Source organism: Plantibacter sp. Leaf314 (genome assembly GCF_001423185.1).
Classification (GTDB): domain Bacteria; phylum Actinomycetota; class Actinomycetes; order Actinomycetales; family Microbacteriaceae; genus Plantibacter.
On sequence record NZ_LMOB01000003.1, the window covers coordinates 224,856 to 280,398 of the forward strand.

A 55,543-nucleotide genomic window follows, 5' to 3' on the forward strand; every position below is an offset into this window, starting at 1 on the left:
TGCGCAGGGCATCTCCGGCAAGAAGGTCGAGATCTACTCCCTGCCGTACAGCTCGATCAACATGTGGTCCTCCGAGAACGCCGGAACCCTCGACTGGAACTCGGAGATCGAACTCTGGACCAGGGCTGGGCACATCAAGGTGAAGCTTGCGAAGGGCGTCGACGTCCGTCGTCTCGACAGCCTCATCGCGTGGGCGGTCCTCCAGGCGCACTAGCGCGTGACGAACATGCAGGACACACCCGCCACGGACGTGATCTTCATCGGAGGTCGCTCGGGCGTCGGGAAGACGTCGGTGGCTGCCGAAGCATCCAGGATCCTGCAACGCGCCGACCTTCCTCCTGTCGTCATCGACGGCGACAATCTCGACCAGGCGTACCCGGAACCACGGCGCAACGGCAGCGACCTGGCAGAGCAGAACCTTGCAGCCATGTGGGCGAACTACCGGTCGGCAGGCTACTTCCGCCTCCTGTACACGAACACCGTCAGCGTGCTGCAGATCCCCACGCTGGTCGCCGCCCTCGGCACGAACGTCCGTTCGTTCGGCGTGCTCTTGACCGCGACCGACAGGACCGCCGCGCAGCGTCTCGCTCGGCGCGAGATCGGGACGGCGCTCGAGGAGCACACCTCGAGCGGAGTGCTCGCGCGGCCACCAAGCTGGAGGAGGCGAGCACGGCGCGCAGGGTCGTCACCGATGACCGGGCCGTGCAGGAGATCGCTCACGAGATCCTCTGGGTGGCAGGCTGGCTGGCCGATCCCGGTGGCCGGAATCACTCGAGCGCCTAGCGCCGGGCTGCGGACCGGGCCGTCTCACCGGTCCCAGATGCTGCGGTACCCCGGGGAGAAGGCGATCATCGCCGCGAGCAGGGTTCCGGTACTGAGGAGCGGGAGCGCCGGCCCGAGCTCCCAGGGCGAGTCCGCGAAGATGCCGACCAGCATCACCATCCAGGCTCCGATGTTGCCGAGGATGAGCACGATGATGACGGTCACGGCCGTGGCACCCGCCCGGGCGGAGGTCCGGTTCCCCCGGAACACCGGGGTGGTGCAGATCGCCGCGATGATCACCAGGATGAGCACCAGGAACGCGCTCGCGAACAGGATCGAGGCGGCCTCCGGATCACCGTCGTCATCGCGATCGGCGAAACCAGCGAGGAAGAAGAAGAGGTTGAAGACCTCCGTGCCCTCGTCGTCGGTCGTCTGACTGGCGAACGGCACGAACAGCGAGAGGATGAGCGCGACCTCCAGCAGCAACATGGGGATGGTAATCAGGATGGATTCGATGCTCGCCACGCGCTGTTCGAGCCGGGTGCGTGCCGCCTGCGCCGCGACCGACTCGGTCGTACTCGTCTGTTCCTGGCTTTCGGATGCACTCATCGCTGACCCCCGTCTCGGCTACTGCGAAGGCTGGCCACCCGTTGTGTCCTCGACCTCCGACCTGGTCATGGTAGTCGCGACGGACCGACCGCGTCGGAGACGGGCCGAGGGGCTCAGGCGGCGTCCAACTCGGCCGGATGCTCCTCGCGCAGGGCCGGGCAATGCTCGGGCGTCGGGTGGAGCGTGATGTCGATGACCGCTTCGAGGCGGGCGCGCGCCGCCTCGAGGTCCGCCAGCTGCGCCGTGATGCGGTCGCGTTCGGTCCGAAGCAGCTCGAGGGATTCCGGCGTCGCGACCCCGGCGTCGACGCAGGGGAGGAGCTGCACGATGGTGCGGCTCGGGAGGCCGGCCGCGAAGAGCTGCTGCACGAGCTCGACCCGTTCGACCGCCGCTTGTTCGTAGTGGCGCTGGCCGCTCGTCGTGCGCGTAGCGGTGAGCAGCCCTTGCTCTTCGTAGTAGCGGAGCGAGCGGACGCTCGCCCCGGTCCGAGCCGCGAGATCCCCGATGCGCATCGATCTTCCGTTCCTGGCTTGCACCTGACATTGATGTGAGGTCTTAGCCTAACCAGGCTGCTGCGGGATCGCCCCGCACACGGGAAGGAATCATGGACATCGCAGGATCCGTCGCACTCGTCACCGGCTCGAACCGGGGCATCGGGCGTCGCTTCGTCACCCAGCTGCTCGAGCGCGGCGCGGCGAAGGTGTACGCGACCGCGCGCCGCCCCGAGCTCGTCGACATCCCCGGCGTGGAGGTGCTGCAGCTCGACATCACCGACCAGGCCTCCGTCGAGGCTGCGGCCGCGATCGCGACCGACGTCACGCTGCTCGTCAACAACGCCGGCATCGCCACGCAGGGCTCGATGCTGACCGGCGACCTCGCCGACGCGCGTCGCGAGATGGACACCCACTACTGGGGCAACCTCGCCATGGTGCGTGCCTTCGCTCCGGTGATCGAAGGGAACGGGGGCGGGGCGATCGTCAACGTGCTCTCCGCCCTGAGCTGGTTCGCCCACCCGGGTTCCGGCGGATACGCCGCGGCCAAGGCGGCGGAGTGGAACATGACGAACGCGGTCCGTCTGGAACTCACACCGAAGGGGGTCTCGGTGCAGGGGCTGCACCTGGGTGCCGCCGACACCGACATCATGGCGGGCTACGAGGGGCCGATGGTCGACCCGGCGGACGTCGCCCGGGCGAGCCTCGACGGCGTCGAGCAGGGTGTCGCGGAGGTCGTCGTCGACGACTGGAGCGCCATGGTCAAGGCGTCGCTCGCCAACGCCCCCGAGGGGTTCTACGCGCAGTTCGCCTGAGGCCCGCTCCGGTGAGCGGTGTCCCGTCCGGCGTCGCCGGCTCCGGGACGCCGCCGCAGGAGAGCGCGCATACTGGATGCCATGAGTGACGACGCTGGGGCGCAGCCGCAGGGCCGGGGAGCCGTCGACGACGCCGTCCTCGAGGCGACCATCCTCGACCTCCTCGGCAAGCGCGCCGTCACCTCGTCCATCTGCCCGTCCGACGCCGCCCGTGCCGTCGGCGGCGAGGACTGGCGCGAGCTCATGGACGACACCCGCCGGGTCGCCTGGCGGCTCGTCGACGCCGGCCGGGTGCGCATCACCCAGGGCGACGAGGCGGTCGACCGCGAGACCGTCCGTGGCCCCATCCGGATCCGCTGGGCGACGGAAGCCGGGAGTGACACCGAACGGTGAGGCCGGCCCAGACCGGTGATCCGTGCGCCGTCGGCGGTTAGGCTTGGGACATGACCATCGCCCTCGTCCGTCACGGACAGACCGCCTGGAACTTCGAACGACGGTTGCAGGGGACGACGGACATCCCGCTGAACGACACGGGGCGGGAGCAGGCGGCCACGGTCGCCCCTCGCCTCACGGGCACCTGGGACGTCGTGGTCAGCTCCCCGCTCGGACGTGCCCGCGAGACGGCGCAGATCATCGCCGACGCCCTTGGGCTGAAGCTCGGCGGCACCTACCCCGACATGGTCGAGCGGCACTACGGCGACGCGGAAGGCGCGACCGCGCAGATGGTGCTCGACAACTGGCCCGACCACCAGTACCCGAACCTCGAGACCGAGGAGTCGGTCGTCGAACGCGGCATGCGCGGCATCGAGGCGATCACTCGCGACCACCCGGGCAAGAACGTCCTCGTCGTGAGCCACGGCACGCTCATCCGCCTGACCCTCAGCCACCTGTCGGGCACCACGGTCCCGCCGCTCGAGAACTGTTCCGTGTCGGTCATCGAGGCGACCGACGACGGCTGGTCGCTCCTCGACGCCGGAACCGCTCGCACCACCCCGTCCCTCGAGACGGCGCTCTCCGGCCCCACCGCACGGTGACCGGAGACGACACGACCGGCCGTCCGGTCCGATCCGCGTCCGGCATCGCCTGGCTCATCGGGATCGGCCTGACCGCCGGGTTCCTGTCGGGGCTCTTCGGCGTCGGCGGCGGCATCCTCATCGTCCCCGCCGTCGTGTTCCTCCTCGGGTTCGGGCAACGGCTCGCCGCTGGGACCTCGCTCGCCGCGATCGTCCCGACGTCGCTCGTCGGGGTCATCTCCTACGCGGTGAACGGCACGGTCGACTGGGTGGCGGCGATCCTGCTGGCGGCCGGCGCGATCGGAGGCGCCCAGCTCGGCAGTTATCTGCTGGCGAAGCTCCCCAAGAAGGCGCTCCAGTGGGGCTTCATCGGCTTCCTGCTCGTCGTCGTGGTCTCCCTGTTCCTCATCGTCCCGTCCCGCACCGCCGAGATCGATCTGCACGTCGGTTCGATCATCGGCCTCATCCTCCTGGGCTTCCTGACCGGCGTCCTGTCGGGACTCCTCGGGATCGGCGGCGGGGTCGTCGTCGTGCCGATGCTCATCCTGCTGTTCGGAGCGAGCGACCTCATCGCCAAGGGCACGTCGTTGCTCATGATGGTGCCGACCGCGATCTCCGGCACCGTCGGCAACGTCCGGCGTGGCAACGTCGACCTCCGCGCCGCGGCGATCATCGGGGTCGCGGCGTGCACGACGACCGCGCTCGGCGCCATCGTCGCGTCGGTCGTCCCGCCGTTCGTCGGCAACCTGCTCTTCGCGGCGTTCCTCGTGGTCATCGCGATCCGCATGGTGTTCCAGGCGCTGAAGCGCTCCTGATCACCCCGGTCGTCGATCCGGCTCCAAGACCCCCTCGCCGGGCCAGCGGGTAGGCTGGAGGGCGTGTCAGTGAACCCAGAGCTCGCCGGTCGGGTCTTCCCGCCCGTCGCCCCGTACCTGGTCGGACGCGAGAAGATCCGCGAGTTCTCGCGGGCCGTCTTCGCGACGAACCCCATCAACCTCGACCCGGAAGCGGCACGCGCCGCAGGCCACGCCGACGTGGTCGCGCCGCCGACCTTCGCGGTCGTCGTGCAGGAGCACACGCTGCAGCAGCTCCTCGCCGAGCCGGACGCTGGCATCGACTTCAGTCGGGTCGTCCACGGCGACCAGCGGTTCGTGCACCACCGCCCGATCGTCGCAGGCGATGAACTGACCGCGCAGCTGACGGTCACCTCGATCAAGTCCCTGGGCGGCCACTCCATGGTGACGTGCGACTCGGTCATGACCGACGCCGACGGCGAGCCGGTGGTCACCGCGACCTCGACGCTCGTGGTGCGAGGAGACGAAGGATGAGCGACGTGCAGCAGACGACTCCCGCCATGCCCGCCGTCGGCGACGTCGTCGCCGAGCGGACGGTCCACCTCACCCGCGACGCGCTCGTGCGCTACGCCGGTGCCTCGGGCGACTTCAACCCGATCCACTACCGCGACGACGTCGCCGCGTCCGTCGGGCTGCCCGGTGTCCTCGCGCACGGCATGCTGACGATGGGGATCGCCGCGCAGCCGGTGGTCGACTGGATCGGCGACCCCGGCCGCGTGCTCGACTACCAGGTGCGGTTCACGCGCCCGGTCGTCGTCGACCCGGAGACCGGCGCCGAACTCCACATCGTCGCGAAGGTCGGCAAGCTCGACGCGGACGCGCAGACCGCACGCATCGACCTCACCGTCACCTTCGCCGAGCAGACGGTGCTCGGTAAGGCGCAGCTCGTCGTCGGCTTCGCCTGAGCTGCGGAGCGCCATGACCGACACCATCAGTCTGCGCGAGCTCACCACCCTGCAGGTGGGTGGGCCCGCCGCAGCCTTCGTGGAGTGCACGAGCGAGGCCGAGCTGATCGACGCCGTGCTCGACGTCTGGAACACCGACCAGCCATGGCTGCTGCTCGGGGGCGGATCGAACCTCCTCGTCGGCGACGAGCCGATCGAGGCCACCGTCATCAGGGCGGCGAACCGCGGCATCGAACGGCTCGAGGCTCCCGCCGGACGCGTCCGGTTGCGGGTGCAGGCCGGCGAGGACTGGGAGGCGCTCGTCGCCTACACGGTGGAGCACGGCTTCGCGGGCATCGAGGCGCTCTCCGGTATCCCGGGATCCTGTGGGGCGGCCCCCGTCCAGAACATCGGCGCCTACGGACAGGAGATCGTGTCGTCGCTCGTCGCGGTCGATCTGCTCGACGAGGAGTCGCAGACCGTCGAGCGCGTCCCCGCCGCCGAGCTCGGTCTCGGGTACCGGACGTCGGTCCTGAAGCGTCACGGCGGTGGGGAGCCCGAGCGGTCGGGCGTGGTCGTCGCGATCGTCATCGAGCTCGACGACGTCGGTGTCGACGGTCTCGCCGCGCCGATCGCCTATCAGCAGCTCGCCTTCGCGCTCGGCGTGGAGGTCGGCGAGCAGGTCCGTCTGGCCCAGGTGCGCACGACGGTGCTCGCGCTCCGCGCCTCGAAGGGCATGGTGCTCGACCCGGACGACCCCGACACCGCCAGCGCCGGATCGTTCTTCACGAACCCGATCGTGTCCGAGCACGTCGCCCGCTCGCTCCCCGGTGACGCTCCCTGGTGGCCCGTCGACCCGCCGGCCGACGACGACACCGAGTACGTCTTCCCACTCGGCGAGGTCGTCAACCCTCCCCGGCCGGCTCCCGTGGAGCGGCTGGCGAAGCTGTCTGCGGCCTGGCTGATCGAGCGGGCCGGGGTCCGTCGTGGGTTCGCGCTCCCCGGATCGCACGCCGCGGTCTCCACGAAGCACACCCTCGCGCTGACGAATCGAGGCGGCGCGACCGCCACCGAGATCGCCGAGCTCGCCCGCTTCGTGCAGGCGCGGGTCCACGCCGAGTTCGGTGTGCTCCTGCAGCCCGAACCCGTGGTGGTCGGCGTCACGATCTGACGGCGACGTCGTCTTCCAGCCGAACGTCCGCCCACCGCATACCGGCGGGCGGACGACGGATCAGGACGCGAAGAGGCGCTGCAGCCGCTGGACGCCCTCGAGGAGCTGGTCGTCGCCGAGTGCGTAGCTGAACCGCAGGTACCCGGACGGCCCGAACGCCTCGCCGGGGACGGCGGCGACCTCGGCCTGGTCGAGCATGAGGTCCGCGAGCTCGAGTGAGGTCGTGGGCGTCACGCCGCCGAACGTCCGGCCGAGCAGTGCCGTCACGTCGGGGTAGACGTAGAAGGCGCCCTGCGGCGTGGGCGTCGCGAAGCCGTCGATGGTGTTGAGCTCTTCGACGATGAGCTTGCGACGACGGTCGAAGGCCTCGCGCATGGCCTCCGCAGCATCCTGCGGGCCGGTGAGGGCCGCGATCGCCGCGCGCTGCGCGATGTTGTTCACGTTGCCGGACAGGTGCGACTGGAGGTTGCCGAGCGCCTTGATGGCGTCCGCCGGGCCGACGGTCCACCCCACGCGCCAGCCGGTCATCGCGTAGGTCTTCGCCACCCCGTTGACGAGGAGGGTCTGCTCCGCGAGCTCGGGGACCGCCTCGACGATGGACGTCGCACGGACGCCGTCGTAGGTGAGGTTCTGGTAGATCTCGTCGGAGATGACCCAGATGCCGTGCTCGAGCGCCCACTCGCCGATGGCCTTCGTCTGCTCGGGGGAGTAGACGGAGCCGGTCGGGTTCGACGGCGAGACGAAGAGGAGGACCTTGGTGCGTGGGGTGCGCGCCGCCTCGAGCTGCTCGACCGTGACCTGGTAGTTCTGCGAGGCGTCGGCGAAGACGTCGACCGCGACACCGTCGGCCAGGGCGATGGCCTCCGGGTAGGTGGTCCAGAACGGCGTGGGCACGATGACCTCGTCGCCGGGGTTCAGCAGCACCTGGAACGCCTCGTACACCGACTGCTTACCGCCGTTGGTGACGATGACCCGGCCGGGGTCGACCTCGAGACCGGAGTCGCGGAGCGTCTTCTCGGCGATCGCCGCGCGGAGGTCGGGCAGCCCGGCGGCGGGCGTGTACCGGTGCGCCTTCGGGTCGCGCGCGGCGACGAGGGCGGCCTCGACGATGTGCTCCGGCGTCGGGAAGTCGGGCTCGCCCGCCGCGTAGGAGATGACGGGGCGACCCTGCGCCTGCAGGGCCTTCGCCTTCGCGTCCACCTTCAGCGTGGCGGACTCGGCGATCGCTGCGATCTTCGTGGACAGGCGGGGCGTGGAGGTCGATTCAGGCACGACTCCGAGCGTACCCAACCCGGTGTCGCGAGGACAGTGCGTGACGCGGAACGGACCCTATCGGGACCGGGCGCCGTCGACGGCCGCTGCCGCCCAGGCCACACCGACGCCGATGGCGGCGGAGACGCCCGTCAGGAGGTCCTCACGGGTGACGCCCGACCAGCCGGTGTGGGTCAGGCGTTCGGTCAGCAGCGGCATGGCGGCGAAGGCGAGCAGGAGGACGAAAGTCGGCAGGGACCGGCCCCGGACGATCAACCAGACCGCGGCAGCCGTGAAGGCGCCGATCGCGAAGGACATCGATCCGTACAGCAGGAACGGCGGCGTCGCGTTGGTCACGGTCGCCGACCCGAACGCATGGACCGCGAGACCGGCGACGACGACCGCAGAGGCGAGCACGCGTCTTGCCAGGGAGGCCGGGGCGATCAGGGCACCGGCGATGAGGACCGCGCCGCCCACGAAGAACTGGAGGAGCAGGGTGCCGATGACGTCGGCGTCCGACTGGAGCCACATGACATTCAATCCGCCGCGCATGGCGAGGTAGCCACCCAGGACGACGGCCACGAGCGAGGCACCGTATCGGCTCGACGCGTTCCATCGTGGCATCGCCTGCGTCTCCGGCGAGGTCGTTCCGACCGACGGGAGACGGGCGGGCATCGCTTCCTGAACGTTGTGGGTCATACGCCCGACTCTACGGTGTCGGTCGCGGGGCGGCCAGAGCACGGATGCACCGCCGCTCGCCGTCGGTCCCCGGAAGGATTCCGGGCGGCTTCCGACGACGAGCGGCGGGCAGGAGCGCTGGACGTTGCGCACCTACGCCGGGTCGACCAGGTGGCGGGTGTACGCCGGCACGGTGAGGAAGGTCGGGAACTCGTCGCGGAGCGCCACCTCGCGGAACAGCTCGGCGGCGTCGTCGAAGCGGTCCTCGGCGGTCCGGGGGAGCGAGACGAGCAGCTCGTCGAGGAGGCCCTCGACCCGCTCGCGCGTGATCGGCCGGCCGTCGTCCGTCGCGACGTCCTGGTGGATCCACTGCCAGATCTGCGAGCGGCTGATCTCCGCCGTCGCGGCGTCCTCCATCAGTCCGTCGATGGCCGCCGCGCCGACCCCGCGCAGCCAGGAGTCGAGGTAGCGGACCGTGATCGACACGTTGTCGCGGAGGCCGGCGTCGGTGACGGCACGACCGATGCGCACGTCGAGGAGCTGCGCCGGGGTGACCGACACGTCCTCCCGCAGTCGGTCCAGTTGGTTCGGGCGTTCGCCGAGGATCGCGTCGAACTCGTCCCGCGCGGCCCGGATGAGTCCCGGGTGCGCCACCCAGGTCCCGTCGAACCCGTCGGCCGCCTCCCGTCGCTTGTCGGCCGAGACCTTCTCGATGGCCAGCGCCGTGGCCTCCGGGTCCCGGCTGTTCGGGATGAAGGCCGACATGCCGCCGATCGCGTGCGCGCCGCGGCGGTGACAGGTCTGCACGAGCAACTCGGTGTACGCCCGCATGAAGGGCACCGTCATCGTGACCTCGCTCCGGTCGGGCAGGACGAAGCGGGCACCGCGACCGCGGTAGTGCTTGATGATCGAGAAGATGTAGTCCCACCGTCCGGCGTTCAGCCCGGCGCAGTGGTCTCGGAGCGCGAACAGGATCTCGTCCATCTCGAACGCCGCCGGCAGCGTCTCGATGAGGACGGTCGCACGGATCGTGCCGTGCACCAGTCCCAGGCGCTCCTCCGTGAAGGTGAAGACGTCGTCCCAGAGCTTCGCCTCCTCGCTCGACTCCAGCTTCGGGAGGTAGAAGTACGGCCCTCGACCCGCGGCGATGAGGGCCTCGGCGTTGTGGAACGCGTGCAGGCCGTAGTCGACGAGACTCCCCGACGCCGCCATGGAGGCGCCCGTGCGGTCGACGAAGCGCAGGTGCTTCTCGACCAGATGCCAGCCGCGCGGGCGCATGACGATCGTGGGTGTCTCGGTCGCCGTGACGCGGTACTCCTTGCCCGCCTCGCTCGTGAACGTCAGCTCGCCGCGGATCGCGTCGCGGAGTGAGAGCTGCCCGCCGATGACGTTGGCCCAGGTCGGGCTGGTCGCGTCCTCCTGATCGGCGAGCCAGACGTCCGCGCCGGAGTTGAGCGCGTTGATGGTCATCTTCGGATCGGTCGGACCGGTGATCTCGACCCGGCGGTCCTCGAGGCCGGGACCGGCACCGGCGACCCGCCAGGAGGCGTCTTCACGGATCGCGGCGGTGTCGTCGCGGAACTTCGGGTCACGGCCGTTGCCGATCTCGAATCGTCGGCGCATGCGCTCGGCGAGGCGATCGTGCCGGGCGCCCGCGAACCGCTGGTGCAGCTCGGCGAGGAAGGCGAGGGCGTCCGGCGTGAGGATCTCCTCGGAGCGGTCGAGGCGTCGACCGACCACCTCGATGGCGGGGCCGGTGCGCTTCGTCGGAACCGGTGCCGTGGTGGGCGTGGGCGGGGAGGCGAGGATGGTGTTCATGGGGTGACTCCGTTTCGGATGGAGGTGGTGATGGGTGGGGCAGGGCTCAGTGGAACTGCTGTTCCTCGGTCGATCCGGCGAGGGCGAGGGTGGCGCTGCCGGGGTTGAGTGCGGTCGCGACCAGGTCGAAGTAGCCGGTGCCGACCTCCCGCTGGTGCTTCGTGGCGGTGTAGCCGTGGGCGGCCGAGGCGAACTCGGCCTCCTGCAGGTCGACGTACGCGCTCATCGCCCGCTCCCGGTAGTCGCTCGCCAGCGTGAACATCGAGTGGTTGAGGGCGTGGAAGCCGGCGAGGGTGATGAACTGGAAGGCGTACCCCATCGCGGCGAGTTCGCGCTGGAAGGATGCGATCTGCGCGTCGTCGAGGTGCGACCGCCAGTTGAACGACGGGGAGCAGTTGTAGGCGAGCTTCTTACCGGGGAACCGGTCGTGGACGGCCTCGGCGAAGCGACGGGCGAGGTCGAGGTCGGGTTCCGCCGATTCGACCCAGAGGAGGTCGGCGTACTCCGCGTAGGCGAGGCCGCGGGCGAGCACCGGACCGATGCCGTTCTCCACCTCGTAGAAGCCCTCCGGGGTGCGGTTCCCGTTCAGGAACGGCTGGTCGCGTTCGTCGATGTCGCTCGTGATCAGCGTGGCGGCGAGTGCGTCGGTGCGGGCGATGACGACCGTGGGGACACCGGCGACGTCGGCCGCGAGGCGTGCCGCGTTGAGCGTCCGGATGTGCTGGCCCGTCGGCACGAGGACCTTGCCGCCCATGTGGCCGCACTTCTTCTCGGCCGCGAGCTGGTCCTCCCAATGCACGCCTGCCGCGCCGGCCTGGATCATGCCGGACATGAGCTCGTAGGCGTTCAGTGGGCCGCCGAAGCCCGCTTCCGCGTCGGCGACGATCGGGGCGAGCCAGTCGATCGCCTCCCGTCCCGGGGCTTCGCCGAGGGGCGCCTCGGCGAAGTCGATCTGTTCGGCTCGCAGGAGGGCGTTGTTGATCCGGCGGACGACCGCGGGCACCGAGTTCGACGGGTAGAGGCTCTGATCGGGGTAGGTCTGTCCGGACAGGTTCGCGTCGGCGGCGACCTGCCAACCGGAGAGGTAGATGGCCTTGAGGCCCGCCCTGACCTGCTGGACGGCCTGGTTGCCGGTGAGGGCTCCGAGAGCCGGCACCCACTCCTCGGTGTGGAGGAGGTTCCACAGTCGCTCGGCGCCCCGACGGGCGAGGGTCGGTTCCTCGCGGACGCCGCCGCGGAGCCGGATGACGTCGGCCGCGGTGTAGTCACGGCGGACGCCGTCCCAGCGCGGGTCGGTGTCCCACTCCTCCTGCAGCTCCTCGGCGGTCTGCGTCTGGTCGCCGGCACGGAGCGGGCTGCGGTGGTCGGATGGGCTGGTGGCGGCGTTGCTCACGGTGGCTCCTGAGGGTCGGATGCGGTCGGTCTGGAGATGCTGTGGGACCGATCCTGTGCCCGCCGGATCCCCGATGGCCGTGATCCGTGAGCAGAAGAACGGCCGACCTTCTGGTTGCCGGAACTCCCGGGCCGTGTGAGCATGATCCCCATGACCAGCACCGTCGCTGCTCCACCCGGCTCCGCCTCCCCTGGCGACGCCGCCCCCGCTCACGCCGACGCCCTCGTCCTCGGGCGTCGGATCCGTGACGCCCGCCTGCGCGCCGGACTCACGCTCGACGACCTCGCCCGCGCGATGGACCGCGCTCCGTCGCAGGCGTCGGCCGTCGAGAACGGGCACCGCGAGCCGAGCCTGGCGACGCTCCGCCTCATCGCGGCGGCCGTCGACACCACGGTCGACGACCTCCTCCGCGACGAGCCGCCGAGCGAGCGGGCCGCCCTGGAGATCGCCGTCGAGCGGGCACAACGGGGCACGGTCTTCTCCGCGCTCGGGATCACGCCCATCCGTGTTTCACGGGGAACGGCCGACGAGACCCTGCGCGCCGTCCTCGCGCTCCACGACGAGGTCGCCAGACTGCATCGTGAACGGGCGGCGACGCCGGAGGAGGCGCGCCGGGCGAACGTGGCCCTGCGGGCGGACATGCGGGCCGCCGACAACTACTTCCCCGAGCTCGAGGCCGTCGCGAAGGGGCTCCTCGACGCCGTCGGCTACACGGGTGGACCGGTCTCGCACCAGACCGTCTTGGAGATGGCGCAGTACCTCGGGTTCTCGCTCCACTCGGTCTCCGACCTGCCGCATTCGACTCGATCGGTCACCGATCGGCGGAACGGACGGATCTACCTGCCGACCGAGCCGTCGGTGTCGCGCGACTCGCGATCACCCATCCTGCAGGCGTTCGCCAGTCACCTCTGCGGACATGAGGAGCCGAGAAACTACGCCGACTTTCTGCGGCAGCGCGTCGAGACCAACTATCTGACGGCCGCGCTGCTGCTGCCCGAGCGCGACGCCGTCCGGGTCCTCGGCGCGGCGAAGCAGCTGCGACGCATCTCGATGGAGGACCTGCGCGACGCGTTCGCCGTGTCCTACGAGACGGCCGCACACCGGTTCACGAACCTCGCGACGAAGCATCTCGGTCTCCCGGTGCACTTCATGAAGGTGCACGAGTCGGGGACCATCATCAAGGCGTACGAGAACGACGGCGTGACCTTCCCCTCCGACGTCCTCGGTGCGGTGGAGGGCTCGCCGGTCTGCCGCAACTGGACGGCCAGGACGGTCTTCGACGTCGAGGACCGCTTCAGCCCCTGGTACCAGTACACGGACATGGACACCGGCACCTTCTGGTGCACCTCGCGCATCGAGCGGGCGAAGGAGGGGGAGTACTCGGTGAGTGTCGGGGTGCCGTTCGCGCACGTCAAGTGGTTCCGAGGCCGCGAGACGCCGCACCGGGCCACGTCGAACTGCCCGGACGAGCGGTGCTGTCGACGAGCGTCACCGGCGCTCGCCGAACGCTGGGCCGGGCAGGCCTGGCCGGCGGCGCGGACCCCGACGAGTCTGCTCGCGGCACTGCCGACGGGCTCGTTCCCCGGGGTCGACCCCGTCGAGGTGTACGAGTTCCTGGAGGCCCACGCCCCACCTGCAGTGGAGTGAGCTGAGGCGCCCCGTCACGCCGCGGTCCGCGGAACGACGAGGCGCCTCAGCTCGAGCGGATCAGCTCGCGAGGCGCGGGTAGTCGGTGTAGCCCTCGGCGCCGGGGCCGTAGAAGGTCGCCGGGTTCGGCGTGTTCTCCTCGTGCTCGCCGGCCCAGCGCTCGACGAGGTCCGGGTTCGCGATGGCGAGACGACCGACGGCGACGGCGTCGGCGTGTGCGTGCTCGACGAGCGCGATCGCCTCTTCGCGGGTCGTGACGGTGCCGAAGCCGCTGTTCACGATGAGGTTGCCGCCGAAGTGACCGCGCAGGTCCTGCACGAGGGCGCCGGCCGGCTCCTCGTGGAGGATGCTGAGGTAGGCGAGCCCGAGGGGGGCCAGGGCGTCGAGCAGCGAACCGTAGGTGGCACGGACGTCGGCCTCGTCGGTCTCCGCCGTGTCGCCGGCGCCGTTCATCGGGGAGATGCGGATGCCGACGCGAGCTGCGCCGACGGCCTCGGCCACGGCGCGGACGACCTCCGCGACGTACCCGGCGCGGGCCTCAGGGCTTCCGCCGGCGCGGTCCGTGCGCACGTTGGAGACGGGGGAGAGGAACTCGTGGAGCAGGTAGCCGTTGGCGGCGTGGAGTTCGACGCCGTCGAGCCCGGCCTCGATCGCGTTGCGGGCGGCCTGGACGAACTCGTCGCGGACCGTGTCGAGCTCCTCGGTCGTCAGGGCGTGCGGAACCGGGTACGGCTGTGCGCCGGCCGGGGTGCGGACCTCGCCGGTGATCGCGATGGCGCTCGGCGCGACGATGCGGTCGGTCCCGGTGATGTCGGTGTGCGAGACCCGGCCGCCGTTCATGAGCTGCATGACGATGAGACCGCCCGCGCCGTGCACGGCGTCGGCGACACCTCGCCAGCCGGCGACCTGCTCGGGGGTGACGATCCCGGGCTGCCCCGGGTAGGAACGCGACTCGGCACTCGGGTAGGTGCCTTCGGTGATGATGAGGCCGAGGCCCGCGCGCTGTCCGTAGTGCTCGGCGACGAGGTCGCCGGGGACGCCGTCGGCACCGGAACGCATCCGCGTGAGCGGTGCCATGACGACGCGGTTGGCGAGTTCGAGGTCGCCGAGACGGACGGGGGCGAAGAGATCCATGCGGGTGGTGCCTTTCGTGGGGGTGCGGTGCGCGGACGACGCAGCCTCAGGAGGCAACCCTGGATCGTGGACCGGTATTCCGATGAGGCTTCTGAACCTTGTGCTTCTCGCATTCCAGTCGCTAAGCTCAATGCGTGCTCGTCGAGCTCTGTCCCCGCAGCTCGCGGCGAGCACGGCCCGGTACCGACGAATCCGAGGGGGAGGCGTCGGTACCGGGTCCCATTGGGGTGCCGCCTGGCGAGCGATCCTGGCGAAGCCTGTCAGGATACGGAGATGCCAGCCCCCCGATTCGGTCTCGCCGCAGACCTCCGCCGTCCGGAGTCGGGCGAGCGCGCCGAGCGCGTGACCTTCGTCGAGCTCTTCTTCGACCTCGTCTTCGTCTTCGCGCTCACCCAGTTGAGCAAGCTCATCGCCGACGACCAGAGCGTGACCGCGGCGCTCGAGTCGGTCGTCCTCATCCTCGCGCTGTGGTGGTCCTGGGTCTCGACGAGCTGGGTGACGAACTGGCTCGACCCGGAACGCCTCGCCGTACGGCTCGCCCTCATCGGCTTCGGACTGCTCGCCTTCGTGGCTGCGGTCTCCGTCTCGGCGTCCTTCGCGGACCGCGCGCTGGCGTTCGCGGTCGCGTACGTCGTGCTGCAGCTCATCCGCACCCTCTTCATGGTGGTCGCGACCTGGCGGCACGACCGCGACGTCGCCCTGAGTTTCGCCCGCGTCCTCGTCTGGGCGGCGCTCGCCGGGGTCTTCTGGATCGCGGGCGCCCTGGTGCCCTCCGAGTGGCAGCTCCCGCTCTGGGTGGCGGCGGTCGCCATCGAGTACGGCGGTGGGGCGCTCGGCTTCCGCCTCCCGGGCATGCAACGGTCGGAGGTCGAGAGCTGGGACCTCTCCGGCGCGCACCTCTCGGAGCGGGCGTCCCTGTTCATCATCATCGCCATCGGTGAATCGCTGCTCGTAACCGGGTTCGCGTTCGTCGAACTCGAGACCTCACCCGAGGCGGTCGTCGCGATGCTGAGCGCCTTCGTCTCCGCCGCCGCCCTGTGGTGGCTGTACTTCCACCGCACCGAGGCCGTGGGGCGACACGCGGTGGAGGCCGCCGAGGAGGAGGCCGACCGAGCGAAGGACCATCAGCCCGCACGCCGCGGTCCGGGTCGTCTCGGACGCATCGCGCGAGACGGCTACAGCTACGCCCATGTCGTCATCGTGGCCGGGATCGTGCTCGTCTCGGTGGGAGATAAGGAGATCCTCGACCGTCCGGCCGCCGCGGTCGAGCTCGCCGGAGGCGTCGTCATCGTCGGTGGCCCGGCGCTGTACCTCGTCGGCCTCCTGCTGTTCCGCTTCGTCGTCGACCGAGCCCTGCCGGTCGCCCCGCTCGTCGGGCTCGCCGCGCTCGCCGGTTGTGCGCTCGCCGCCCTCTTCGTACCGAACCTGGGCGAGCTCGCCCTCGGCTGCCTCTGCACCGCGGCGCTCGTCGTGGCCGCGCTCACCGATACGGCTCGCCCGACGCGGCGGGTCACTTCGGAGGAGTCGGCCTGATCTGCTCGGCGTCACGGTGCGGCCCGGTGTCGTACCGTGCGCCACCCTCGTCGCTCGGTTGTGCGGCGAGCCAGATGAAGAAGAACCACCCGAAGATCGGGACCAGGGCGATCAGCTGCCACCACCCGCTGTGATCGGTGTCGTGCATGCGTCGGGCGCCGAGCGACAGACCGGGGATGATCGTCGCGAGTCCCCAGATCCCGTACAGGACGCTCTGGGCACCCCAGGCCGGCCCTTCGGAGAGGTCGCCCTCCCAGAACGCCGAGGTCATGCCGGTGGAGACGTCGACGGCCCGCCCGATGGCCAGGAGCGCCAGGGCGATCACCGCGTTGAGGAGCGTCCACCACCAGAACTCACTGCGGCTCGCGCGTCCCGTGAAGATCGGGTAGCGCGCCCAGAATCTGCCGAAGGCCTGGAGCGGTGAGGCTCCCGGAAGCGGGCTGTCGTCCGCGAAGCGCGCAGGGATCCGGCGGTCGTGCTCGCCGTCCGCGCCGGTCGTGGTCGGTCCGTGTTCGTCTGCGCTGCTCATCGTCCCCCCCCGAGGTCGAATCCGTCTTGACGATCCCTACGCTATCAAATCTCCGGCAGGTGTTGTATTTCAGTTGCACATGTGAAATATTAATACCAACAACCCAAGCCGATCTCGGCCCGACTCTGGAGAATCCCCATGACCACCGTTCTGTCCCCCCGCTCCCGCCGCCTCGTCCGCTGGGCTGCACTGCCCGTCGCCGTCCTGGCGAGCGGCGTCATCGTCTCGACCGCGTCCTACTCCGCCTTCACGTCTTCGACCGACAACCCCGGCAACGCCTGGAGTGCCGGATCGATCGCGCTCTCCGACGACGACTCCGGCGCGGCCATGTTCGCCGCCGAGGACCTCCAGCCCGGTTCGGTCGGCGAGAACTGCATCGCGATCACCTCCGACGGATCGCTCGAGTCGGACATCCGTCTCTACGCCGACAACGCCGTTCAGGAGAAGGGTCTCGACCAGTACCTCCGGCTCGAGATCGTGCAAGGCGAGGGCGGCGGGTACGGGTCCTGCGAGGACTTCGTCCCGGCGGCGTCGGGCGCCACCGTCTACAGCGGCACCCTGGCAGCTCTCGCCTCCGCCGCCGTCGACCACGCCTCAGGGATCGGCTCGTGGGCGTCCGCCGGTGGTGGCGAGGAGCGTGTCTTCAAGGTCTCCTACACGCTGACCGCCGACGCCCCCAACACGGTCCAGGGCGGATCCGCCACCGTCGACCTCGTCTGGGAGGGTCGCACGGCCACGTCCTGACCCGACCGGGATGCCCTCGGTCCGAGACCGAGGGCGCCCGCCGTCGCCTCCTCCACCCGCCGCCCTCGACACCCCTGGACTCCTCGTGAACGACACATCGCTCCGCCGGCGCCTCTGGCCGCAGGTGCTCACCGTCGTCGCACTCGGCGCCCGTGTCCTCGCCCTGCTCGCGCTGTGCCTCCTCGCGTGGGCCGCGGTACCGAGGCTCGCGGGCTGGATGCCGACCACGGTGGCCTCCGGCTCGATGGAACCGCGCATCCTCACCGGCGACGTCGTCGTCTCGATGCCGATCGACGGCAAGGACGTGAGCAGCGGTCAGGTGGTGCTCGTCGACGATCCGGCCACCGACGGGTCACTCCTCCTCCACCGGGTGGTGGATCGGGAGGCCGGCGGTCTGCGCTTGCAGGGTGATGCCAATCGGCAGCCGGATCGACTCCTGGTCGACGACGCGGCCGTGCGTGGGGTCGCCGTCCTCCGGGTGCCCTTCATCGGCCTTCCGACCGTCTGGGCGCGAGCCGGGGACTGGGTGCCGCTCGCGCTCACCGGTCTCCTCGCGGTGGGGGTCGGTGGCGCCGTCCTCGGGACGCGCCGACTCCTCGACGAGGAGGGCGGAGCCCGATCGCCGCAGCATCCGCGCCGCGCCGCACTCCCCATCGCCGGCGCGGCGCTCGCTGCGGCGCTCGCCGTCTCGTCCGTCCTGCCGACGGCCGGAGCGACGTGGGCGGCGAGCACCGAGGCGGCCGGGAACCGTCTCGCCGCGGGCACCTTCTCCTGCTTCAACGCGCCGCTCAGCGCGCCGGTGATCCAGTTCGACTTCAACGAGCCGACGGGGACCGCGGTGATCAACCACGGCACCGGGCCGTGGGCCGCCTCACTCGGCAGCGAGGCCTCACGGGTCGCGGGTGGGTGTGGCGACAGCCCGTTCGTCCGCCTGGACGGCTCGAGCCGCACGCAGATCACGATGAACATGCCGGCCGTCGCCCCGCTCGCGTTCAGTCTCGAGGGCTGGTTCCGGACCAGTCAGGCGCAGGGGGAGGTGCTGGGCTTCGGGAACCAGAACGGGGCGGGGTCCGCGGTCAGTGACCGGCACGTCTACATCGGGCCGGACGGGCACCTGAACTTCGGCATCCTGAACACGGGTGTGCACGCCATCACCACCTCGGAGTCCGTCGCCGACGGCGCTTGGCACCACGTCGCAGCGACGTCGTCGCCGGAGACGGGCATGGCGCTGTACCTCGACGGCGACCTCGTGGGGACCGATCCGGCCGCGCTCACGGGGGAGATGCTGGGGTACTGGCGGATCGGCTTCGACGAGGTGCCCGCGGACTGGCCGAACGCCCCGACGTCCTCCTGGTTCGTCGGAGACCTCGACACGATCGCGATCTCCCACCAGGTCCTCTCGGCTACGGAGGCGCATGATCACGCCGCCGCCGGCCGGCAGTGAGCGACACGTCCCGCTGGCAGGGCGCTCGCCGGTTTTACAGCCGGGCAGCCGTGCCGTACACTGGATGGAGGTAGTTGAAATCTGCCATGATTTTCTGCGCCTGTTTTCCATCCTCGTGATGTCAGGCACGGTGCAGCAAGTCGGGGTAGATTCGACCCCTCCAGTGCAACAGCGCTGAAGGGCGGTGGCTCAATTGGTAGAGCAGCGGTCTCCAAAACCGCAGGTTGCAGGTTCAAGTCCTGTCCGCCCTGCGAGTCGGTGCATATGCACCGGCACACGAAAGGTGTAACGAGTGGCCCCGAAGAGTACCGACACGCCCGGTGAGGACGTCGTCGTCAAGGCGAAGGCGGACCGTGCCGAACGGCGCGGCTTCTTCTCGGGCATCGTCCTGTTCCTGAAGCAGGTCTTCGCGGAACTCAAGAAGGTCGTCACGCCGACGCGGAAGGAACTCCTCAGCTACACGGCTGTCGTGCTCATCTTCGTCTGCATCATGATGGCCCTCGTCTACGGCATCGACTTCGTCTTCGCCTGGGTCGTCACCCTGGTGTTCGGCACCGCGAGTTAGTCCCGCTCAGGTTCCGGTGCTCCGGCCCGGTACCCGGGCTCCATCATCACCGACGGCGACACCGCCGTCACGCGCCAGCCTCTGGCGCCGCGGCCGGGATCAACCGTGATCCGCACAACAGAAACGGAATGGAAATCAGTGTCTGAGCGAAACTCGAACGACGTCGACTGGGCAACCGCTGCCGAGCAGTCCTCGGAGGACGACGAGGCCCAGGAGGGCAACGTGCTCTCGGCCGACGAGCACTCCGTCGACCCCGCTGAGCACAACGCCGTCCACGTCGAAGAGACCGGCGACACCGAGGTCGACCTCGACGCCATGCTCGACGCGATGGCGGAAGCCGTCGACCCCGAGGCCGACGCCGTCGTCGACGACGCGCTCGAGCTCGACGAGGCCGCCGAGGTCGAAGCAGCCGCCGAGGCCATCGCCGAGGAAGAGGCCGAGCCGCTCGACGCCGAAGCGGACGCCGACGCCGAGCCCGCTGAAGAGACCGAGGAAGACCCCTACGACGCCTTCCGCAAGGAACTCCGCTTCCTGCCGGGCAAGTGGTACGTCATCCACTCCTACGCCGGATTCGAGCGCAAGGTGAAGGCCAACATCGAGCAGCGCAAGTCGACGCTCGAGGTCGCGGACTACATCTACCAGGTCGAGGTCCCCATGGAGGACGTCGTCGAGATCAAGAACGGTCAGCGCAAGATGGTCACGCGCGTCCGGATCCCCGGCTACGTGCTCGTGCGCATGGACCTCAACGAGGACAGCTGGTCGGTCGTCCGCCACACGCCTGGCGTCACCGGCTTCGTGGGCAACGCCCACAACCCGACGCCCCTCCGCTTCGAAGAGTCCTTCAACATGCTGAAGTCGCTCGTCGAGGTCAAGGAGACCGCGCCCGCCAAGGGCTCCGGCACGAAGGGCAGCGCCACGCAGCAGCGTGTCATCCCCGCCGAGGTCGACTTCGAGATCGGCGAGACGATCACCATCAAGGAAGGCTCGTTCGCGGGTCTCCCCGGATCGATCAGCGAGATCAAGCCCGAGAGCGGCAAGCTCACGGTGCTCGTCTCCCTCTTCGAGCGCGAGACCCCGGTCGAGCTCAGCTTCGACCAGGTCACCAAGCTCTAGCCCACCAGGCTCCCCAGTCCACCGCCGCCCGACGGGCGCGCGGGAGAGCACACATCATCCGATGGTGCTCGAACCCCAGAAGAAGGAAGAAACATGGCACCGAAGAAGAAGGTCACGGGTCTCATCAAGCTGCAGATCCAGGCCGGCGCCGCGAACCCCGCTCCCCCCATCGGCCCCGCCCTTGGTCAGCACGGCGTCAACATCATGGAATTCTGCAAGGCGTACAACGCGGCCACCGAGTCGCAGCGCGGCAACGTCATCCCCGTCGAGATCACCGTCTACGAGGACCGTTCGTTCACCTTCATCCTGAAGACCCCGCCCGCAGCGGAGCTCATCAAGAAGGCCGCCGGCGTCGCCAAGGGCTCCGGTACCCCGCACACCGTCAAGGTCGCGAAGCTCACCAAGGAGCAGGTCCGTCAGATCGCCGAGCAGAAGGCTCCCGACCTGAACTCGAACGACATCGACGCAGCCGCGAAGATCATCGCCGGCACCGCCCGCTCCATGGGCATCACGGTCGAGGGCTAGTCCTTCCGATCCGCACCGGGTGAGCCATCCAGGCCACACCCGCGCACGACTCTTTTTTCACTCGTGGCAGCGCCGGCCAGGCGCAGATGACCACATTTCTCATAGGAGAACGCACATGGCACAGAAGTCGAAGGCCTACCGGGCCGCAGTCGAGAAGATCGAGGCTGACAAGTTCTACACGCCGAACGAGGCAGTCGCTCTCGCCAAGGAGACCGGTTCCGCCAAGTTCAACAGCACCGTCGAGGTCGCCCTCAAGCTCGGTGTCGACCCGCGCAAGGCGGACCAGATGGTCCGTGGCACGGTCATCCTCCCGCACGGCACGGGCAAGACCGCCCGCGTGATCGTCTTCGCGACGGGCCCGGCAGCAGAGGCCGCCATCGCGGCCGGCGCTGACGAGGTCGGTGGCGACGAGCTCATCGCGAAGGTCGCCGAGGGCTACACCTCCTTCGACTCCGCGGTCTCGACCCCGGAACTCATGGGTAAGGTCGGCCGTCTCGGAAAGGTCCTCGGTCCGCGTGGCCTCATGCCGAACCCGAAGACCGGCACCGTGACGCCGGACGTGGCCAAGGCCGTGTCCGACATCAAGGGCGGAAAGATCGAGTTCCGCGTCGACAAGCACTCCAACGTGCACTTCGTCGTGGGCAAGGCTTCGTTCGACGCCGCGCAGCTCGAGGAGAACATCAACACCGCGCTCGAGGAGATCCTCCGCCTCAAGCCGTCCTCCTCGAAGGGCCGCTACATCCAGAAGGGCGCCGTGTCGACCACGTTCGGCCCCGGCATCCCGCTGGACGTCAACTCCATCTAGTCACACCCGTACGAAGGCCCGGTCGCAGCAGTGCGACCGGGCCTTCGTCGTTCCCGCCGGCAGCGTCGTTCCCACCGTCAGGCGACCCCGTAGGATGCGGGGATGGTCTCCACCCGTCCTGCCACCGCCGACGACGCGGCGACGCTCTCCACGCTCGCCGCCGCGACCTTCGGGCTCGCGTGCCCACCGGGGACGACGCCGGCGGACATCGATGCATTCATCGCGCAGCACTTCACCCTGGAACACTTCGAGGAGTACCTCGGAAGCACCAACCGGGCGGTGCGCCTGCTGCTCGCCGAGGACGGCACGGCCATCGGATACACGATGCTCGTGTTCGGCGAGCCGACCGACCCGGACGTCCTCGCCGTGGTCACGCCCCGGCCGACGGTGGAGCTCAGCAAGCTGTACGTCCTCGCCGACGGGCATGGTGGCGGCGTGGCCCGCGTGCTCATGGAGGCGACGCTCGACGACGCCCTCGAGCACGGCGCCTCCTCGGTCTGGCTCGGCGTCAACCAGCAGAACGCGAGGGCGATCCGCTTCTACGAGAAGAGCGGGTTCGTCGTCGTCGGCCGCAAGACGTTCCTCGTCGGCTCCGAGCGGCACGACGACTTCGTGATGGAACGGGTCTCGGGGTGAACCACCCCGGTCCCTGAGCCTGTCGAAGGGCGCGCTCAGCCGTCGGCGACCTTCAGGACGATCTTGCCCTTGGCATGACCGCCCTCGAGGACGGTGTGGGCCTGGTGCACCTCGTCGAGCTCGAACACCTGGTCGACGAAGACCCGGACGTCGCCGGACTCGAGCAGACGCCCGATGGTGTCGAGCGTCGAGCCGTCCGGGGCGACCCGGAACGTCGTGGCCCGGACGCCGACGGCTCGGGCATCCTCGACCAGCGTCGGCCACGACCCCGTCGGCGCGTTCACGATGAGGCCGCCCGGACGCAGGACGGACAGCGATCGTGTCCCCGTGTCGTCGACCGTGTTGCCGATGAGGTCGATCACGACGTCGACCTCCGAGACCACGTCCTCGAACCGCACGGCGTCGTGGTCGACGGCCTGGTGCGCGCCCAGTTCCCGCAACCAGCCCACGTTCCGGCCGGAGCCGGTGGCGATCACCCGCGCCCCGAAGTAGGCGGCGAACTGGACGGCGAAGTGGCCGACCCCACCACTGCCCGCGTGGATCAGGATGCGCTGGCCCTCGTGCGCTTTCGCGACGTCCACGACCATGCCCCAGGCGGTGAGCGCGGCGAGGGGCACCCCGGCGGCCTCGACGTGCGAGAGCGTCGTCGGCTTCCGCGTGAGGCTCAGGGAGGAGACGGCGACGTACTCCGCGTAACTGCCGCCGGTCCGCGGGAACGCGGTCATCCCGTAGACCTCGTCGCCCGGGAGCAGGCCGGCTGCGGGGAAGGGCGACTCCACGACGATGCCGCTGAAGTCGTATCCGAGGACGGCCGGCATGGTCGCGATGGCCGAGGAGACCCCTCGCCCCGACCGGGTCTTCGCGTCGATGGGGTTCACTCCGGCGGCGACGACGCGGACGAGGAACTCCGCCATCACGGGCTTCGGCGTCGGCACCGTCTGCATGTGGAACACCTCGGGGCTCCCGACCGTGTCGATCACCGCAGCCCGCATGTGCTCCGGTGCCGGCTTGACCGCATCAGTGGTGGTCGCCAGCGACCACGAGTGTCCGGCTCCTTGACGCATCGGGTACTCCTTCGTCGTTCGTCCCCCGAACATTCCACCCGACGGAGGTCGGCTCGGCGACGAGTCTCGCTCCGGCACGTGGTCCGGCTCTGTTCTCATCAAAGCCGCCGAATGAGTCGGCACTGTTACGGCGGTGTCAATTGGGTGGAAACGATTCCCCCACCTCGAGGGACACGACGGATGTCGGGTACTGCGGGGCCGCGCGGTCGGTCCGATACAGTGGCGCCATGCGTGCACTGTTCGGAGTCATCAGGATCCTCGCCGGCGGGGTGATCATCGCCGCGATCGTCGGACAGTTCGTCTACACGCTGTCGTTCGGCGATGCGCCGGTGGACTTCGTCGTGAACTTCTTCAGCTACTTCACGATCCTCTCGAACGCGTTGAGTGCGATCGTGCTCCTGATCGGCGCCGGCTTCTGCTTCCGGATGCGACGCGATCCCGCCTGGTACAACCTCCTCCTCGGCAGTGTCGTCACCTACATGGCGACCACCGGGGTGGTCTACAACCTGTTGCTCCGCGGCATCCAGCTCGACCAGGGACACACCCTCGGGTGGTCGAACGAGGTGTTGCACCTCATCGCGCCGATCTATCTGGTGGTGGTCTGGATCGTCACGCCCGGGAAGTCCCGACTGGAGTGGCGGCAGGTGTGGGGGATCATCGCGTTCCCGCTGGTCTGGACCGTGTACACGATGATCCGTGGCGCGATCGTCGGTTGGTACCCGTACCCGTTCCTCAACCCGGCTCAGCCCGGCGGGGTCGGCGCGGTGATCGTGTACATCATCGCCATCGCGGGATTCATCGGCCTCATGGGGTGCGCGGTGATCGCCCTCAGTCGGACCCGGTTGATCCGAGGGTGAGTCGCACGATGTCGTCCATGCCGGGCCTCGCCGCCGGCACCCGTTCGCGAGCCCGCCGCCGACCCGCCCTCGTGTTCGCCACCGTCGGTGGCGTCCTCGTCGTGGTCGCCGCGATCCTGATCTGGGCCGCGCGGCTCAGCCTGGCCAAGAACAGCTACGTGAGCGGGCTCGGCGCCACCGGCGAGGTCACGGCGCCCGTGTTCAACGCGGCGCTCCTCATGGTGGCGGTCGGTGGTCTCAGCATCGCGGTGGCCCTGCAGCGGGCGGCGCGCCCGGGCCGTGGACGTCCGCAGCGGTCCCGGATCGCGGGCATCCTCGTCCCCTGGCTGCTTGTCGCCGGTTCGAGCGTCTGCTTCTTCGTCGCCTCGCAGGTGACCTGCACGTACGAGTGCCCCATCCCCTCGAGCCCGCTGTTCACCGTGCAGGACGCGGTGCACATCTCCTTCGCGGTCCTCGGATTCACGCTCGCCTGCCTCGCCATGATCGGCTCCGCGATCGGTGCCCGGCTCCGGGTCGTCCGGCGCGTGTCGTGGGTGGCCGGTGCGGCCGTCGCGGTCGTCGCCGGCATCGGCGGTCTGCTGTCGCTCGCCGAGATCGGGCAGCAGGTGGGCAGTTGGTTGGAGTTCGCGGCGATGACGATCGCGTTGCTCTGGTTGGTCGGGTGCGGGCTGGCGGAGGCGGTCACCGTCGGGCGGTCGGACGACGGCGGGGGTGTCACCTCGATGGAGGAGGACGCACCTCAGTTCGACACGGCGTCCGGGCTCCGCGGCTGAGTCATCGCGTCGACGGCGGGCGCCGACAGGGCTTCGCGGAGCACCATGATCGCGGCTCCCAGGACACCGGCCTCCTCGCCGGCCGTGGACGTGACGATGCCGAGGTGGCCGGTGGCGAGGGGCATGGAGCGACGGTAGACGACCTCGCGGACGCCGGTGAGGAGATGACCGCCCGCCCGGGTCATGGTGCCGCCGAGGACGATCACCGAGGGGTTGAGGAGGTTGACGACGACGCTGAGGACCTCGCCGATCTCGCGGCCGGCCTGCCGCGTGGTCTCGATCGCCGCGCGGTCACCCGCACGGATGAGGGCGGCGACGTCGCGGCTGCTCGAGGCCTCGACCCCCTGGGCGCGCAGCGCGGTCGCGATCGCGGGTCCGCTCGCGATGGCTTCGAGGTCGCGTTCGTCGTCGACCGGCCGGGGTGAGTCGCGCCCGACGGGAACCTGGACGTGACCGATGTCACCGGCGGCACCGAGGGCGCCCCGCTGCAGCTCGCCACCGGCGATGATGCCGGCACCGATGCCGGTCGAGACCTTCACGTACACGAGGTCGTCCGTGTCCGGCCAGGAGATCGCGTGCTCGCCGAGGGCGAGGACGTTGACGTCGTTGTCGACGAGGACCGGGACGTCGATCGTCCGGCGGATGTAGGCGGGCACGTCGAAGCGGTCCCATCCGGGCATGATGGGCGGATTCGTCGGGCGGCCGGTGGAGTGCTCGACGGGACCGGGCAGCCCGACGCCGACGCCGATGACGAGCGGGGCGGTGGGTTGCGGCGTCGTCCAGGCGAGCGGGTCGGCGAGGAGCGCGGTCGCCGCCTCGACCACCCAGTCCAGGACGGGTTCCGGGCCGGCGGAGATCTCGAGTTCGGCTCGACTCGTCGCGAGGATGGAGCCGGCGAGGTCGGTGACGGCGACCGTCCCGTGCGTCGCGCCGAGGTCGACGGCGACCACGACGCGCGCCAGCGGGTTGAACGCGATCCGGGCCGGCGGGCGGCCCCCTGAGGACGCGGCCTCCCCGGCCGGGCGGAGCAGGTCGGCGTCGACGAGGGCGTCGATGCGCAGGGACACGGTGGAGCGCGCGAGTCCCGTGAGCGTGCAGAGCTCGGACTTCGTCCGCGCCTCACCGCTCCGGAAGAGCTGGAAGAGGTCGCCGGCGCCCGGTGCTCCGGGGGAGGGGCGTTGCGGCTCGTTCATGGGGCACAGTCAACCATCTCGACCGACTTCTGTCGACTTGTCGTCAGAAGTCGAGGCTGAGCAGCGGCTCCCGGAGGGCCGGGGCGGCGGGAGTGGGCTCCGGCAGGACCGGGCGCCGGGCGGCCGGATTGGTGCGGTGGTACAGCTCGTCGATGAGGGCGTTCGCCAGGCCGACGAGCTTCGCGATCTCGGTGTCATCGCGCTCCACCCAGCGGCAGAGCGGCTCGTCGTCGATGGGGACGAAGTCCTTGTGCTCCTCCCAGACGACGAGCGTGCGTTCCGCGCCGATCACGTACTGCTGCCACCACACCTGGCGCAGGTAGTTGCGCGGGATCGAACGCCAGGACTTCGTCGTGGTCTTGATCTCCGCGAGGACGACGGCACCACGTTCGGTGACGGCGATGCCGTCCGGCGTGGCGAGGTGGCGGTGCTCGACCTCCGCCCGGAAGAGGGCCGAGGAGGGGTTGATCCCATGGGTCGCCGCGACCCAGCGGGCGATCTCGGGTTCGCGAGCACGCCCGTGGTCGGTGAAGGCGTTCCCGGAGAAGCCGGTGCCGCCGAGCTTCGCGTCGGCCGCGCGCTGGATGGAGGCCGGGGTGGAGAGGGTCGCGACGTCGGTCGCGGTGATCCCTCGCGACCGTGCCCGCAGCCACGAGATGCGGTCGCTGGAGTCAGCGACGATCCGGGAGAGCAGGGCTGAGTTCACGACTCCATTGTCCCGCACACTTCGGCCTCCGGCGGTATTCGTCGCCGAGCGAGCGACGATGGGCGATGGACTTTTGTTTGACCACCGACAGAAGTGTGGCTAGCCTGGATCACGCAGCAGCGGCTGCCTGACACCGTCATCATTGAGGAGCATCGTGTCGACTTCCCACCTCTCCGTCCAGCTCTACTCGGTACGGGAGCCGCTGAGCGCGGACCGTGCCGCTGCGCTGCAGCGCCTCACCGAGATCGGATTCCGTCAGGCGGAGCCGTTCGGCTTCGGTCCCGGCGTGAGTCTGCAGGACATCCACGATGCGGGCCTCGTCACCCCGAGCGCGCACGGCAAGGTCATCGACGAGGGCATCGACCTCTCGGCCGTCTTCGGCGCGGCCGCCGAGCAGCAGGTCGGCGTCCTCATCGACCCCGCGATCGCCGTCGAGCGGTTCGCCACGGCGGACTCGGTCGCCTCGATCGCCGACGACCTCAACGCGGCGGCCCAGGTCGCCGCCGGCCACGGGGTGCAGGTCGGGTACCACAACCACTGGTGGGAGCTCGAGGGCGACGTCGCCGGCACGAGCCCGCTCGAGCACCTCGCCGCCATCACCGACCCCGCGGTCGTGTTCGAGGTCGACACCTACTGGGTCGAGGTCGGCGGGCGCCGCGCCGTCGACGTCCTCGCCACCATCGGCGACCGGGTGCGGTTCATCCACGTCAAGGACGGCGACGCCTCGCGCGACACGATGAAGCAGCTGCCGGCGGGCGCCGGTGTCGTCCCCGTGCTCGACATCATCAACGCAGCACCGCAGGCGTTGCGCGTCGTCGAGTTCGACGCCTTCGACGGCGACATCTTCCAGGGGCTCGAACAGAGCTTCACCTACCTCACCACGAACGGAGTCCAGGCATGAGCGACAACACCGGAACGGTCGGTGTCGGCCTCATCGGCGCCGGCGTCATCAGCGACCAGTACCTCAGCAACCTCGTCACCTTCCCCGACCTCGACGTCCGCTTCGTCGCCGACCTCGACCTCGAGCGGGCGAAGACGCAGGCCGAGAAGTACGGCGTCCCCGGCCACGGATCGGTCGCCGAACTCCTCGCCGACCCCGAGATCGAGATCGTCGTCAACCTGACGATCCCGAAGGTGCACGTCGAGGTCGCCATGCAGATCCTCGACGCCGGCAAGCACGTGTGGAGCGAGAAGCCCTTCGCGCTCGACCGCGAGAGCGGCCAGGCGTTGCTCGAGGCTGCGAACGCCAAGGGACTCCGCGTCGCGACCGCGCCCGACACCTTCCTCGGTGCCGGCATCCAGTCCGCCCGCCGTCTGGTCGAGGCCGGCGGGATCGGCCAGCCGCTCACTGCCCTGACGCTCATGCAGAGCCCCGGCCCGGAGTCCTGGCACCCGAACCCCGACTTCCTGTTCCAGGACGGTGCCGGCCCGCTCTTCGACATCGGCCCGTACTACATCACCGCCCTCGTGCAGCTGTTCGGCCCGATCGCCCGCGTCACGGCGTTGGCCTCGCAGGCGTTCCCGCAGCGCACCATCGGCTCCGGTCCGCGCGCCGGACAGTCGTTCGACGTGACCGTGCCGACGCACGTGAGCGCCCTCTTCGAGTTCGAGAGCGGCCAGCTCGCGCAGAGCGTGTTCAGCTTCGACTCGAAGCTCGGACGGACGCAGTTCGAGGTCGCGGGCTCCACCGGGACGCTCGTCGTCCCCGACCCGAACACCTTCGAGGGCGAGCTGCTCGTCTACGGCGGTGGCGAGGAGCCGGAGTCCATCCCGTCGACCGGCCCCACGCAGGGTCGCGGGACCGGTGTCGTCGAACTCGCGCAGGCGATCCGCGCCGGACGCCCGGAGCGCGCTTCGGGTGAGCTCGCCTACCACGTGCTCGACGTCATGGTCTCGACCGCCGAGTCCGGCCTCAGCCGCACCTCGGTGGACGTCGTGAGCACCGTCGAACTCGCTCCGGCGCTGCCCGAGGCGTGGACTCCGGCGGACCGTTCCCTCGGAGCATGACCGTGACGGCTCCCGGCATCGCGGTGGTGGGCGGTGGCTTCATGGCCACCGTCCACAGCCGGGCGGCTCGCGCAGCGGGTGCCCGGCTGGTGGGCGTCGTCGCCTCGACGCCCGAGCGGTCGCGTCAGGTCGCCGGCGAGCTGGGGTTCGAGCGCGGGTACGAGTCGCTCGACGCCGTGCTCGCCGATCCGGCGGTCGACGTGGTCCACGTCTGCACGCCCAACGCCCTCCACGCGGAGCAGGCCCTGGCGGCGATCGCCGCCGGCAAGCACGTCGTCTGCGAGAAGCCGCTCGCGACCGACGCCGAGACCGCGCAGCGGCTCGTGACCGCCGCCGCGGAGGCCGGCGTCGTCGGCACCGTGCCGTTCGTGTACCGGTTCCACCCGCTCGTCCGCGAGGCCAGGGCGCGCGTCGCGGCCGGTGACCTCGGGACGCTGCTCACCATCAGCGGGTCCTACCTGCAGGACTGGCTGCTTGCGCAGACGGACGACAACTGGCGCGTCGACTCGGCTGCCGGCGGGCGCTCGCGCGCGTTCGCGGACATCGGGTCGCATCTCGTCGACCTCATCGAGTTCATCACTGGGGCGCGCATCACGGAGCTGAGCTCCACGGTCCGCACCTTCTTCGCCGAGCGCGCGAACACCCCCGAGGTCACCACCGAGGACGCCGCCGCGGTCGTCATCCGCCTCGACGGCGGGGCCATCGGGACGCTGCTCGTCTCACAGCTCGCGCCCGGCCGGAAGAACCGTCTCCACCTGGAGGTCGCCGGCACCGAGCTGAGCATCGGCTTCGACCAGGAGGCCCCCGAGACACTGTGGTTGGGACGCCGCTCCGGCACGCAGCTGCTCCCGCGCGACGCCGACCAGCTGCACCCGGACGCCGCACGGCTGTCGATCATCCCGGCGGGCCACCCGATGGGCTACCAGGACGCGTTCAACGCCTTCATCGCGGACAGCTACGCCGCGATGGCCGGGCAAGCCCCCGACGGGTTGCCCGTCTTCGCGGACGGCCTGCGTGCCGCCCGCATCACCGAGGCGGTCCTGGACGCCGCCGACACCGGCGCCTGGACCCCGGTCGCCACCTCCACCGATGACGAGACGAGGATCACCGCATGACCGACACCACCGACAAGCCCTACGCGAGCCGACTTCCCGTGACGCTGTTCACGGGGCAGTGGGCCGACCTCCCGTTCGAGGAGGTCGCGCGACTGGCTGCGTCCTGGGGCTACGACGGGCTCGAGATCGCGGCGTCCGGCGACCACCTCGACCTGAAGCGGGCCGACGAGGACGACGCCTACCTGCAGTCGCGCCTCGACATCCTCGACCGGCACGGGCTCGAGGTCTTCGCGATCTCCAACCACCTCACCGGGCAGGCGGTGTGCGACGACCCGATCGACTTCCGCCACCAGGCGATCGTCCGCGACTACACCTGGGGCGACGGCGACGCGGAGGGCGTCCGGCAGCGCGCGGCCGAGGACATGAAGCGCTCGGCCCGGGTCGCTCGCAAGCTGGGCGTCGACACGGTCGTCGGCTTCACCGGCTCGAAGATCTGGCAGTACTCGGCGATGTTCCCGCCCGTCCCGGCCTCGGTCATCGACGCCGGCTACGAGGACTTCGCGACCCGGTGGAACCCGATCCTCGACGTGTTCGACGCGGAGGGCGTCCGCTTCGCCCACGAGGTGCACCCCTCGGAGATCGCCTACGACTACTGGACGAGCGTCCGCACCCTCGAGGCGATCGACCACCGCCCCGCGTTCGGCTTCAACTGGGACCCGTCGCACATGATGTGGCAGGGCGTCGACCCCGTCGGCTTCATCGTCGAGTTCGCGAACCGCATCTACCACGTCGACTGCAAGGACACGCGGATCCGGCCGGCGACCGGGCACGCCGGCATCGTCGGCTCGCACCTGCCCTGGGGTGACCCGCGTCGTGGCTGGGACTTCGTGTCGACCGGTCACGGCGACGTGCCGTGGGAGGACGCGTTCCGCGCCCTGTCGAGCATCGGCTACGCCGGACCGATCTCCATCGAGTGGGAGGACGCCGGCATGGACCGCCTGCACGGGGCCGAGGAGGCGGTCGGGTACATCCGGAAGCTGCTCTGGAAGCTCCCCGAGCAGTCCTTCGACGCCGCGTTCAGCACGCAGTAGGGCGCGGTCCCTGGAGCTTCCACCCGGTCCCTGAGCCTGTCGAACGGCGGTCGGCGGCTACAGCGCCTTCGCAGCGGCGACGAGCACCTGGTTGAGCGTGGGTGCGCCCGTGGCGCGGAACACCTCGGTGCCGTCGTCGCTCGTGATGATGACGGTCGGCGTGGACCGGATGCCGTCGGCTTCGGCCTCCGCGGACCGAAACGCGACGTCGCGCTCCTCGACGACGGCGCCGGCCACGAGTGCCGGGACCTCGGCCAGGACCGCGCGAGCCTGCATGCAGGGGGCGCAGAAGGCGGAGGTGTACAGGGTGAGCTTCACGCTTCGTCCAACGCCCACCGGCCGTCCGTCATTCCGCCGGTCGCCGGTTCCTGGGTGATCGGTCAACCCGTCGCCGCTTTCCGGGCCGATGCACCAGGATGGGCGCATGAGAATCGCAGTGACGGGAGGCTCGGGCAAGCTCGGGCGAACAGTGGTCGGCCATCTTCGGGAACACGGCCACCTGGTAATCAACTTCGACCAGGCGGGGGAGCGCGGTGACGGCTTCGTCCGCATCGACCTGCGGGACGCCGGGCAGGTGTTCGACGCCCTCACCGGGGTCGACGAGCAGGCGCCGGACGGGTTCGACGCGGTCGTCCACCTGAGCGCCATCCCCGCGCCAGGGCTCTCGACGAACACGGCGACCTTCCAGAACAACATCATCGGCACCTACAACGTGTTCAACGCCGCCATCAAGGCGGGCATCACGAACATCGTCACGGCGTCGAGCGAGACCGTCCTGGGTCTGCCGTTCGACACCCCGCCGCCGTACATCCCCGTCGACGAGGCCTACGCCGCCCGACCCGAGTCGACGTACTCGCTGTCGAAGCACCTCGAGGAGCAGCTGGCGATCGAACTCACCCGGTGGCACCCCGAGCTCAAGATCATCGCCCTCCGCTTCTCGAACGTGATGGACGAGGCCGACTACGCGGCGTTCCCGTCGTTCGACGCCGACGCCACGCTCCGCAAGTGGAACCTGTGGGGCTACATCGACGGGCGGGACGGCGCGCAAGCCGTGCGCCTCGCCCTCGAGCACCAGGCCACCGGCTTCGACCGCTTCATCATCGCGGCGGCCGACACGGTCATGTCGCGCGACAACACCGAGCTCGTCGCCGAGGTCTTCCCCGGGGTCCCGGTGAACGGCGACATCGCCGGCAACGGGACGCTGCTGTCGATCGACCACGCCCGCGAGGTCCTCGGCTACGACCCGAAGCACAGCTGGCGCTGACCCGTTCTCAGGAGTTCCTCGGCGCGTCGCTCGCTCGCGAGCCCGGCGCGCCGGAGGACTCCTGAGAACGGGACGTCAGAGGGTGTCGTTGAGCTTGGCGAGCAGCTCGGCCAGGCGGCGGACCTCCGCCTCGTCCCAGGACGAGAGCTGCTGGTAGAGCATCGCCTGGTCGTTGGCCCGTGTCGACTCCATCCGGCGCTCGCCCTCGGCGGTCGCGACCACGAGACTCGCACGGCCGTCCTCCGGGTCCGGCGTCTTCGTCACGAGGCCGAGGGTCTCGAGCTGGTGGACGAGCCGACTCACGGCACTCTTGTCGATCGCCAGCATCTCCGCCAGGGCACCGGCACGCACCGCTCCGGAACGCGACACCATGCTGAGCAGCTTGTAGCCGGCCGGCTGGAGCCCGGGGGAGATCCGTTCGGCCCGATCACGGATGCCGTTGCGGATGCGATTGATGAGCAGGGCGAACTGCTCCTCCACCGCCCCGATCGCGAGATCGTGCGCGGTGCCGGCCGCTGCGTCGTCGGCAGCGGCCGGCCCGGCCTGGGCGTCGTGATCGATGGACATCGTTCGCATTGTACGGACTAGCGACCGTGGCGGGGGCTGTGCGCCCCGGTGCCTGCGTCGGCACGCGAGTCGACGTCCTCGTCGCGTCCGCGCTCCAGCCGCGTGTCGGCCTCGCCACCGATCATGGCCTCGGCCACATCGAGCGCACCGGTCGCGAACGACTGGGTCGAGGTCGATGCGGTCGTGGTCGAGACGGAACCGGTGGCGGCGCCGACGAGTGCCGGTTCCCCGCCACCCTGCTCGGCCATCCGCTGCACCGCGTTCTTCGAACCGAGCTTCTTGTTCGGCAGGAAGATCACGGCGAGGATCGTGAGGATCGCGAGCGGCGCGGCGACGAGGAAGATGTCGGCGACCGCGTCCCCGTAGACCGACTCGATGATCGTCCGCACCGACTCCGGCAGGGTGCTCACCTTGGGGATCGTGCCGCTCGACAGCGTCTCGGCGATCTTGGCACCGGGAGCACCGAGGGCGACGATGGCCGCCTGCAGGTCGTCCTGACGGTCGGATAGCATGTCGGTCACCTTCGTGGCGAGCACCGAACCCATGACCGACACGCCGATCGTGCCGCCGAGGCTCCGGAAGAACGCGACACCGGCGCTCGCCGTACCCAGCTGCTGCGGCAGGACGTCGTTCTGGACCACGAGCACGAGGTTCTGCATGACCATGCCGACGCCCGCGCCGAGCACGAACATGTAGACGGAGACGAGCAGGTAGTTCGAGTCGTAGTGGATCGTGCTCATGAGGAACAGGCCGACGGTGAGCAGGATGGAACCGACGATGAGGTACGGCTTCCAGTGGCCGAAGCGGGAGATGAACTGCCCGACGACGATGGAGGCGATCAGCAGACCGCCGATCATCGGGAGGGTCAGCAGACCGGACTCGGTCGGCGTGGCACCGCGGGCCAGCTGCATGTACTGGCTGAGGAAGACGGAGGTGCCGAACATCGCGACACCGACCGAGATGCTCGCGATGACCGCGAGGGTGAAGGTGCGGTTCTTGAAGAGCGACATGGGGATGATCGGCTCGTCGACCTTGATCTCGACGATGACGGCCGCGGCGAGCAGGAGGACGGAGACACCCACCATGACGAGCGTGGTGAAGCTCGCCCACTCGAACTGCGTGCCGGCCAGCGTGACCCAGATGAGCAGCAGCGAGACGCCGCCCGCGATGAGCGCGGCACCGAGGTAGTCGATCTTGACCTTGCCGACGGTCCGCTTCGGCAGGTGGAGCGTGCGCTGCAGGAGGAAGATCGCCGCGATCGCGAAGGGGACGCCGACGAAGAAGTTCCAGCGCCAGCCGAGGGAGTCGGTGAGGAGACCGCCGAAGAGCGGGCCACCGACGGTGCCGACGGCCATCACGGCGCCGAAGAGGCCCATGTAGCGGCCGCGTTCACGCGGGCTGATGATGTCGGCCATGATGATCTGGCTGAGCGCGGTGAGTCCGCCGGCGCCGAGGCCCTGGAGCACGCGGAAGCCGATGAGCGTGCCCGTGTCCTGCGAGAAGCCGGCGAGTGCCGAACCGAGGACGAAGATCCCGAGGGCGAGCTGGATGAGCAGCTTGCGGTTGAAGAGGTCGGCGAACTTGCCCCAGATCGGGGTGGAGACGGTCGTGGCGAGCAGGGTCGCGGTGACGACCCAGGTGAACGCGGTCTGGTCGCCGTTCAGGTCGGAGATGATGCGGGGGAGCGAGGTGGAGACGACGGTTCCGGCGAGGATCGAGACGAACATGCCGAGGAGGAGGCCGGATAGGGCCTCGAGCACCTGGCGATGCGTCATGCCGTTGTCCGCCCGCCCGGGCGTGACGGTTGCAGTGGTGTTGGTAGACATGGGCTCCGCGATCGTGATGACGTCAGGTAGTTGATATGCGTCAACTATATGACAAGTAGTTGATCAGTGTCAACCAATCGCGACGGCGGGGTATTCCCGTTGCCCTGCGACAGGCACAGAGGCCGGGGAGGGGCGGCTCGGGGAGCGGATGGAGCCGCTCCCCGAGCACGTCCTTGAGCGTCCCGTTCGCGATGTGCAGGCGCCGCTCGGCGCGCTTCGCGACGGCCGAGTCGTGCGTGACGATGACGACGGTGAGCCCGCGGTCGCGCCACAGGCCCTCGAGGAGGTCCATGATCTCGTCGCGGGTCTCCTCGTCGAGGTTGCCGGTGGGTTCGTCGGCGAGCAGCACTCGGGGTTCCTTGACGAGCGCACGGGCGATCGCGACCCGCTGCTGCTGCCCGCCCGACAGCTCGGTGGGGAGGTGGGAACCCCGCTCCGCGAGTCCGACGGACGCGAGCGCCGCTCTGGCCCTCGTCTCACGTTCGGCCCGCGGGGTGCCGATCGGGACCAGGGCCATCTCGACGTTCTCCTGCGCCGTCAGCGTGGGGATGAGGTTGAACCCCTGGAACACGAAGCCGATTTCCGTGGCGCGGATCCTCCCGAGCTTCGTCTCGCTGAGCGTCGAGAGGTCGTCGCCGGCGAGGGAGATGCCACCGGCGGTCGGTCGGTCCAGCGCGCCGAGCATCTGGAGGAGCGTCGACTTGCCGCCGCCGGTCGGGCCTTGGATGGCGACGAGCTGGCCGTCGGGGATCTCGAGGTCGACGCCGTCGAGCGCCGTGACGGAGCGCTTCGCCTGGCGGTACTGCTTGGTGAGGCCGGTGATCGTGTACATGGGGTCCTTCGTTCTGCTGGGTGGAGTGCTGCGTGGGACCGCCGGATGGTCGCGCGGAGCGGACCGCCGGCGGCGGCCGGTTCGTCGCCTAGGCGACGGAGCGGAGCGCCTCGGCCGGACGGAGTCGTGCGGCGCGCCACCCGCCGATGGCACCGGCGAGCAGCCCGCCGAGGATGGCGATCCCGACGGCGATGACGATGATCCAGGCGGTCACGGGAGCCTGGAGGACGATGTCGGTGGTGGTCGCGGTCGCCGCGCCCGGGGCGCCGCCGAATCCACCGGCCGCTCCCGCCGTCGCGTCCGACGGCATGCCCGCAGCGCCGCCGGGGCCGCCGAACCCGCCGCCGGCGGAGGTCGTCGCGGCCGCGCTGAGTGTCGGGGCGACGAGGTTCACGACGAGGATGCCGACGAGGCCGACCGCGACACCGACGGCGCCGCCGATGAGCGACTGCACGACGGACTCGCCGGCGACCTGGCCGACGATGCGCCGGTTGCTCCAGCCGATCGCCTTGAGCGTGCCGAACTCGCGGGTCCGGCGGGTGACGCCCGAGATCGTGAACAGGATCGCGATGAGGAACGCGGCGGCGAGCACGATGAGCGACAGCCAGGTGCCGAGGTTCGACACGAGCGTCGATGCCGAGGCGAGCGAGCCGGACACGGTGGACGCGAGGTCCTCCTGGGTGCTCACGGTCGTGTCGGGCAGTGCCGTCTCGATGTCCGTCTGGACCTGCGCGATGTCGGTCGACGAGGCGGCCTGCACGTACACGTCGCTGACCTGGCCGTCGAGCCCGGCGAGCGTCTGCGCGACGTCGAGGGGGATGTAGACGTTCGACGCGGTCGTGGCGTCGGCTCCGGAGGCGGTCACCGTGCCGACCACCGTGAACGTGGTGCCCGCGAGGTCGATCGTGTCGCCGGTGGCGATCCCCGCCTCGGTGGCGTAGGCGGCGTCGAGGACGGCGACGTCCGTGCCGGCGTCGTCGGCTGCGAGCGAGCGACCGTCGCTGAGCGTGACGGCCGAGAGCGGACCGACGGCGTCGCCCGAGGGGTCGAGCCCGAGGACCGTGAAGGAGTCGATGCCGAAGGAACTGCCGCCCGCGCCGTCCGGACCGCCCTGTGGCGGGGTCGCGCCGGTCGCGTCACCGCCGGGCACGCCTGCCGTCCCGTCGGATCCCTGCGCCTGGGAGACGTCGGGCAGCTCGCCCGTGAAGGTCGTGTTCGTGAGCGACAGCGTCGCTGCCGCGGCCTCGACGTTCGCGACGTCGGTGATCGTGTCGAGCGCCGTCGCATCGAAGGTCGACCCGCCACGCGCCGCCTCGAGCCGAGACTGGTCGACGGTCGTCGTCCCGTCGCTCGTCGCCCCATCGCCCGAACCGAAGTCGAAGGTCTGGCCGGGGCCGCCGCCGTCCGTCGGCGCCTCGGCGGCCTGACTGACCGTGATGTCCGTTCCGACCCCGTAGACGGATTCCAGCACGGACGCCTGAGCCGTCTTCACGCCGGCGGCGACGGAGTTGACGATGATCACGAGGGCGATGGCGAGCGCCATCCCGATGGCGATGATGACGGTCTGTTTGCGACGACCGACGAGTTCCCGCCGGAGATACGTTCCGAACATGTCTGCGTTTCCTTCTGCTCCTGGTCCACGTGTCGGCATCCCGTTGCGCGGCGCCGACGATCCGCACGTCGCGGATGACTCGGACCGGACGCTACGGAGGCTCACTTGGCCTGCGCCTCGGCGACGCTATGAATCGGCCCAGGCCCTCGACGGGCGCTCCGTCGGCTCCAAGGAGGCTCAGCATCCGTCTGGCCGGTTCATGGACAGCTCATAGGGTCGGGGCCAATACTGAACGCGTGAACATGCAGACCCAGGCGTCCGGTGCGGCGCGAAGCGCACTCAAGCGGGCCGACGGCACCGCCGTGCGAGTGCTCGTCGTCGATGACGAGGCGACCCTCACGGACCTCCTGCAGATGGCCCTCCGGTACGAGGGTTGGGAGATCCGGACCGCCGCCGACGGTCGGGAGGCGCTGACGATCGCCCGCGACTTCCGACCGGATGCCGTCGTGCTCGACATCATGCTGCCGGACCTCGACGGGCTCCAGGTGTTGAACCGCCTGCGCACCTCGGGAAGCGACGTGCCCGTGCTGTTCCTCACCGCCAAGGACTCGCTCGACGACCGCATCGCCGGCCTCACCGCCGGGGGAGACGACTACGTCACGAAGCCCTTCAGCCTCGAGGAGGTCGTCGCCAGACTCCGCGGCCTCATCCGCCGATCGACGCTCCTCGCGGCGGACGAAACCGGTCCGGACATCATCGTCGGCGACCTCGTGTTGAACGAAGACAGCCACGAGGTGACGAGGGACGGGGAGTCCATCGAGCTCACGGCGACCGAGTTCGAGCTGCTGCGCTTCCTCATGCGCAACCCGCGTCGGGTCCTCAGCAAGGCGCAGATCCTCGACCGGGTGTGGAGCTACGACTTCGGCGGTCGGGCGAGCGTCGTCGAGATCTACATCTCCTACCTCCGGAAGAAGATCGACGCCGGACGTGAGCCCATGATCCACACCGTGCGCGGTGCCGGCTACATGTTGAAGATCCCGACGGTCAGTTCGTGACCACGGGCGCCCCAGCCGCCGACCCGGCAGCGACGACCGTCGGCTCCGTCCACCCGAAGCGCGCGCCCTGGACCCTGCGTCGACGCCTGATGGTCGTCGTCGTCGGGCTGCTCGCGCTCGGCAGCGTCGTCGTCGGCGTCGCGAGCGCCGTGGCGGTGAGCGGCCTCCTCACCGAGGGCGTCGACAACCAGCTCACGAAGGCCGCCGAGCGGATCGTCGACTACGGCCGGAACGGTCAGCTGTCCACCCCCGACGCGGTGCCGGACTCGGAGCTGCCCGGCGGGTACGGCGGCGGGGGCGGCGGAACCCGCGAACCTCCGGCCTTCATCGGCGCCCCGGGGCTCGGGCCCGGGGCGCTCGGAGCGATCGTCGTCGACGGCACGATCGTGAACGCCGGCTACCTCAACGCCGACGGCAGTACCGTCCCGTGCACGGAGAGCCAGGATGCGATGATCCTGACGGTCTCCGCCGGTGGCCGCCCATCCACCATCGACCTCGGTGCCTACCTCGGCGAATACCGGGTCGTCGCCGTCACCGACGCGAGCGGCGCGACGAGGGTCATCGGGCTTCCGCTCTCCGAGGTCACGTCGACGGTCATGCAGCTCGTCACGCTCATCGCGATCATGAGCGTCGTGGTCCTCCTCCTCGCCGGCCTGGCCGCGTTCGCGATCGTCCGGTACTCGCTCCGCCCGCTCGACCGGGTCGTCGCCACGGCCGCCGTCGTGGCGGAACTCCCGCTCGACCGTGGAGAGGTCGCGCTGGCCGTCCGGGTGCCGGATTCCGACACCGACCCGCGGACCGAGGTCGGCCGCGTGGGTTCGGCGATCAACCGCATGCTCGGCCACGTCTCCTCCGCGCTCAACGCACGGCAGGCGAGCGAGAACAAGGTCCGCCGGTTCGTCTCCGATGCGAGCCACGAACTGCGGACGCCGCTCGCGTCCATCGCCGGCTACTCGGAGCTGGCCGCCCGGAGGTCCGACACGCTCCCCGATGACGTGACGCACTCGCTCGGCCGCATCCGCTCCGAGGCCGGCCGCATGACGACGATCGTCGAGGACCTGCTGCTGCTGGCGCGTCTGGACGAGGGACGGGAGCTCGCCAAGCGCCCCGTCGACCTCACCGAACTCGTCATCCACACGGTCGGCGACGCCCACGTCGCCGGTCCCGGGCACGTCTTCGAACTCGACTTCCCGGAGGAGCCCGTGCTGGTCACGGGGGACGCGTCGCGCCTGCAGCAGGTGATCGTCAACCTGCTGGCGAACGCGCGGACGCACACCCCGGCCGGGACGACCGTGCGGACGGGGCTCGCGATCGAGAGCGGTCCAGGCGGCGAGCTCGCGGTCCTGACCGTCGCGGACGACGGGCCGGGGATCGACCAGGCCCTCCAACCCAACCTGTTCGAACGCTTCGTGCGCGGCGACGACTCGCGGTCACGGGCCACCGGGAGCACCGGCCTCGGGCTGGCGATCGTGCACGCCGTCGTGACCGCACACCACGGTTCGGTCTCGGTCGAGAGTGTCCCCGGGCGGACGGTGTTCCGCGTCGAGCTGCCGGCTGCTGCGGCTCCGGCTGGGCCTGTCCGAGCGGGGGAGTGATGCGCGTGCGGCCGGGTAGCGTGGTCCCCATGTGGGTGAAGGTGTGCGGACTGTCGGAACCGTCGAGCGTCGCGGCGGCGGTCGAAGCGGGGGCCGATGCGATCGGGTTCGTCTTCGCGCCCGGATCGCCCCGCACCGTCGAGCCGGAGATCGTCGCCTCGCTGGTGGCCGACGTCCCCGAGCACGTGCTCACCGTCGGGGTGTTTAGGCGGCAGTCGGTCGAGGAGGTCTCGCGCATCGCGGGTGAGGCCGGGGTGCAGGCGGTCCAGCTCCACGGCGACGAACCGCCCGAGGCGTTCCACGAGCTGCAGGCGATGGGGTGGCGGACCCTCCGGGCGACCTCGGCCGTGCGCTACGCGTCCCAGAACGCCGCAGAGCGCGCCGCCTTCGCGGAGGAACTGCTCCTCCTCGACGCACCCGACCCGGGCGCCGGCAAGACCTTCGACACGATCGCCCTCACCGCGAATCCGCCGACCCGCACCTGGATCCTCGCCGGCGGTCTGACCCCGGCGAACGTCGCCGGTCTCGTCGCGGAACTCCGCCCGTGGGGGGTCGACGTCTCGAGTGGGGTCGAGTCGTCGCGCGGGGTGAAGTCCCCCGAGCTCATCCGGTCGTTCGTGCACGCCGCCCGCACCGCCCGGGCGGTCTGAGCGTCCGAGGCGCACCCGCTGGTCCGGGATGTGACCAGCACGCTACATTCGTCGGATGAGGCGGTCGGTCGACCGCGACGACGACGAGGAGCGCACCACCGTGATCGACACCATCCTGCTCGCCGCGGACGACAACGGTCGTGCCGCCATCGAGTTCATGAACGCCCCCGCCAACGTCTTCGGCGGCATCATCGGCTACGTGCTCTTCGTCGCATCCGTGTGGGGCATGTTCGAGAAGTCCGGTCGCGCGGGCTGGACCGCGCTCATCCCGATCTACAACTGGTACGTCGTCGTGAAGCTCGCCGGCTTCACGGGCGCGGCCACGATCCTCTACTTCATCCCGCTCGTGAACATCGTCTTCGGCTGGGTCGTCGGATGGCACATCGGCAAGCAGTTCGACAAGAGCACCGTGTTCCGCGTCTTCGGACTCATCCTCTTCCAGCTGATCGGATTCTTCATCCTCAGCTACGGCTCGGACCGCTTCCTCGGCAAGCAGGCCGACCGCTCCTAGACGCCCCCGGCGGGCACGAAGGCGTCACCGGGACGGCCAGGCCCACGGCGGCGTCGACAACAGGCCCTGGTCCGCGACCAGGGTCTCGCCGAGCTGCTTCACCAAGCGGTGCTCGTGCACGTCGCCGGCCTCCAGCATCGCGTCGATGAGTGGGCGGGCGTGGGAGACGACGATGAGCTGGGTGTCGGCGCTCGCCGCGGTGATGAGGCTGGCGAGGTGGGGCAGGAGCTCGCCGTGGAGACTGGTCTCCGGCTCGTTCAGCACCATGAGCTCCGGCGGGCGCGGGGTGAGGAGCGCCGCGACGAGCAGCAGGTAGCGGAGCGTACCGTCGGACAGCTCGCCGGCCGACAGGGGCCGGAGCATGCCGGGCTGCTCGAACTCCAGGCGGAACACCGCGTCATCGGCGCGCACCCGGAGTCGACTGCCGGGGAAGGCCTCGTCGACGGCGGCGTCGAGTCGGTCGGCACCACCGGACTCGATGATCGTCTGCACGGCGGCCGCGAGGTCCGATCCGTCGTGCCCGAGCACCGGGGTGCGGGTGCCGACCTGCGGGACCCGGGCCGGGGCATCGCGGTCGGTCCGGAACTGGTCGTAGAACCGCCAACCGCGGACCTGGCTCCGGATGCGCAGGACCTCGGGCGTCGCGTCGGCGTCGGAGAACTCCGTGAGGATGCTCTCCGACACCCCGAGCGCCCGGCCGGCCGGCCGCCAGGACCCGTCACGGACGCGGACCGCCGGCCCCTGTCGGTCGACGAGCAGGCTGCTCGGCTTGGCCAGCGCGCCGGCGAAGATCTGCTCCCGTTTGATCTCGGGGTCGCGACCGAACAGGGTGCAGGAGGGCTGCGGGATGCCGAGGTCGACGAGGTAGCCGAGGGTGTCCGTCGCGAAGCCGAGGAGGAGGCTGACCGGACCCGAGCGTCTCGTCCCGCGGATCGGGGTGCCGCCGTCGACCGCGGCGTGCTGCACGTGCTCGGGCCCCGCCCAGAGGGTCGAGGAGAGCCCGCCGTCCCGGGCGAGGGACCCGACCACGTCGCCGTCGCCCGCACTCGCGAGGAGTCGGAGCGCGCGGTAGAGGTTGGACTTCCCGGAGCCGTTCGATCCGGTCACCACGTCGAGACCGTGCAGGGGCAGCACCGTGTCGCGGATGGACCGGTACCCGGCGATGGCGAGTGTCTGCAGCATGCCTCCATGATGTCGGCCACCGGGGACATCGTCCGGTGGGGCGGTCTGCCGTGCTCCGATCGTCTCCGCCGTGCTTCTGCGTGTGCTACGGTGGTGGAAACCAAAGACCGCCGGTCACTGTCGCGTGCAAACGAGACAGTCGAAGGTTCTCATGACGAGACGTCCAGCGCAGGTGTATGAAGATCTGATCGAGGCTCGCCTCTCCCCAGCTCCGTGCGCTTGCGCCGGAGCTTTTTTCATGCCCGAACCCTTCGCCGGCCCGGCGGTTGATGCGTGCGGCCTCCGCTGCACGCATACAAGATTCGAAAAGGAGTGGCCATGGCGAACAAGGAAGCCTCGGTTGCCGAACTCACGGAGAAGTTCCAGAGCTCGACCGCCGTTCTGCTGACCGAGTACCGCGGCCTCACTGTTGCTCAGCTCAAGACCCTGCGCAAGAGCATCAGTGCGGACGCAACCTACGCCGTGGTGAAGAACACGCTGACCAAGATCGCGGCGAACAACGCCGGCATCTCGTCGTTCGACGACGAGCTCGCCGGTCCGTCCGCGATCGCATTCGTGCACGGTGACCCGGTCACCGTCGCGAAGGCTCTTCGTGACTTCGCCAAGGCAAACCCTCTCCTCGTGGTCAAGGGCGGTTACTTCGACGGTAACCCGCTGACCGCTGAAGAAGTCGGCAAGCTCGCCGACCTCGAGTCCCGTGAAGTGCTGCTGGCCAAGCTTGCCGGCGCCGTCAAGGCCTCGCTGTTCGGAGCTGCCTACCTCTTCAACGCACCGCTCTCGAAGGCCGTTCGCACGGTCGAGGCGCTGCGCGAGAAGCAGGAGTCCGCGGCCGAGTAATTCGGTTCCGCGAACAATCAACCCCGTACCTGTGCGCCGCGTGAAGCGGTTGCAGGGCATGAAACAAGGAGAACAATCATGGCAAAGCTGTCAAACGAAGAACTGATCAACGCCTTCAAGGAGCTCACGCTCATCGAGCTCAGCGAGTTCGTCAAGCTGTTCGAGGAGACCTTCGAGGTCACCGCTGCTGCTCCCGTCGCCGTCGCCGGCCCGGCTGCTGCAGGCGCTGCTGTTGAAGAGGTCGAAGAGAAGACCGACTTCGACGTCATCCTCGAGGCTGCTGGCGACAAGAAGATCCAGGTCATCAAGACGGTCCGCGAGCTCACCTCGCTCGGCCTCGGCGAGGCCAAGGCTCTCGTCGACGGCGCTCCGGCTGCCGTCCTCGAAGGCGCCAACAAGGAAGCCGCTGACAAGGCGAAGGAAGCCCTCGAGGCTGCCGGCGCCACCGTCACGCTCAAGTAGTCGGTTCCCTACGGGGGACAACCACTGGGCTGGCGCCCGACTCCGGTCGGTCGCCGCTGACGATCGCGGATCTTCCTGACGAGTGCTGCACGCACTCAGCAGAGACATCCGTGATCGGAGGGCATCGCCCCCGATCCGTTCGGGAGCGATGCCCTCCGTCCGTTAACCGGAGGGCCCGCGATTCGTCGTACCGCTCTCCGCACGCACGCGCGGATGCTCTGCACCCGTCGACGACGTTCGTCGACGGTTCACGCAGGCATCCGCGTCGTCGTCCCCACTCCCCGTGAGGGTGGTGCTCGATGCGGTGCCCGAATCGGGAGAACCCATCACCATGAACACCCGTGCACGCTGGCGTGCCATCACCACCTGGATCCGGGCGCGGCTTGCATCCGTGCCCGACCGACCGGAGCGGGCCGCCGACGCCCGTCCTCCGGATCCCCGGGTCACCGTGTCCTTCACCACCTGGATGCGCTGACCCGACGACGAGCCGGTCCCCGACGTGAACCCGCGTCGGGGACCGACCGGTGGTAGATGTATAGCTGAGCTATGTATACTGGTCTCATCATGACCGAGAACACCACGCATTCCCCCCTGCACACGATCCTCGGCGACCTCATCACGGCATCGCACCGGCTCACCCGCCTTGCCGCCCAGGCCACCGGATCCTCCGAATCACCAGCCGTCTGGCGCACGCTCTCCGTGCTCACCACGGTCGGGCCGGTCCGGGTCGGCGAACTGGCCCGACAGAGCCGCGTCTCGCAGCCCACCATGACCAAGCTCGTCCAGAGCCTCGACGAACGCGACTGGATCAAGCGCATCGCCGACGTCGACGACCACCGGGCCTGGCTCATCGCCATCGCCCCCAAGGGGACCGCGGCCCTGCTCGCCTGGCGCGACGAACTCACCGACGCCCTGGAGCCGGCCTTCACGGACCTGGGCGATGACGACCTCGCCGCCATCGCGCGAACGGTCGAGATCATCCAGGAACGCGTGGCCGTCGAGGTCGCCTCGGAGCTGACCGCATGAGCCGGGACACCGCTGCGCACCCCGTCACCCCGATCGCCACTTCGAACGCCGCCGGTGGACACGGCCACGGCGGAGGGCTCGCCGGGATCCTCCACCAGCCGAAGGCCGTCTGGGCCGTCGCCTTCGCCAGCGTCATCGCGTTCATGGGCATCGGCCTCGTCGACCCGATCCTCCCCGCCATCGCCGAAGACCTGCAGGCGACCCCGACACAGGCCGAGATGCTCTTCACGAGCTACCTGCTGGTCACCGGTGTCGCGATGCTCTTCACGAGCTGGCTCTCGAGCCGGATCGGCGCCAAGCGCACCCTGCTGATCGGCCTCGCGCTCGTCGTGGTGTTCGCCCTGCTCGCCGGGCTGTCGGACTCCGTCGGCGCCGTCATCGGCTTCCGTGCCGGCTGGGGACTCGGCAACGCCCTGTTCATCTCGACCGCGCTGGCGACCATCGTCGGTGCGGCCAGCGGTGGTCGTGCGAACGCGATCATCCTCTACGAGGCGGCGCTCGGGCTCGGCATCGCCGTCGGCCCGCTCCTCGGCGGCCTCCTCGGCGGCATCGGGTGGAAGTGGCCGTTCTTCGGCACCGCGACCCTCATGGCCGTCGGGTTCATCGCGATCGTGGTCCTGCTGAAGACGGAGGGGCCGAAGCCGACGCCGCTGAAACTGTCCGCGCCGTTCCGTGCCCTGGCGATCCCGTCGCTCGGCATCCTCGCCGCGGCAGCGCTCTTCTACAACATCGGCTTCTTCACCCTCCTGGCGTACTCGCCGTTCCCGCTCGGGCTCGACGCGATGGGACTCGGGTTCACCTTCTTCGGGTGGGGCGTCGCGCTCGCGATCACGAGCGTCTTCGTGGCGCCGTTGCTCACCGCCCGGATGCGCCGGACCTCGGTCATCAAGCTGGTGCTGCCGCTGCTGGCACTCGACCTCGTGGTCGGCGGCCTCCTCGTCGAGTCGACGGCCGGTCTCATCGTCTGCATCGTCGTCGGCGGGCTCCTGCTCGGCGTGATGAACACCGTCCTCACCGAGGCCGTGATGGAGGCGACGGACCTGCCGAGCAACGTGGCGTCCTCCGCCTACTCGTCCGTGCGGTTCCTCGGGGGAGCGATCGCCCCGCCGGCCGCCGCGGAGATCGCGAAGCTCGTCTCGCCGGCCGCGCCGTACTACGTGGCCGCCGGGTCGATCGTGGTCGCCCTGCTCATCGTCGTCATCGGCCGCAAGCACCTCGCCCGGGTCGACGGGCCCGTGGAGAGCGACGTCGACGAGGCCATCGCGATCACGGCAGCTGACGCGAGCTGACCGCTCCGGCAGGCCCGGAGGTGGACTGGAGGCTCACTCCGCCCCTTCGGGCCGTGTCGTGGTCTGTCGGATCATCAGCCGCGTCGGCCACTGCACCTCGGTGACCGCGTCGCCACCGGCCTCGCCGTCGGGGTCCTGGGGGCGACGGCCCTCCTCGAGGTCCTGGAGCAGGATCTCGACGGCGCGACGACCCTGTGCCCTGGGTTCCTGCTCGAAAGTCGTCAGCGCGAACATCTCCGCGTAGGAGTGCCCGTCGATGCCGATCACCGAGAGCTCCGCCGGAACGGTGATCCCGAGGCGTCTGGCGGCGATGATGATGCCGATCGCCACCTCGTCGGTCGACGCGAAGACCGCCGTCGGCCGGATCCGGGCGTCGCGGAGCAGCTGGGCCGCGGCCTCGTAGCCGCCGGGCAGCGAGTGGACCGCCGGCAGGACGTGCACGGTGGAGGCGAGGCCGGCCTCCTCCATCGCCGCCAGGTAGCCGGCGAGCCGTCGGCCGTGGACGGTGTCCGTCTGCAACTCGGCGTCGTGACCGGTGATGTGCGCGATGCGGGTGTGCCCGAGCGTGATGAGGTGCTCCGTCGCCTCCCGCCCGATCGCCTGGTCGTCGATGTTGATCGAGTGCGCTCCCCGGATGTTCCCGCCGATCGAGACCAGCGGCCTCGGGTTCGCGAGCAGGCGGGCGATCTCGTCCTGCGAGGCCTCGATGCCGATCGAGATCATGCCGTCGAAGCGCTTGTTCGTGAGGTACGAGTCGAAGATGCGGTCGCGGTCCGCGGCGTCCGGCGGCAGGTGGTGCAGGGTCAGGTCGTAGCCCCTGGCGCGCAGTGCGCTCTCGGCCCCCTCGAGCACCTCGCCGAAGTACCAGCGGTTGAGGAACGAGGTGAGGACCCCGATCGCCAGGGTGCGTCCGGTGGACAGGCTCGCGGCGATCGGTGACGCGACGTAGCCGATCGTGGCCGCCGCCTGGACGACGCGTTCGCGCGTCTCGGTCGACACGTATCCGCGTCCGGTGAGCGCTCGCGAGGCCGTCGCTTTCGAAACGCCGGCGAGGGCCGCGACATCACTGATGGCACCACTCATGCCGACTCCCTCCGTTGGGTAGCACCACCATAGCGAATCTGGAACGGACCTGGAACACGGGCATGGAACGGATCCATAACGGCTCGGCCACGATTCCGGCGCAAATCCGCGTGATTTCGGTGGGAGCGCTCTCACTGTCTATTTCGTTATGTTCTCGTGCTTGCATCCTGGTCCGCGGTGAAGTACTTTGACGCATGGAAACGGTTCCGCATCCGGAACGATTCCGCACCAGTGCATCATCGGAACGGCTCGACCCTGGAGTCGTTCGAACCTGCAGCACTCAATGAGGAGGACACAGATGAGTTTCATTCGGACCCGCCGGACGGCCCTGCCGCTGGCCGTCCTGGCCGTCGCGGGCGTCGCGCTCACCGCCTGTTCAGGCGGATCCGGCAGCAGTGGCGGTGGCGACGACGACAAGACCGTCACCATCTACGGCACGATTGCCGACACCGAGGCGGAGCTGCTCGAGCAGAGCTGGGCCGACTTCGAGAAGGAGAGCGGCATCACGATCAAGTACGAGTCCTCCAAGGAGTTCGAGTCGCAGATCGGTATCCGCGCGCAGGGCGGCAACCCGCCCGACCTCGCGATCTTCCCGCAGCCCGGCCTCCTGGCCGACCTCGCCAAGCGCGACTACCTGAAGCCCGCTCCCGAGGGCGTCACCGCCAACGTCGAGAAGTACTGGTCGAAGGACTGGGCCCGCTACGGCACCGTCAACGACACCCTGTACGGCGCTCCGCTCATGGCGAGCGTCAAGGGTCTCATCTGGTACCAGCCGTCGAAGTTCGCCGAGTGGGGCGTCGAGGTCCCGAAGACCTGGGACGAGCTGCTCGCCGTGACGAAGACCATCCAGGAGAAGACCGGTGCGGCTCCCTGGTGCGCCGGCTTCGGCTCCGGCGACGCGTCGGGCTGGCCCGGCACGGACTGGATCGAAGACCTCGTCCTGCGTCAGCAGGGCCCGGACGTCTACGACGACTGGGTGGCCAACAAGGTCAAGTTCACCGACCCGAAGATCAAGGAAGCCTTCGACTCGGCCGGCGAGATCCTCAAGAACCCGGAATACGTCAACGCCAGCTTCGGTGACGTGACCTCGATCAACTCCACGGAGTTCGGCGACGTCGCCCCGGCACTCGCGTCCGGCGCTTGCGCGCTGCACCACCAGGCCTCGTTCTTCTCCGGCTTCCTCGAGGACGCCGGCGCGACCGTCGCTCCCGACGGTGACGTGTGGGCCTTCGTGACCCCCGGCATCGAAGAGGGCGAGACCGCCGTCACCGGTGGTGGCGAGATCGTCGGCGCGTTCAGCGACGACGAGAGCACCGTCAAGGTCCAGGAGTACCTGTCGAGCGCCGAGTGGGCGAACAGCCGCGTGAAGCTCGGCGGCGTCATCTCCGCCAACAACGGCCTCGACCCGGCCAACGCCTCCACGCCGATCCTCAGCCAGGCGATCGAGATCCTGCAGGACGAGAAGACCACGTTCCGCTTCGACGCCTCCGACCTGATGCCAGGTGCCGTCGGCGCCGGAACCTTCTGGAAGGGCCTCGTGAACTGGATCAACGGCGACGAGACCGACCAGGTGCTCAAGGACATCGAAGCCGGTTGGCCGTCCGCCGAGTAGTCGACATCCGGAACTGCTGCTCATGAGCGGAAGCGTCGGAGGGTGATCACCCTCCGGCGCTTCCGCCTCGGCAGTGGATCCCCCTAGGGTTCACTCAGGGTCCAACGCCGTACTCGAAAGGCTAGCTATGTCAGGTTTCCTCAACTGGTTGGGCGGACTCCCACCGCTCGCCCAGATCCCGATCGTCGTCATCGCCTTCGCCGCGGTGGTCGCCCTCCTCCTCTTCTTCGTGGACATCGCTCCGCGCAAGGGCACGCTCTACACGGTCATCCGCCTGGCGTTCTGCGTCCTGGTGCCCGTCATCGTCGTCCTGTTCTTCGGTTCCTTCCTCTGGGCCGCGGCCGTCGCCGCCGTCCTCGGCGGGGTGCTCTTCCTGCTCGACTACCGGTCGAAGAAGGGCGTCGGCTACCTCGTGCAGCTCGTCGGCTTCCTCGCACCCGCGTTCCTGCTGCTCCTCATCGGCCTCATCCTCCCGACGATCAACACCACCATCGCCGCGTTCATGTCGGCCTCGGGCAAGAACTTCGTCGGCTTGAACAACTTCATCTGGCTGTTCACCCAGCCGAGCGCCATCCGGACCGTCGTCAACACGATCATCTGGGTGCTCCTCGTCCCCGCGCTGTCGACGGCGTTCGGTCTCGCGTACGCGGTGTTCATCGACAAGTCCCGCGGCGAGAAGTACTTCAAGATCCTCGTCTTCATGCCGATGGCGATCTCCTTCGTCGGAGCGTCCATCATCTGGCGCTTCATCTACGCCTACCGCGAGGCGGACGCCACCCAGATCGGTCTGCTCAACCAGATCGTCGTGTGGTTCGGCGGCACCCCGGTGCAGTGGTTGCAGAACGAGCCGTGGAACACGCTGTTCCTCATCGTCGTGCTCATCTGGGTGCAGACCGGATTCGCGATGGTCGTCCTGTCCGCCGCGATCAAGGGCGTCCCGACCGAGCAGATCGAAGCCGCCGAGCTCGACGGCACCAACGGTTGGCAGCGCTTCACCAACGTCATCGTCCCCGGTATCCGCTCCTCGCTGGTCGTCGTCGTGACGACGATCTCGATCGCGTCGCTGAAGGTCTTCGACATCGTCCGCACCATGACCGCCGGCAACAACGGCACCTCGGTCATCGCGAATGAGATGTACACCCAGTTCAAGAACTTCGAGAACGGCCGGAGTGCGGCGTTCGCCGTGATCCTGTTCATCCTCGTGCTGCCGATCGTCATCTACAACGCGCGGCAGATCAAGAAGCAGAGGGAGATCCGATGAGTGCTGTGCAGCCGATCGAACTACCGATCGACGACTCCACCAAGAAGCAGCTCGAGCAGGGTGAGCGCGGCATCGAGGCCGCGAGCCGCCGGACGAAGAAGCGCCTCACGAGCCGTGGCGCGACCATCGCCGCGGTCGTGATCGCGGTCCTCTGGACGATCCCGACGTTCGGACTCTTCGTCTCCTCGTTCCGGCCGGAGCAGCAGGTGAAGACCACCGGTTGGTGGACGATCTTCGCCGACTTCCAGGTCACCATCGACAACTACGTGCAGGTGCTCCAGGCGGGTAACTCGACGCTGAACCTGGCGGGGTCGTGGGTCAACTCGATCGCCATCGCCATCCCGGCGACGCTCCTCCCGCTCGTGATCGCGAGCCTCGCGGCGTACGCGTTCGCGTGGATCGACTTCCGTGGCAAGAACTTCCTGTTCATCATGGTGTTCGCCCTGCAGGTCGTGCCGATCCAGATGGCCCTCGTGCCGCTGCTGTCGACGTTCTCCCGTGGGCTGAACGTCTTCGGTCTGCAGGTCGGTGAGGGTCTGGACGCGAGCGGCACGTTCGCGCAGGTGTGGATCGCGCACACCATGTTCGCGCTGCCGCTGGCGATTTTCCTGCTGCACAACTTCGTCGCGGAGATCCCCGGCGAGGTCATCGAGGCGGCCCGGGTGGACGGTGCCGGTCACGGCCAGATCTTCTTCCGGATCGTGCTCCCGCTGACGATGCCGGCCATCGCGTCCTTCGCGATCTTCCAGTTCCTGTGGGTGTGGAACGACCTCCTGGTCGCCCTCATCTTCGCGGACGGTGAAGTCGCGCCGATCACGAAGCTGCTCGCCGAGATCACGGGTACCCGAGGGAACGAGTGGCACCTCCTCACGGCCGGTGCGTTCATCTCGATCCTCGTGCCGCTCGTGGTGTTCTTCGCCCTGCAGCGCTACTTCGTCCGCGGGCTCCTCGCCGGTTCGACGAAGGGCTGACCCGACGCCGCGGTTCGATCCTCCGATCGACAGCGTCGTCGGTGTGCCGATGCCCCGGGAGCTCACGCTCCCGGGGCGTCCGTGCGTCTGCGGGCCGTGCTGCGTTCGGTTCTGTTTCCTCCTCCCTAACTCAGGAGCGTCTCGGCGAGTCTCGCTGAACAAGTGCGTGGCGGACGCGACGCGCCGCGCCTTTCCTGAGTTAGGGAACGTCGAGACCGAGGTCGGGCAGCTGCTGTATCGATCAGGAGCGGCGAAGCGCGGCTTGAGGAGGTGGGCCGACAGGACCAGCATCCAGCGCCGATCGGATGGCACCCAGGACGACGTACCAGTCGTTCATGACCATGCGATACGTGAACCTCAACACCCGATACCCCTGCACGACCAACTGGGCGTCCCGCCAGCGGTCCTCTTCGTGAGCGTCGCGATTGTCGTGGAACTCACGACCATCCCATTCGAGGACGAGCCATCCGTCGATCACCTGATCGACCCGGCCGACAGCCGGGATGGCGACCTGGTGACGCCCGACGATGCCAGCGGACTCGAGGCGGATCCGAGCGATGCTCTCGAGGACACTGTGGCAACCCGGTTCCACACGTGGTAGCCGCTCAGCGTGTTGCGACGGAAGTGCGTCGATCCAGGAGGGGAGTGCTGCGGACAGGGCGGGTTCGAGGTGGGTGAACGAGTCCATGGCCGCCCCGACGACCTCGGGGTGCTGGCAGTCAACGAGGTGGCCGATCACCTGTCGCCGTGATTCGACAAGCATCGGGAGGAGGGTGCCGCGGGGAGGGGCTGGGGGCCAGTCGTCCCAGTGCAGCACGGCGTCCTCGCGGGCCTCGGCCGGCGGACGTTTCCACCGCTCATCGGCCGACCGGAGGCGGGCTGCGTTCGGCGGCAGCGCGACATGGAGTCGAGACGTCGACGGCACGGCCCAGCCATACCAACGTGCTGCCGAGACGCAGCTCAGTCGGCCCCCGACTCGCACAGCCCTCACCAGGTCACTCGGTGCGTCCGGCGCCGCGTACCAGCCGCGCCGCACGCGGATCAACATCCCTGTCTCGACTGCGATCCGAAGCGTCTCCTTCGTGTGCCCGAGCCGCCGGAGCTGATGGACGGTGGCGATTCCATGAGCGGGCTCGAGGAAGGTCGTCGCGATCGTCATTCCCCGATCGTGTGCGCCGGGGCTGGTCGTCTCATGCCCGATCACGTCCGCTGCGTAGGGTTACGCGCACAGACCGGCTGTGCAGGAGGGTGGTGCCTGGCTTGCCCAACTCAGGAAGCTGGCGGCGTGTCGCGCCGGTCGGCAGTGCAGGATGGGACGCCGCGCCGGAGAGGTCCTGAGTTAGGGAAAAGAACGGGCCAGAGTACGGAAGCGCGGGTGGGGGCGGGGAGGTCGGTGGGCGGGGATAAGGTGGCGGGATGAGCATGCACGGGGGACGGGGCGGACCACGCGGTGGTGCCCCCGGGGGTGGCGGGCCCCGCGCCGGCAGCCGCGTGAGCGGCGGCGACACCGAGGCGCAGAAGGCGCTCAACGCGGAGGCTCCGAGGATCCCCGACCTCGGGAAGCGCATCGTCGCCCTGTTCGTCCCGTTCCGCGCGAAGATCATCCTCACGATGGTGCTCGTCGTCGTCGGCGCCGCCCTCGCGGTGCTGCCCCCGCTCCTCGTGAAGCAGGCGTTCGACGTCGGGCTGTTCCCCACCGACGGTGGCGCCCCGAACCTCGTCGCCCTCGCGGAGATCGTCGGGGTCATGATCGCCCTGTTCATCATCGCGGCCCTCCTCGGCGTCTGGCAGACCTACCTCACCGCCACCGTCGGCAACAGCGTCATGGGCGCCCTGCGCATCAAACTGTTCTCGCAACTCCAGGCGATGGAGCTGAGCTTCTTCACCCGCACGAAGACGGGCATCATCCAGTCGCGGCTGCAGAACGACGTCGGTGGCGTCGCGAACGTCCTCACCAACACGGTGTCGAGTGTGCTCGGCAACACCGTCACCGTCATCTCCGCCCTCGTCGCCATGCTCATCCTCAACTGGCAGCTGACGATCGTGGCGCTCATCCTCATGCCGATCCTCGTGGTCGCCCAGCGTCGGGTCGGCCAGGTGCGTGCGCGCATCGCGACGAAGACGCAGGAGTCCCTGTCGGAGATGACGGCGATCACCCAGGAGGCGCTGAGCGTCTCCGGGGTCCTGCTCGCGAAGAGTTTCAACCGCCAGGACACCGAGGTCGAACGCTACAGCGCCGAGAACCGCACCCAGATCCGCCTCCAGGTGAGCCAGGCGATGAGCGGCCAGTGGTTCTTCGCGATGGTCAACATCTTCCTGTCGTCGATCCCGGCGATCGTCTACCTCGTCGCCGGCTACCTCATCACCGGGGGCGTGACCGACGTCACCGCGGGCTCCATCGTCGCGTTCACGACGATCCAGGCGCGCCTCCTGTTCCCGCTCATGGGCGTCATGCGCGTCGCCCTCGACCTGCAGACCTCCGGCGCCCTGTTCGCGCGCATCTTCGAGTACCTCGACCTCAAACCGTCGATCGCCGACCGCCCAGGGGCCGCGCCGCTTCCGGACACCGCCCCCGCGATCCGCTTCGACGACGTCACCTTCCGGTACGCGGACGCACAGGACGACTCCACCCCGACGCTCGACGGCGTCTCGTTCACGATCGAACCCGGACAGTTCGCGGCGTTCGTCGGGCCGTCGGGTGCCGGGAAGACCACCATCTCCTACCTGATCCCGCGGTTCCAGGAGGTCTCCGGCGGCCGGGTCACCGTCGCCGGGGCCGACGTCCGCGACGTCACCCAGGCCTCGCTCGTGTCACGCATCGGGATCGTCAGCCAGGAGACCTACCTCTTCCACGCGACGATCGCGGAGAACCTCCGGTACGCGAAGCCCGACGCGACCGCCGAGGAGCTCGAGGCGGCCTGCCGGGCGGCGAACATCCACGAGGCGATCATGCGCTTCGAGGACGGCTACGACACGCTCGTCGGTGAACGCGGGTATCGCCTGTCGGGCGGCGAGAAGCAGCGCATCGCCATCGCGCGCGTGCTACTGAAGGATCCTGAGGTGCTCATCCTCGACGAGGCGACGAGCGCCCTCGACACGATCTCGGAGCGGGTGGTGCAGATCGCCCTCGACGACGCGACCCGTGGACGCACGACCGTCTCCATCGCCCACCGCCTGTCCACGATCGTGCACGCCGACGTCATCTTCGTCCTCGACCGCGGCCGCATCGTCGAGCAGGGCACGCACCAGGAGCTCCTCGCGGCCGGTGGCGTGTACGCGACCCTCTACGCGCAGCAGGCCGTCACCGCCTGATCCGGGCGTCACGCGACGCACGGCACGGACACCGAGCGCCCGCCGCGTCGGACCGTTTCCGAGGTGTCCGGGCGGGTCGTCGTGCGGTTCTCGGACAACCGTGGTCCAGCCATTGTGGGCCCGGGTCGCGGGTGGCTAGAGTGAGCGCCATCGTGACCCCCGAAGGAGGGGGTCCGACCGCGCACCGCCGGATCGAGTAGGGGACTCGTCGATGACCGCAGCTGTGGACGCACCATCCGGATCCTCGCCCGACGCCACCGCGCCGACCGACCCGCCGGGGCCGCCGATCCCGCCGGCGCCGTCCTCCGCGGCCCGCAGCCGTGGACTCGGTCGTGGTCGGTTCGGTCGCCCGGGCTTCAGCATCCAGTCGAAGCTGCTCGTCATGCTGTTGATCGTCAGCGTCGGCGCATCGGTCGTCACCGGGATCGTCGGCTATCTGTCCGGCAGCGACTCGCTCCGGCAGGCGTCGTTCGAGCGGCTCACCGAGGTCCGGGAGTCCCGCGCCCGCGAGATCACCAACTACTACGAGCAGACGCGCGACTCGCTCGTCGTCTACACCCGTGGCACCACGGTGGTGGATGCCATGAACGGCTTCCACGACGCCTTCCACGAACTGGAGGAGCAGCCTGAGGACCCGGCGCGCTCAGCCTCGGTGACGTCGTTCTACGAGGACACCTTCGCACCGGAGCTCGCCGAGCGAACCGGGGACGAAGCCGACCCGTCGGCGTTCATCCCGACGAATCCGGCCGAGACCTACCTGCAGTCGGTCTACACGCCTGAGGACCTCGACTACGACACCGCCATCACCGTCGACGACGCGGGCGACGGCAGCGCCTGGTCGGCCGTCCACGCCCGATACCACGACTACTTCCGCGAGATCATCGACCGCTTCGGCTACGAGGACGCGCTGCTCATCGACGACGAGGGCGACGTCGTCTACAGCGCGTACAAGGGGCCGGACCTCGGCACGAACGTGCTCACCGGGCCCTACCGCGGCGGCGTCCTCGAGGACGGCTTCACCGCTGCGCTCCGGTCGAACGCGATCGACTACGTCGGCATCACGGACTTCGAGCGGTACCAGCCGTCACTCAACGTCCCGACGCAGTGGATCTTCTCCCCGGTCGGCGAGAACGGGCGGATCGACGGGGTGATGGCGCTGCAGGTCCCCATCGAGGCGATCAACGACATCATGACCGGGTCCGGTGAATGGGAACAGGACGGCCTGGGCCAGACCGGCGAGACCTACCTCGCCGGCCCCGACCAGCTCATGCGCTCGACCTCACGCCTGCTGATCGAGGACCCGGAAGCCTACGAACGCACCGCGATCGCCGCCGGGACACCGCCCGAGACGGCAGCCCGTGCGGTCGCCGTCGCGGGGACCATCCAGATCCAACCGACTCGCACCGTCTCGGTCGAGCGGGCCCTCGCCGGGGAGACGGGCACGACGATCGGGCGCGGCTATCTCGGCGAGGAGAACCTCACCGCATACACACCGG

At 69.4% G+C, this 55,543-nt stretch carries 57 protein-coding genes and 1 tRNA gene (2 of these 58 only partly in view); 39 read left to right on the forward strand and 19 right to left on the reverse strand.

The annotated features are described in order from the left end of the window. Positions 1–214: the 3' portion of a PH domain-containing protein gene (locus tag ASF68_RS17145; RefSeq protein ID WP_056014031.1), read on the forward strand. 158 nt of this gene lie to the left of the window's left edge; 214 of the gene's 372 nt are visible here — the last part of the coding sequence; its start codon lies off the left edge, out of view; its stop codon occupies positions 212–214. Positions 215–807: 593 nt separating this feature from the next. Here ASF68_RS17145 and ASF68_RS17155 read toward each other — a convergent pair. Continuing rightward, positions 808–1,371, reverse strand: coding sequence for a hypothetical protein (locus tag ASF68_RS17155; protein ID WP_056014037.1), 564 nt, complete (start codon positions 1,369–1,371; stop codon positions 808–810). A 113-nt stretch (positions 1,372–1,484) separates the two neighbouring features. Next, the gene (locus tag ASF68_RS17160) at positions 1,485–1,883 is read right to left on the reverse strand and encodes a MerR family transcriptional regulator (RefSeq protein ID WP_056014039.1); all 399 of its coding nucleotides are present in this window, start codon (positions 1,881–1,883) and stop codon (positions 1,485–1,487) included. Between the two features lie 92 nt (positions 1,884–1,975). On the opposite strand from ASF68_RS17160, the gene ASF68_RS17165 reads away from it, so the two are divergent. The 7 genes from ASF68_RS17165 (at position 1,976) to ASF68_RS17195 (ending at position 6,599) form a co-directional block, all read left to right on the forward strand. After that, positions 1,976–2,677, forward strand: coding sequence for an SDR family oxidoreductase (locus tag ASF68_RS17165; protein WP_056014041.1), 702 nt, complete (start codon positions 1,976–1,978; stop codon positions 2,675–2,677). 81 nt (positions 2,678–2,758) lie between these two features. Continuing rightward, complete coding sequence (locus tag ASF68_RS17170) at positions 2,759–3,070, forward strand: DUF3253 domain-containing protein (protein ID WP_056014044.1); 312 nt, start codon at positions 2,759–2,761, stop codon at positions 3,068–3,070. A 50-nt stretch (positions 3,071–3,120) separates the two neighbouring features. Continuing rightward, a complete protein-coding gene (locus tag ASF68_RS17175) occupies positions 3,121–3,711 on the forward strand; it encodes a histidine phosphatase family protein (RefSeq protein ID WP_082498784.1) in 591 nt (196 codons plus the stop codon). Continuing rightward, entirely contained in the window at positions 3,708–4,505 is a 798-nt protein-coding gene (locus ASF68_RS17180; RefSeq protein WP_082455601.1) for a sulfite exporter TauE/SafE family protein, read from the forward strand. Before ASF68_RS17175 ends, ASF68_RS17180 begins: the two co-directional genes overlap by 4 nt. 63 nt (positions 4,506–4,568) lie before the next feature. Next, positions 4,569–5,018: a MaoC family dehydratase N-terminal domain-containing protein gene (locus ASF68_RS17185; protein ID WP_082455599.1), complete on the forward strand. Its 450-nt coding sequence runs from the start codon at positions 4,569–4,571 to the stop codon at positions 5,016–5,018. Next, positions 5,015–5,449, forward strand: a complete 435-nt coding sequence (locus ASF68_RS17190) for a MaoC family dehydratase (protein ID WP_228507299.1) — start codon at positions 5,015–5,017, stop codon at positions 5,447–5,449. The genes ASF68_RS17185 and ASF68_RS17190 overlap by 4 nt, the downstream gene beginning before the upstream one ends. A gap of 13 nt (positions 5,450–5,462) precedes the next feature. After that, the gene (locus ASF68_RS17195; RefSeq protein WP_056014049.1) at positions 5,463–6,599 is read left to right on the forward strand and encodes a UDP-N-acetylmuramate dehydrogenase; all 1,137 of its coding nucleotides are present in this window, start codon (positions 5,463–5,465) and stop codon (positions 6,597–6,599) included. A 60-nt stretch (positions 6,600–6,659) separates the two neighbouring features. Here ASF68_RS17195 and ASF68_RS17200 read toward each other — a convergent pair whose 3' ends face one another. From ASF68_RS17200 to aceA, 4 genes are all read right to left on the reverse strand, one after another. Then, positions 6,660–7,871, reverse strand: a complete 1,212-nt coding sequence (locus ASF68_RS17200) for a pyridoxal phosphate-dependent aminotransferase (RefSeq protein WP_157580578.1) — start codon at positions 7,869–7,871, stop codon at positions 6,660–6,662. A gap of 57 nt (positions 7,872–7,928) precedes the next feature. Continuing rightward, positions 7,929–8,549, reverse strand: coding sequence for a hypothetical protein (locus ASF68_RS17205; protein ID WP_157580581.1), 621 nt, complete (start codon positions 8,547–8,549; stop codon positions 7,929–7,931). Between the two features lie 132 nt (positions 8,550–8,681). Further along, positions 8,682–10,346, reverse strand: a complete 1,665-nt coding sequence (aceB, locus tag ASF68_RS17210; RefSeq protein WP_082498785.1) for a malate synthase A — start codon at positions 10,344–10,346, stop codon at positions 8,682–8,684. Positions 10,347–10,392: 46 nt separating this feature from the next. Then, complete coding sequence (gene aceA / locus ASF68_RS17215) at positions 10,393–11,739, reverse strand: isocitrate lyase (protein WP_056014056.1); 1,347 nt, start codon at positions 11,737–11,739, stop codon at positions 10,393–10,395. A gap of 150 nt (positions 11,740–11,889) precedes the next feature. On the opposite strand from aceA, the gene ASF68_RS17220 reads away from it, so the two are divergent. Then, a complete protein-coding gene (locus ASF68_RS17220; RefSeq protein WP_157580584.1) occupies positions 11,890–13,386 on the forward strand; it encodes a helix-turn-helix transcriptional regulator in 1,497 nt (498 codons plus the stop codon). 60 nt (positions 13,387–13,446) lie between these two features. Here ASF68_RS17220 and ASF68_RS17225 read toward each other — a convergent pair whose 3' ends face one another. After that, positions 13,447–14,520, reverse strand: coding sequence for an alkene reductase (locus ASF68_RS17225; protein WP_056014059.1), 1,074 nt, complete (start codon positions 14,518–14,520; stop codon positions 13,447–13,449). Between the two features lie 273 nt (positions 14,521–14,793). Here ASF68_RS17225 and ASF68_RS17230 point away from each other — a divergent pair, with 273 nt between their 5' ends. Then, on the forward strand, positions 14,794–16,053 hold the full coding sequence (locus ASF68_RS17230; protein ID WP_056014060.1) for a low temperature requirement protein A: 1,260 nt from the start codon (positions 14,794–14,796) through the stop codon (positions 16,051–16,053). Here the strand turns inward: ASF68_RS17230 and ASF68_RS17235 are convergent. After that, a complete protein-coding gene (locus ASF68_RS17235) occupies positions 16,031–16,582 on the reverse strand; it encodes a DUF805 domain-containing protein (RefSeq protein WP_056014063.1) in 552 nt (183 codons plus the stop codon). The two genes, ASF68_RS17230 and ASF68_RS17235, sit on opposite strands and share 23 nt — an antisense overlap. Positions 16,583–16,720: 138 nt before the next feature. Between ASF68_RS17235 and ASF68_RS17240 the strand changes: the two genes are divergently transcribed. The 8 genes from ASF68_RS17240 (at position 16,721) to ASF68_RS17275 (ending at position 22,414) form a co-directional block, all read left to right on the forward strand. Continuing rightward, positions 16,721–17,326 (forward strand): hypothetical protein, encoded by a 606-nt coding sequence (locus tag ASF68_RS17240; protein ID WP_056014065.1) that lies wholly within the window; start codon positions 16,721–16,723, stop codon positions 17,324–17,326. An 85-nt stretch (positions 17,327–17,411) separates the two neighbouring features. After that, positions 17,412–18,770: a LamG-like jellyroll fold domain-containing protein gene (locus ASF68_RS17245; RefSeq protein ID WP_056014067.1), complete on the forward strand. Its 1,359-nt coding sequence runs from the start codon at positions 17,412–17,414 to the stop codon at positions 18,768–18,770. A 178-nt stretch (positions 18,771–18,948) separates the two neighbouring features. After that, positions 18,949–19,021 (forward strand) — tRNA-Trp (locus tag ASF68_RS17250). A gap of 41 nt (positions 19,022–19,062) precedes the next feature. Then, a complete protein-coding gene (gene secE, locus ASF68_RS17255) occupies positions 19,063–19,335 on the forward strand; it encodes a preprotein translocase subunit SecE (protein ID WP_056014068.1) in 273 nt (90 codons plus the stop codon). A gap of 138 nt (positions 19,336–19,473) precedes the next feature. Continuing rightward, a complete protein-coding gene (gene nusG / locus ASF68_RS17260; protein WP_056014071.1) occupies positions 19,474–20,448 on the forward strand; it encodes a transcription termination/antitermination protein NusG in 975 nt (324 codons plus the stop codon). Positions 20,449–20,541: 93 nt separating this feature from the next. After that, positions 20,542–20,973 (forward strand): 50S ribosomal protein L11, encoded by a 432-nt coding sequence (rplK, locus tag ASF68_RS17265; RefSeq protein WP_056014074.1) that lies wholly within the window; start codon positions 20,542–20,544, stop codon positions 20,971–20,973. A 115-nt stretch (positions 20,974–21,088) separates the two neighbouring features. Beyond that, a complete protein-coding gene (gene rplA, locus ASF68_RS17270) occupies positions 21,089–21,778 on the forward strand; it encodes a 50S ribosomal protein L1 (protein ID WP_056014076.1) in 690 nt (229 codons plus the stop codon). Positions 21,779–21,880: 102 nt separating this feature from the next. After that, a complete protein-coding gene (locus ASF68_RS17275) occupies positions 21,881–22,414 on the forward strand; it encodes an N-acetyltransferase (RefSeq protein WP_056014079.1) in 534 nt (177 codons plus the stop codon). A 35-nt stretch (positions 22,415–22,449) separates the two neighbouring features. Here ASF68_RS17275 and ASF68_RS17280 read toward each other — a convergent pair whose 3' ends face one another. Beyond that, positions 22,450–23,478, reverse strand: a complete 1,029-nt coding sequence (locus ASF68_RS17280; protein ID WP_369796522.1) for an NADP-dependent oxidoreductase — start codon at positions 23,476–23,478, stop codon at positions 22,450–22,452. A gap of 227 nt (positions 23,479–23,705) precedes the next feature. Between ASF68_RS17280 and ASF68_RS17285 the strand changes: the two genes are divergently transcribed. Together ASF68_RS17285 and ASF68_RS17290 are read left to right on the forward strand one after the other, a co-directional pair. Beyond that, entirely contained in the window at positions 23,706–24,335 is a 630-nt protein-coding gene (locus tag ASF68_RS17285; protein ID WP_056014082.1) for a Pr6Pr family membrane protein, read from the forward strand. Positions 24,336–24,343: 8 nt separating this feature from the next. Next, the gene (locus ASF68_RS17290; protein ID WP_157580587.1) at positions 24,344–25,108 is read left to right on the forward strand and encodes a DUF998 domain-containing protein; all 765 of its coding nucleotides are present in this window, start codon (positions 24,344–24,346) and stop codon (positions 25,106–25,108) included. Here the strand turns inward: ASF68_RS17290 and ASF68_RS17295 are convergent. Continuing rightward, a complete protein-coding gene (locus ASF68_RS17295) occupies positions 25,075–26,301 on the reverse strand; it encodes an ROK family transcriptional regulator (RefSeq protein WP_056014088.1) in 1,227 nt (408 codons plus the stop codon). The two genes, ASF68_RS17290 and ASF68_RS17295, sit on opposite strands and share 34 nt — an antisense overlap. Before the next feature lie 43 nt (positions 26,302–26,344). After that, positions 26,345–27,007 (reverse strand): YqaJ viral recombinase family protein, encoded by a 663-nt coding sequence (locus ASF68_RS17300; RefSeq protein ID WP_056014090.1) that lies wholly within the window; start codon positions 27,005–27,007, stop codon positions 26,345–26,347. A 154-nt stretch (positions 27,008–27,161) separates the two neighbouring features. On the opposite strand from ASF68_RS17300, the gene ASF68_RS17305 reads away from it, so the two are divergent. The 4 genes from ASF68_RS17305 to ASF68_RS17320 are packed head-to-tail and all read left to right on the forward strand — an operon-like array spanning position 27,162 to position 31,160. After that, positions 27,162–27,908 (forward strand): sugar phosphate isomerase/epimerase, encoded by a 747-nt coding sequence (locus tag ASF68_RS17305; RefSeq protein WP_056014093.1) that lies wholly within the window; start codon positions 27,162–27,164, stop codon positions 27,906–27,908. Next, on the forward strand, positions 27,905–29,014 hold the full coding sequence (locus ASF68_RS17310) for a Gfo/Idh/MocA family protein (protein WP_056014096.1): 1,110 nt from the start codon (positions 27,905–27,907) through the stop codon (positions 29,012–29,014). Before ASF68_RS17305 ends, ASF68_RS17310 begins: the two co-directional genes overlap by 4 nt. Next, positions 29,011–30,129, forward strand: coding sequence for a Gfo/Idh/MocA family protein (locus ASF68_RS17315; RefSeq protein ID WP_056014699.1), 1,119 nt, complete (start codon positions 29,011–29,013; stop codon positions 30,127–30,129). The genes ASF68_RS17310 and ASF68_RS17315 overlap by 4 nt, the downstream gene beginning before the upstream one ends. Then, on the forward strand, positions 30,126–31,160 hold the full coding sequence (locus ASF68_RS17320) for a sugar phosphate isomerase/epimerase (RefSeq protein WP_056014099.1): 1,035 nt from the start codon (positions 30,126–30,128) through the stop codon (positions 31,158–31,160). The genes ASF68_RS17315 and ASF68_RS17320 overlap by 4 nt, the downstream gene beginning before the upstream one ends. A 57-nt stretch (positions 31,161–31,217) precedes the next feature. Here the strand turns inward: ASF68_RS17320 and ASF68_RS17325 are convergent, their stop codons facing one another. Then, positions 31,218–31,478, reverse strand: coding sequence for a hypothetical protein (locus ASF68_RS17325; RefSeq protein ID WP_056014101.1), 261 nt, complete (start codon positions 31,476–31,478; stop codon positions 31,218–31,220). Between the two features lie 106 nt (positions 31,479–31,584). On the opposite strand from ASF68_RS17325, the gene ASF68_RS17330 reads away from it, so the two are divergent. Then, positions 31,585–32,424 (forward strand): NAD(P)-dependent oxidoreductase, encoded by an 840-nt coding sequence (locus ASF68_RS17330; RefSeq protein ID WP_056014104.1) that lies wholly within the window; start codon positions 31,585–31,587, stop codon positions 32,422–32,424. 75 nt (positions 32,425–32,499) lie between these two features. Here ASF68_RS17330 and ASF68_RS17335 read toward each other — a convergent pair whose 3' ends face one another. The 4 genes from ASF68_RS17335 to ASF68_RS17350 all read right to left on the reverse strand — a co-directional run bounded on the left by ASF68_RS17335 (position 32,500) and on the right by ASF68_RS17350 (position 37,261). Then, positions 32,500–32,991, reverse strand: a complete 492-nt coding sequence (locus ASF68_RS17335; protein ID WP_162235720.1) for a MarR family winged helix-turn-helix transcriptional regulator — start codon at positions 32,989–32,991, stop codon at positions 32,500–32,502. 17 nt (positions 32,992–33,008) lie between these two features. Next, entirely contained in the window at positions 33,009–34,817 is a 1,809-nt protein-coding gene (locus ASF68_RS17340; protein ID WP_369796523.1) for an MDR family MFS transporter, read from the reverse strand. Between the two features lie 40 nt (positions 34,818–34,857). Beyond that, complete coding sequence (locus tag ASF68_RS17345) at positions 34,858–35,649, reverse strand: ABC transporter ATP-binding protein (RefSeq protein ID WP_082498789.1); 792 nt, start codon at positions 35,647–35,649, stop codon at positions 34,858–34,860. A gap of 88 nt (positions 35,650–35,737) precedes the next feature. After that, a complete protein-coding gene (locus ASF68_RS17350; RefSeq protein ID WP_056014108.1) occupies positions 35,738–37,261 on the reverse strand; it encodes an ABC transporter permease in 1,524 nt (507 codons plus the stop codon). 242 nt (positions 37,262–37,503) lie between these two features. Here ASF68_RS17350 and ASF68_RS17355 point away from each other — a divergent pair, with 242 nt between their 5' ends. From ASF68_RS17355 to ASF68_RS17370, 4 genes are read left to right on the forward strand one after another with little or no spacing between them, the layout of a single operon-like run. Continuing rightward, the gene (locus tag ASF68_RS17355; RefSeq protein WP_056014701.1) at positions 37,504–38,256 is read left to right on the forward strand and encodes a response regulator transcription factor; all 753 of its coding nucleotides are present in this window, start codon (positions 37,504–37,506) and stop codon (positions 38,254–38,256) included. Continuing rightward, positions 38,253–39,851 carry a cell wall metabolism sensor histidine kinase WalK gene (locus ASF68_RS17360; RefSeq protein WP_056014111.1) on the forward strand — a complete coding sequence of 533 codons (1,599 nt, stop codon included), beginning with the start codon at positions 38,253–38,255 and terminating at the stop codon, positions 39,849–39,851. The genes ASF68_RS17355 and ASF68_RS17360 overlap by 4 nt, the downstream gene beginning before the upstream one ends. A gap of 29 nt (positions 39,852–39,880) precedes the next feature. Continuing rightward, complete coding sequence (locus tag ASF68_RS17365) at positions 39,881–40,501, forward strand: phosphoribosylanthranilate isomerase (protein WP_056014114.1); 621 nt, start codon at positions 39,881–39,883, stop codon at positions 40,499–40,501. Between the two features lie 55 nt (positions 40,502–40,556). Next, complete coding sequence (locus ASF68_RS17370) at positions 40,557–41,012, forward strand: DUF5684 domain-containing protein (protein ID WP_056014117.1); 456 nt, start codon at positions 40,557–40,559, stop codon at positions 41,010–41,012. Positions 41,013–41,036: 24 nt separating this feature from the next. Here the strand turns inward: ASF68_RS17370 and ASF68_RS17375 are convergent, their stop codons facing one another. After that, positions 41,037–42,194, reverse strand: coding sequence for an AAA family ATPase (locus ASF68_RS17375; RefSeq protein WP_056014118.1), 1,158 nt, complete (start codon positions 42,192–42,194; stop codon positions 41,037–41,039). A 318-nt stretch (positions 42,195–42,512) separates the two neighbouring features. Between ASF68_RS17375 and rplJ the strand changes: the two genes are divergently transcribed. The 5 genes from rplJ to ASF68_RS17400 all read left to right on the forward strand — a co-directional run bounded on the left by rplJ (position 42,513) and on the right by ASF68_RS17400 (position 45,808). Further along, positions 42,513–43,031 carry a 50S ribosomal protein L10 gene (gene rplJ / locus ASF68_RS17380; protein ID WP_056014121.1) on the forward strand — a complete coding sequence of 173 codons (519 nt, stop codon included), beginning with the start codon at positions 42,513–42,515 and terminating at the stop codon, positions 43,029–43,031. A 78-nt stretch (positions 43,032–43,109) separates the two neighbouring features. Beyond that, on the forward strand, positions 43,110–43,493 hold the full coding sequence (gene rplL / locus ASF68_RS17385; RefSeq protein ID WP_056014124.1) for a 50S ribosomal protein L7/L12: 384 nt from the start codon (positions 43,110–43,112) through the stop codon (positions 43,491–43,493). A gap of 331 nt (positions 43,494–43,824) precedes the next feature. Then, positions 43,825–43,968, forward strand: a complete 144-nt coding sequence (locus ASF68_RS17390) for a hypothetical protein (protein ID WP_157580590.1) — start codon at positions 43,825–43,827, stop codon at positions 43,966–43,968. A gap of 89 nt (positions 43,969–44,057) precedes the next feature. Next, positions 44,058–44,519: a MarR family winged helix-turn-helix transcriptional regulator gene (locus tag ASF68_RS17395; RefSeq protein ID WP_056014129.1), complete on the forward strand. Its 462-nt coding sequence runs from the start codon at positions 44,058–44,060 to the stop codon at positions 44,517–44,519. Continuing rightward, positions 44,516–45,808 (forward strand): MFS transporter, encoded by a 1,293-nt coding sequence (locus tag ASF68_RS17400; protein ID WP_082498790.1) that lies wholly within the window; start codon positions 44,516–44,518, stop codon positions 45,806–45,808. The genes ASF68_RS17395 and ASF68_RS17400 overlap by 4 nt, the downstream gene beginning before the upstream one ends. A 33-nt stretch (positions 45,809–45,841) precedes the next feature. On the opposite strand, the gene ASF68_RS17405 is transcribed toward ASF68_RS17400, so the two are convergent. Further along, a complete protein-coding gene (locus ASF68_RS17405) occupies positions 45,842–46,891 on the reverse strand; it encodes a LacI family DNA-binding transcriptional regulator (protein ID WP_056014132.1) in 1,050 nt (349 codons plus the stop codon). Between the two features lie 298 nt (positions 46,892–47,189). On the opposite strand from ASF68_RS17405, the gene ASF68_RS17410 reads away from it, so the two are divergent. From ASF68_RS17410 to ASF68_RS17420, 3 genes are all read left to right on the forward strand, one after another. Further along, positions 47,190–48,503, forward strand: a complete 1,314-nt coding sequence (locus tag ASF68_RS17410) for an ABC transporter substrate-binding protein (RefSeq protein WP_056014135.1) — start codon at positions 47,190–47,192, stop codon at positions 48,501–48,503. A gap of 127 nt (positions 48,504–48,630) precedes the next feature. Continuing rightward, entirely contained in the window at positions 48,631–49,764 is a 1,134-nt protein-coding gene (locus ASF68_RS17415; protein ID WP_056014137.1) for a carbohydrate ABC transporter permease, read from the forward strand. Next, positions 49,761–50,735, forward strand: a complete 975-nt coding sequence (locus ASF68_RS17420; protein ID WP_056014140.1) for a carbohydrate ABC transporter permease — start codon at positions 49,761–49,763, stop codon at positions 50,733–50,735. The genes ASF68_RS17415 and ASF68_RS17420 overlap by 4 nt, the downstream gene beginning before the upstream one ends. 241 nt (positions 50,736–50,976) lie before the next feature. Here ASF68_RS17420 and ASF68_RS19440 read toward each other — a convergent pair whose 3' ends face one another. Beyond that, the gene (locus tag ASF68_RS19440; protein ID WP_056014143.1) at positions 50,977–51,894 is read right to left on the reverse strand and encodes a DUF559 domain-containing protein; all 918 of its coding nucleotides are present in this window, start codon (positions 51,892–51,894) and stop codon (positions 50,977–50,979) included. Between the two features lie 263 nt (positions 51,895–52,157). Between ASF68_RS19440 and ASF68_RS17430 the strand changes: the two genes are divergently transcribed. Continuing rightward, positions 52,158–54,047 (forward strand): ABC transporter ATP-binding protein, encoded by a 1,890-nt coding sequence (locus ASF68_RS17430; RefSeq protein ID WP_056014707.1) that lies wholly within the window; start codon positions 52,158–52,160, stop codon positions 54,045–54,047. A 211-nt stretch (positions 54,048–54,258) separates the two neighbouring features. Further along, positions 54,259–55,543: the 5' portion of an adenylate/guanylate cyclase domain-containing protein gene (locus ASF68_RS17435; protein ID WP_200936466.1), read on the forward strand. 953 nt of this gene lie beyond the right edge of the window; only the first 1,285 of its 2,238 coding nucleotides appear in the window; its start codon is at positions 54,259–54,261; its stop codon lies off the right edge, out of view.

Coding starts and splice junctions, on each gene's coding strand:
- ASF68_RS17155 (WP_056014037.1), bottom strand. CDS start 1,371: ATGAGTGCATCCGAAAGCCAGGAACAGACGAGTACGACCGAGTCGGTC.
- ASF68_RS17160 (WP_056014039.1), bottom strand. CDS start 1,883: ATGCGCATCGGGGATCTCGCGGCTCGGACCGGGGCGAGCGTCCGCTCG.
- ASF68_RS17165 (WP_056014041.1), top strand. CDS start 1,976: ATGGACATCGCAGGATCCGTCGCACTCGTCACCGGCTCGAACCGGGGC.
- ASF68_RS17170 (WP_056014044.1), top strand. CDS start 2,759: ATGAGTGACGACGCTGGGGCGCAGCCGCAGGGCCGGGGAGCCGTCGAC.
- ASF68_RS17175 (WP_082498784.1), top strand. CDS start 3,121: ATGACCATCGCCCTCGTCCGTCACGGACAGACCGCCTGGAACTTCGAA.
- ASF68_RS17190 (WP_228507299.1), top strand. CDS start 5,015: ATGAGCGACGTGCAGCAGACGACTCCCGCCATGCCCGCCGTCGGCGAC.
- ASF68_RS17195 (WP_056014049.1), top strand. CDS start 5,463: ATGACCGACACCATCAGTCTGCGCGAGCTCACCACCCTGCAGGTGGGT.
- ASF68_RS17205 (WP_157580581.1), bottom strand. CDS start 8,549: ATGACCCACAACGTTCAGGAAGCGATGCCCGCCCGTCTCCCGTCGGTC.
- aceB (WP_082498785.1), bottom strand. CDS start 10,346: ATGAACACCATCCTCGCCTCCCCGCCCACGCCCACCACGGCACCGGTT.
- ASF68_RS17220 (WP_157580584.1), top strand. CDS start 11,890: ATGACCAGCACCGTCGCTGCTCCACCCGGCTCCGCCTCCCCTGGCGAC.
- ASF68_RS17225 (WP_056014059.1), bottom strand. CDS start 14,520: ATGGATCTCTTCGCCCCCGTCCGTCTCGGCGACCTCGAACTCGCCAAC.
- ASF68_RS17230 (WP_056014060.1), top strand. CDS start 14,794: ATGCCAGCCCCCCGATTCGGTCTCGCCGCAGACCTCCGCCGTCCGGAG.
- ASF68_RS17235 (WP_056014063.1), bottom strand. CDS start 16,582: ATGAGCAGCGCAGACGAACACGGACCGACCACGACCGGCGCGGACGGC.
- ASF68_RS17240 (WP_056014065.1), top strand. CDS start 16,721: ATGACCACCGTTCTGTCCCCCCGCTCCCGCCGCCTCGTCCGCTGGGCT.
- rplK (WP_056014074.1), top strand. CDS start 20,542: ATGGCACCGAAGAAGAAGGTCACGGGTCTCATCAAGCTGCAGATCCAG.
- rplA (WP_056014076.1), top strand. CDS start 21,089: ATGGCACAGAAGTCGAAGGCCTACCGGGCCGCAGTCGAGAAGATCGAG.
- ASF68_RS17275 (WP_056014079.1), top strand. CDS start 21,881: ATGGTCTCCACCCGTCCTGCCACCGCCGACGACGCGGCGACGCTCTCC.
- ASF68_RS17280 (WP_369796522.1), bottom strand. CDS start 23,478: ATGCGTCAAGGAGCCGGACACTCGTGGTCGCTGGCGACCACCACTGAT.
- ASF68_RS17285 (WP_056014082.1), top strand. CDS start 23,706: ATGCGTGCACTGTTCGGAGTCATCAGGATCCTCGCCGGCGGGGTGATC.
- ASF68_RS17290 (WP_157580587.1), top strand. CDS start 24,344: ATGTCGTCCATGCCGGGCCTCGCCGCCGGCACCCGTTCGCGAGCCCGC.
- ASF68_RS17295 (WP_056014088.1), bottom strand. CDS start 26,301: ATGAACGAGCCGCAACGCCCCTCCCCCGGAGCACCGGGCGCCGGCGAC.
- ASF68_RS17310 (WP_056014096.1), top strand. CDS start 27,905: ATGAGCGACAACACCGGAACGGTCGGTGTCGGCCTCATCGGCGCCGGC.
- ASF68_RS17315 (WP_056014699.1), top strand. CDS start 29,011: ATGACCGTGACGGCTCCCGGCATCGCGGTGGTGGGCGGTGGCTTCATG.
- ASF68_RS17320 (WP_056014099.1), top strand. CDS start 30,126: ATGACCGACACCACCGACAAGCCCTACGCGAGCCGACTTCCCGTGACG.
- ASF68_RS17330 (WP_056014104.1), top strand. CDS start 31,585: ATGAGAATCGCAGTGACGGGAGGCTCGGGCAAGCTCGGGCGAACAGTG.
- ASF68_RS17335 (WP_162235720.1), bottom strand. CDS start 32,991: ATGTCCATCGATCACGACGCCCAGGCCGGGCCGGCCGCTGCCGACGAC.
- ASF68_RS17340 (WP_369796523.1), bottom strand. CDS start 34,817: ATGTCTACCAACACCACTGCAACCGTCACGCCCGGGCGGGCGGACAAC.
- ASF68_RS17345 (WP_082498789.1), bottom strand. CDS start 35,649: ATGTACACGATCACCGGCCTCACCAAGCAGTACCGCCAGGCGAAGCGC.
- ASF68_RS17350 (WP_056014108.1), bottom strand. CDS start 37,261: ATGTTCGGAACGTATCTCCGGCGGGAACTCGTCGGTCGTCGCAAACAG.
- ASF68_RS17355 (WP_056014701.1), top strand. CDS start 37,504: ATGCAGACCCAGGCGTCCGGTGCGGCGCGAAGCGCACTCAAGCGGGCC.
- ASF68_RS17365 (WP_056014114.1), top strand. CDS start 39,881: ATGTGGGTGAAGGTGTGCGGACTGTCGGAACCGTCGAGCGTCGCGGCG.
- ASF68_RS17370 (WP_056014117.1), top strand. CDS start 40,557: ATGAGGCGGTCGGTCGACCGCGACGACGACGAGGAGCGCACCACCGTG.
- ASF68_RS17375 (WP_056014118.1), bottom strand. CDS start 42,194: ATGCTGCAGACACTCGCCATCGCCGGGTACCGGTCCATCCGCGACACG.
- rplJ (WP_056014121.1), top strand. CDS start 42,513: ATGGCGAACAAGGAAGCCTCGGTTGCCGAACTCACGGAGAAGTTCCAG.
- rplL (WP_056014124.1), top strand. CDS start 43,110: ATGGCAAAGCTGTCAAACGAAGAACTGATCAACGCCTTCAAGGAGCTC.
- ASF68_RS17390 (WP_157580590.1), top strand. CDS start 43,825: ATGAACACCCGTGCACGCTGGCGTGCCATCACCACCTGGATCCGGGCG.
- ASF68_RS17395 (WP_056014129.1), top strand. CDS start 44,058: ATGACCGAGAACACCACGCATTCCCCCCTGCACACGATCCTCGGCGAC.
- ASF68_RS17400 (WP_082498790.1), top strand. CDS start 44,516: ATGAGCCGGGACACCGCTGCGCACCCCGTCACCCCGATCGCCACTTCG.
- ASF68_RS17405 (WP_056014132.1), bottom strand. CDS start 46,891: ATGAGTGGTGCCATCAGTGATGTCGCGGCCCTCGCCGGCGTTTCGAAA.
- ASF68_RS17410 (WP_056014135.1), top strand. CDS start 47,190: ATGAGTTTCATTCGGACCCGCCGGACGGCCCTGCCGCTGGCCGTCCTG.
- ASF68_RS17415 (WP_056014137.1), top strand. CDS start 48,631: ATGTCAGGTTTCCTCAACTGGTTGGGCGGACTCCCACCGCTCGCCCAG.
- ASF68_RS17420 (WP_056014140.1), top strand. CDS start 49,761: ATGAGTGCTGTGCAGCCGATCGAACTACCGATCGACGACTCCACCAAG.
- ASF68_RS19440 (WP_056014143.1), bottom strand. CDS start 51,894: ATGACGATCGCGACGACCTTCCTCGAGCCCGCTCATGGAATCGCCACC.
- ASF68_RS17430 (WP_056014707.1), top strand. CDS start 52,158: ATGCACGGGGGACGGGGCGGACCACGCGGTGGTGCCCCCGGGGGTGGC.